Source organism: Streptomyces hokutonensis (genome assembly GCF_000376565.1).
In the GTDB taxonomy this organism is placed as follows: domain Bacteria; phylum Actinomycetota; class Actinomycetes; order Streptomycetales; family Streptomycetaceae; genus Streptomyces; species Streptomyces hokutonensis.
The window spans coordinates 1-54,733 of sequence record NZ_BARG01000074.1 but is presented as its reverse complement, the minus strand read 5'-3'; the positions used below and the strand labels follow the sequence as shown (position 1 = coordinate 54,733).

General features: G+C 70.7%; 60 protein-coding genes and 1 tRNA gene (1 of these 61 cut by a window edge). 41 read left to right on the top strand and 20 right to left on the bottom strand.

Annotated elements, in window-relative coordinates; translation table 11 throughout:
- The 3 genes from SSP08S_RS40390 to SSP08S_RS56850 form a co-directional block, all read right to left on the bottom strand.
- Positions 1-700 carry the 5' portion of a hypothetical protein gene (locus SSP08S_RS40390; RefSeq protein ID WP_158697279.1) on the bottom strand. 2,327 nt of this gene lie to the left of the window's left edge, so 700 of the gene's 3,027 nt are visible here — the first part of the coding sequence; it begins with the start codon at positions 698-700; the stop codon falls past the left edge of the window.
- A gap of 93 nt (positions 701-793) precedes the next feature.
- A complete protein-coding gene (locus SSP08S_RS40385) occupies positions 794-1,921 on the bottom strand; it encodes a sensor histidine kinase (protein WP_051106074.1) in 1,128 nt (375 codons plus the stop codon).
- On the bottom strand, positions 1,914-2,612 hold the full coding sequence (locus SSP08S_RS56850) for a response regulator transcription factor (RefSeq protein WP_019073345.1): 699 nt from the start codon (positions 2,610-2,612) through the stop codon (positions 1,914-1,916). The genes SSP08S_RS40385 and SSP08S_RS56850 overlap by 8 nt, the downstream gene beginning before the upstream one ends.
- Positions 2,613-2,699: 87 nt before the next feature.
- Here SSP08S_RS56850 and SSP08S_RS40375 point away from each other — a divergent pair, with 87 nt between their 5' ends.
- Complete coding sequence (locus tag SSP08S_RS40375) at positions 2,700-3,743, top strand: endonuclease/exonuclease/phosphatase family protein (RefSeq protein WP_078532676.1); 1,044 nt, start codon at positions 2,700-2,702, stop codon at positions 3,741-3,743.
- Here SSP08S_RS40375 and SSP08S_RS40370 read toward each other — a convergent pair.
- Positions 3,733-4,398 carry a TetR/AcrR family transcriptional regulator gene (locus SSP08S_RS40370; protein WP_019073343.1) on the bottom strand — a complete coding sequence of 222 codons (666 nt, stop codon included), beginning with the start codon at positions 4,396-4,398 and terminating at the stop codon, positions 3,733-3,735. The genes SSP08S_RS40375 and SSP08S_RS40370 overlap by 11 nt on opposite strands.
- Before the next feature lie 64 nt (positions 4,399-4,462).
- On the opposite strand from SSP08S_RS40370, the gene SSP08S_RS40365 reads away from it, so the two are divergent.
- Together SSP08S_RS40365 and SSP08S_RS40360 are read left to right on the top strand one after the other, a co-directional pair.
- The gene (locus SSP08S_RS40365) at positions 4,463-5,230 is read left to right on the top strand and encodes an MBL fold metallo-hydrolase (protein WP_019073342.1); all 768 of its coding nucleotides are present in this window, start codon (positions 4,463-4,465) and stop codon (positions 5,228-5,230) included.
- Between the two features lie 84 nt (positions 5,231-5,314).
- Positions 5,315-5,863 (top strand): cupin domain-containing protein, encoded by a 549-nt coding sequence (locus tag SSP08S_RS40360; protein ID WP_019073341.1) that lies wholly within the window; start codon positions 5,315-5,317, stop codon positions 5,861-5,863.
- An 80-nt stretch (positions 5,864-5,943) separates the two neighbouring features.
- Here the strand turns inward: SSP08S_RS40360 and SSP08S_RS56845 are convergent, their stop codons facing one another.
- Complete coding sequence (locus SSP08S_RS56845) at positions 5,944-7,176, bottom strand: serine hydrolase domain-containing protein (protein WP_043260122.1); 1,233 nt, start codon at positions 7,174-7,176, stop codon at positions 5,944-5,946.
- Between the two features lie 352 nt (positions 7,177-7,528).
- On the opposite strand from SSP08S_RS56845, the gene SSP08S_RS40350 reads away from it, so the two are divergent.
- A complete protein-coding gene (locus SSP08S_RS40350; RefSeq protein ID WP_019073339.1) occupies positions 7,529-9,133 on the top strand; it encodes a helix-turn-helix domain-containing protein in 1,605 nt (534 codons plus the stop codon).
- 24 nt (positions 9,134-9,157) lie between these two features.
- On the opposite strand, the gene SSP08S_RS40345 is transcribed toward SSP08S_RS40350, so the two are convergent.
- The 5 genes from SSP08S_RS40345 to SSP08S_RS40325 all read right to left on the bottom strand — a co-directional run bounded on the left by SSP08S_RS40345 (position 9,158) and on the right by SSP08S_RS40325 (position 13,927).
- On the bottom strand, positions 9,158-9,778 hold the full coding sequence (locus SSP08S_RS40345; protein ID WP_019073338.1) for a hypothetical protein: 621 nt from the start codon (positions 9,776-9,778) through the stop codon (positions 9,158-9,160).
- Positions 9,775-10,344: an RNA polymerase sigma factor gene (locus SSP08S_RS40340; protein WP_245608057.1), complete on the bottom strand. Its 570-nt coding sequence runs from the start codon at positions 10,342-10,344 to the stop codon at positions 9,775-9,777. The genes SSP08S_RS40345 and SSP08S_RS40340 overlap by 4 nt, the downstream gene beginning before the upstream one ends.
- A 98-nt stretch (positions 10,345-10,442) precedes the next feature.
- Positions 10,443-12,971, bottom strand: a complete 2,529-nt coding sequence (locus SSP08S_RS40335; protein WP_026179251.1) for an FtsX-like permease family protein — start codon at positions 12,969-12,971, stop codon at positions 10,443-10,445.
- A gap of 3 nt (positions 12,972-12,974) precedes the next feature.
- A complete protein-coding gene (locus SSP08S_RS40330; RefSeq protein WP_019073335.1) occupies positions 12,975-13,718 on the bottom strand; it encodes an ABC transporter ATP-binding protein in 744 nt (247 codons plus the stop codon).
- A complete protein-coding gene (locus tag SSP08S_RS40325; protein WP_019073334.1) occupies positions 13,715-13,927 on the bottom strand; it encodes a hypothetical protein in 213 nt (70 codons plus the stop codon). The genes SSP08S_RS40330 and SSP08S_RS40325 overlap by 4 nt, the downstream gene beginning before the upstream one ends.
- Positions 13,928-14,093: 166 nt before the next feature.
- Between SSP08S_RS40325 and SSP08S_RS40320 the strand changes: the two genes are divergently transcribed.
- From SSP08S_RS40320 to SSP08S_RS56840, 4 genes are all read left to right on the top strand, one after another.
- Positions 14,094-15,392, top strand: coding sequence for a sensor histidine kinase (locus SSP08S_RS40320; protein WP_019073333.1), 1,299 nt, complete (start codon positions 14,094-14,096; stop codon positions 15,390-15,392).
- 22 nt (positions 15,393-15,414) lie between these two features.
- Entirely contained in the window at positions 15,415-16,074 is a 660-nt protein-coding gene (locus SSP08S_RS40315) for a response regulator transcription factor (RefSeq protein ID WP_026179250.1), read from the top strand.
- 229 nt (positions 16,075-16,303) lie between these two features.
- Entirely contained in the window at positions 16,304-16,948 is a 645-nt protein-coding gene (locus SSP08S_RS40310) for a TOPRIM nucleotidyl transferase/hydrolase domain-containing protein (protein ID WP_019073331.1), read from the top strand.
- Between the two features lie 145 nt (positions 16,949-17,093).
- Positions 17,094-17,924 carry an alpha/beta fold hydrolase gene (locus tag SSP08S_RS56840; RefSeq protein WP_019073330.1) on the top strand — a complete coding sequence of 277 codons (831 nt, stop codon included), beginning with the start codon at positions 17,094-17,096 and terminating at the stop codon, positions 17,922-17,924.
- Between the two features lie 93 nt (positions 17,925-18,017).
- Here SSP08S_RS56840 and SSP08S_RS64640 read toward each other — a convergent pair whose 3' ends face one another.
- Positions 18,018-18,299: a DUF3027 domain-containing protein gene (locus SSP08S_RS64640; protein WP_063739212.1), complete on the bottom strand. Its 282-nt coding sequence runs from the start codon at positions 18,297-18,299 to the stop codon at positions 18,018-18,020.
- Between the two features lie 624 nt (positions 18,300-18,923).
- On the opposite strand from SSP08S_RS64640, the gene SSP08S_RS62110 reads away from it, so the two are divergent.
- From SSP08S_RS62110 to SSP08S_RS40280, 4 genes are all read left to right on the top strand, one after another.
- Complete coding sequence (locus SSP08S_RS62110) at positions 18,924-19,457, top strand: hypothetical protein (RefSeq protein ID WP_019073328.1); 534 nt, start codon at positions 18,924-18,926, stop codon at positions 19,455-19,457.
- Between the two features lie 49 nt (positions 19,458-19,506).
- Entirely contained in the window at positions 19,507-19,692 is a 186-nt protein-coding gene (locus SSP08S_RS62105) for an IS3 family transposase (RefSeq protein WP_051106073.1), read from the top strand.
- Positions 19,693-19,944: 252 nt separating this feature from the next.
- Entirely contained in the window at positions 19,945-20,331 is a 387-nt protein-coding gene (locus SSP08S_RS56835) for a hypothetical protein (protein ID WP_019073326.1), read from the top strand.
- A gap of 527 nt (positions 20,332-20,858) precedes the next feature.
- The gene (locus tag SSP08S_RS40280) at positions 20,859-21,056 is read left to right on the top strand and encodes a hypothetical protein (protein WP_019073325.1); all 198 of its coding nucleotides are present in this window, start codon (positions 20,859-20,861) and stop codon (positions 21,054-21,056) included.
- Positions 21,057-21,403: 347 nt separating this feature from the next.
- Here SSP08S_RS40280 and SSP08S_RS40275 read toward each other — a convergent pair whose 3' ends face one another.
- Positions 21,404-21,610, bottom strand: coding sequence for a hypothetical protein (locus tag SSP08S_RS40275; RefSeq protein WP_019073324.1), 207 nt, complete (start codon positions 21,608-21,610; stop codon positions 21,404-21,406).
- Between the two features lie 520 nt (positions 21,611-22,130).
- On the opposite strand from SSP08S_RS40275, the gene SSP08S_RS63820 reads away from it, so the two are divergent.
- From SSP08S_RS63820 to SSP08S_RS40265, 3 genes are all read left to right on the top strand, one after another.
- Positions 22,131-22,397, top strand: coding sequence for a DUF6083 domain-containing protein (locus SSP08S_RS63820; RefSeq protein ID WP_281176164.1), 267 nt, complete (start codon positions 22,131-22,133; stop codon positions 22,395-22,397).
- Between the two features lie 385 nt (positions 22,398-22,782).
- The gene (locus tag SSP08S_RS40270) at positions 22,783-23,211 is read left to right on the top strand and encodes a hypothetical protein (protein ID WP_158697278.1); all 429 of its coding nucleotides are present in this window, start codon (positions 22,783-22,785) and stop codon (positions 23,209-23,211) included.
- Between the two features lie 458 nt (positions 23,212-23,669).
- Positions 23,670-24,662 carry a hypothetical protein gene (locus SSP08S_RS40265; protein WP_019073322.1) on the top strand — a complete coding sequence of 331 codons (993 nt, stop codon included), beginning with the start codon at positions 23,670-23,672 and terminating at the stop codon, positions 24,660-24,662.
- 11 nt (positions 24,663-24,673) lie between these two features.
- Here the strand turns inward: SSP08S_RS40265 and SSP08S_RS40260 are convergent, their stop codons facing one another.
- On the bottom strand, positions 24,674-25,198 hold the full coding sequence (locus SSP08S_RS40260; protein WP_245608054.1) for an ABC transporter permease: 525 nt from the start codon (positions 25,196-25,198) through the stop codon (positions 24,674-24,676).
- A gap of 200 nt (positions 25,199-25,398) precedes the next feature.
- On the opposite strand from SSP08S_RS40260, the gene SSP08S_RS56830 reads away from it, so the two are divergent.
- From SSP08S_RS56830 to SSP08S_RS40225, 7 genes are all read left to right on the top strand, one after another.
- Positions 25,399-26,052: a SigE family RNA polymerase sigma factor gene (locus SSP08S_RS56830; RefSeq protein ID WP_019073320.1), complete on the top strand. Its 654-nt coding sequence runs from the start codon at positions 25,399-25,401 to the stop codon at positions 26,050-26,052.
- Between the two features lie 2 nt (positions 26,053-26,054).
- On the top strand, positions 26,055-26,855 hold the full coding sequence (locus SSP08S_RS40250; RefSeq protein WP_019073319.1) for a hypothetical protein: 801 nt from the start codon (positions 26,055-26,057) through the stop codon (positions 26,853-26,855).
- 57 nt (positions 26,856-26,912) lie between these two features.
- A complete protein-coding gene (locus SSP08S_RS40245) occupies positions 26,913-27,872 on the top strand; it encodes a hypothetical protein (RefSeq protein WP_051106076.1) in 960 nt (319 codons plus the stop codon).
- Complete coding sequence (locus tag SSP08S_RS56825) at positions 27,869-29,056, top strand: GMC family oxidoreductase (protein WP_245608053.1); 1,188 nt, start codon at positions 27,869-27,871, stop codon at positions 29,054-29,056. The genes SSP08S_RS40245 and SSP08S_RS56825 overlap by 4 nt, the downstream gene beginning before the upstream one ends.
- A 70-nt stretch (positions 29,057-29,126) precedes the next feature.
- A complete protein-coding gene (locus tag SSP08S_RS40235) occupies positions 29,127-30,512 on the top strand; it encodes a twin-arginine translocation signal domain-containing protein (RefSeq protein ID WP_019073316.1) in 1,386 nt (461 codons plus the stop codon).
- Between the two features lie 251 nt (positions 30,513-30,763).
- Positions 30,764-32,212: an alpha/beta hydrolase-fold protein gene (locus SSP08S_RS40230; RefSeq protein WP_245608052.1), complete on the top strand. Its 1,449-nt coding sequence runs from the start codon at positions 30,764-30,766 to the stop codon at positions 32,210-32,212.
- Between the two features lie 103 nt (positions 32,213-32,315).
- Positions 32,316-33,290, top strand: a complete 975-nt coding sequence (locus tag SSP08S_RS40225) for a cytochrome c oxidase assembly protein (RefSeq protein WP_019073314.1) — start codon at positions 32,316-32,318, stop codon at positions 33,288-33,290.
- A gap of 7 nt (positions 33,291-33,297) precedes the next feature.
- Here SSP08S_RS40225 and SSP08S_RS40220 read toward each other — a convergent pair whose 3' ends face one another.
- Entirely contained in the window at positions 33,298-33,906 is a 609-nt protein-coding gene (locus SSP08S_RS40220; RefSeq protein ID WP_019073313.1) for a TetR/AcrR family transcriptional regulator, read from the bottom strand.
- Positions 33,907-34,011: 105 nt separating this feature from the next.
- On the opposite strand from SSP08S_RS40220, the gene SSP08S_RS40215 reads away from it, so the two are divergent.
- From SSP08S_RS40215 to SSP08S_RS56820, 3 genes are read left to right on the top strand one after another with little or no spacing between them, the layout of a single operon-like run.
- Positions 34,012-34,815: an NAD(P)H-binding protein gene (locus tag SSP08S_RS40215; protein WP_019073312.1), complete on the top strand. Its 804-nt coding sequence runs from the start codon at positions 34,012-34,014 to the stop codon at positions 34,813-34,815.
- Positions 34,782-35,726, top strand: coding sequence for a haloalkane dehalogenase (locus SSP08S_RS40210; RefSeq protein WP_245608051.1), 945 nt, complete (start codon positions 34,782-34,784; stop codon positions 35,724-35,726). The genes SSP08S_RS40215 and SSP08S_RS40210 overlap by 34 nt, the downstream gene beginning before the upstream one ends.
- A gap of 60 nt (positions 35,727-35,786) precedes the next feature.
- Positions 35,787-37,346 (top strand): SNIPE associated domain-containing protein, encoded by a 1,560-nt coding sequence (locus SSP08S_RS56820; RefSeq protein ID WP_043260108.1) that lies wholly within the window; start codon positions 35,787-35,789, stop codon positions 37,344-37,346.
- Positions 37,347-37,363: 17 nt separating this feature from the next.
- Here the strand turns inward: SSP08S_RS56820 and SSP08S_RS40200 are convergent, their stop codons facing one another.
- The 4 genes from SSP08S_RS40200 to SSP08S_RS56815 form a co-directional block, all read right to left on the bottom strand.
- Positions 37,364-39,124, bottom strand: a complete 1,761-nt coding sequence (locus SSP08S_RS40200; protein WP_019073310.1) for a copper resistance CopC/CopD family protein — start codon at positions 39,122-39,124, stop codon at positions 37,364-37,366.
- Positions 39,125-39,298: 174 nt separating this feature from the next.
- Positions 39,299-40,072, bottom strand: coding sequence for an SDR family NAD(P)-dependent oxidoreductase (locus tag SSP08S_RS40195; RefSeq protein WP_019073309.1), 774 nt, complete (start codon positions 40,070-40,072; stop codon positions 39,299-39,301).
- Positions 40,060-40,527 (bottom strand): cupin domain-containing protein, encoded by a 468-nt coding sequence (locus SSP08S_RS40190; protein WP_019073308.1) that lies wholly within the window; start codon positions 40,525-40,527, stop codon positions 40,060-40,062. The genes SSP08S_RS40195 and SSP08S_RS40190 overlap by 13 nt, the downstream gene beginning before the upstream one ends.
- 9 nt (positions 40,528-40,536) lie before the next feature.
- On the bottom strand, positions 40,537-43,212 hold the full coding sequence (locus SSP08S_RS56815) for a GNAT family N-acetyltransferase (protein WP_019073307.1): 2,676 nt from the start codon (positions 43,210-43,212) through the stop codon (positions 40,537-40,539).
- Positions 43,213-43,309: 97 nt separating this feature from the next.
- Here SSP08S_RS56815 and SSP08S_RS40180 point away from each other — a divergent pair, with 97 nt between their 5' ends.
- The 5 genes from SSP08S_RS40180 (at position 43,310) to SSP08S_RS64325 (ending at position 45,953) form a co-directional block, all read left to right on the top strand.
- Positions 43,310-44,023: a siderophore-interacting protein gene (locus SSP08S_RS40180; protein WP_019073306.1), complete on the top strand. Its 714-nt coding sequence runs from the start codon at positions 43,310-43,312 to the stop codon at positions 44,021-44,023.
- A 24-nt stretch (positions 44,024-44,047) separates the two neighbouring features.
- Entirely contained in the window at positions 44,048-44,644 is a 597-nt protein-coding gene (locus SSP08S_RS40175) for an HhH-GPD-type base excision DNA repair protein (RefSeq protein WP_019073305.1), read from the top strand.
- Positions 44,645-44,707: 63 nt separating this feature from the next.
- Positions 44,708-45,373, top strand: coding sequence for an HdeD family acid-resistance protein (locus SSP08S_RS40170; protein WP_019073304.1), 666 nt, complete (start codon positions 44,708-44,710; stop codon positions 45,371-45,373).
- Positions 45,374-45,452: 79 nt separating this feature from the next.
- A complete protein-coding gene (locus tag SSP08S_RS40165) occupies positions 45,453-45,773 on the top strand; it encodes a hypothetical protein (RefSeq protein WP_019073303.1) in 321 nt (106 codons plus the stop codon).
- 57 nt (positions 45,774-45,830) lie between these two features.
- A complete protein-coding gene (locus SSP08S_RS64325) occupies positions 45,831-45,953 on the top strand; it encodes a hypothetical protein (protein ID WP_019073302.1) in 123 nt (40 codons plus the stop codon).
- 126 nt (positions 45,954-46,079) lie between these two features.
- Here SSP08S_RS64325 and SSP08S_RS40155 read toward each other — a convergent pair whose 3' ends face one another.
- The gene (locus SSP08S_RS40155; RefSeq protein WP_019073301.1) at positions 46,080-47,594 is read right to left on the bottom strand and encodes a helicase HerA-like domain-containing protein; all 1,515 of its coding nucleotides are present in this window, start codon (positions 47,592-47,594) and stop codon (positions 46,080-46,082) included.
- A gap of 105 nt (positions 47,595-47,699) precedes the next feature.
- Between SSP08S_RS40155 and SSP08S_RS40150 the strand changes: the two genes are divergently transcribed.
- Both SSP08S_RS40150 and SSP08S_RS40145 read left to right on the top strand, forming a co-directional pair.
- Positions 47,700-47,996 carry a type II toxin-antitoxin system VapB family antitoxin gene (locus SSP08S_RS40150; protein WP_003999914.1) on the top strand — a complete coding sequence of 99 codons (297 nt, stop codon included), beginning with the start codon at positions 47,700-47,702 and terminating at the stop codon, positions 47,994-47,996.
- Between the two features lie 121 nt (positions 47,997-48,117).
- A complete protein-coding gene (locus SSP08S_RS40145; RefSeq protein ID WP_019073300.1) occupies positions 48,118-48,738 on the top strand; it encodes a LytR C-terminal domain-containing protein in 621 nt (206 codons plus the stop codon).
- 68 nt (positions 48,739-48,806) lie between these two features.
- Here the strand turns inward: SSP08S_RS40145 and upp are convergent, their stop codons facing one another.
- Complete coding sequence (gene upp, locus SSP08S_RS40140) at positions 48,807-49,442, bottom strand: uracil phosphoribosyltransferase (protein WP_019073299.1); 636 nt, start codon at positions 49,440-49,442, stop codon at positions 48,807-48,809.
- A 148-nt stretch (positions 49,443-49,590) separates the two neighbouring features.
- Between upp and SSP08S_RS40135 the strand changes: the two genes are divergently transcribed.
- From SSP08S_RS40135 to SSP08S_RS58810, 9 genes are all read left to right on the top strand, one after another.
- On the top strand, positions 49,591-49,785 hold the full coding sequence (locus tag SSP08S_RS40135; RefSeq protein ID WP_019073298.1) for a hypothetical protein: 195 nt from the start codon (positions 49,591-49,593) through the stop codon (positions 49,783-49,785).
- Between the two features lie 244 nt (positions 49,786-50,029).
- Positions 50,030-50,563, top strand: a complete 534-nt coding sequence (locus SSP08S_RS40130) for a tRNA adenosine deaminase-associated protein (RefSeq protein WP_019073297.1) — start codon at positions 50,030-50,032, stop codon at positions 50,561-50,563.
- Positions 50,564-50,619: 56 nt separating this feature from the next.
- Positions 50,620-51,051, top strand: coding sequence for a tRNA adenosine(34) deaminase TadA (gene tadA, locus SSP08S_RS40125; RefSeq protein WP_019073296.1), 432 nt, complete (start codon positions 50,620-50,622; stop codon positions 51,049-51,051).
- Positions 51,052-51,118: 67 nt separating this feature from the next.
- Positions 51,119-51,203: transfer RNA gene (locus SSP08S_RS40120), tRNA-Ser, on the top strand.
- A gap of 123 nt (positions 51,204-51,326) precedes the next feature.
- Positions 51,327-51,503 (top strand): hypothetical protein, encoded by a 177-nt coding sequence (locus SSP08S_RS62680; protein ID WP_019073295.1) that lies wholly within the window; start codon positions 51,327-51,329, stop codon positions 51,501-51,503.
- 22 nt (positions 51,504-51,525) lie between these two features.
- Positions 51,526-51,819 (top strand): Dabb family protein, encoded by a 294-nt coding sequence (locus tag SSP08S_RS40110; protein WP_019073294.1) that lies wholly within the window; start codon positions 51,526-51,528, stop codon positions 51,817-51,819.
- A 143-nt stretch (positions 51,820-51,962) separates the two neighbouring features.
- Positions 51,963-52,835 (top strand): RNA polymerase sigma factor SigF, encoded by an 873-nt coding sequence (locus SSP08S_RS40105; RefSeq protein ID WP_078532672.1) that lies wholly within the window; start codon positions 51,963-51,965, stop codon positions 52,833-52,835.
- 268 nt (positions 52,836-53,103) lie between these two features.
- Entirely contained in the window at positions 53,104-53,994 is an 891-nt protein-coding gene (locus tag SSP08S_RS40100) for an RNA polymerase sigma factor SigF (RefSeq protein ID WP_019073292.1), read from the top strand.
- 38 nt (positions 53,995-54,032) lie between these two features.
- Positions 54,033-54,695 carry a hypothetical protein gene (locus SSP08S_RS58810; protein WP_043260105.1) on the top strand — a complete coding sequence of 221 codons (663 nt, stop codon included), beginning with the start codon at positions 54,033-54,035 and terminating at the stop codon, positions 54,693-54,695.
- Positions 54,696-54,733 lie beyond the last annotated feature (38 nt).

The following is a 54,733-nucleotide window of genomic DNA, read 5'->3' as shown; positions in this document are numbered from 1 at the left end:
CGGTGGCGAAGTCGACGTAGACGATCTCGTAGCCCCAGCCGGGCGCGGTCCGCCGCTCCACCAGGGCACCGTCGGCGTCCGAGTCGAGGACCTCGTACTGCTCGTCGCCGGAGAGGAGGGTGCGGTCCGCGGCGCCGGGGGTGCGCAGCAGCAGGCGGACCAGGTAGGCGGAGGTGTCGTCCTGGTACCTCTGCTGGACGAGGATGCCGTCGCCGGCCTGGCCGCGGTAGCGCTCGTCGCCTGCGGCGCCCGAGTTGTCGTAGGCGACCGGGAGGACGTCCTCGGCGCCGGAGCCTAGGTGGCGCAGGGTGACGTGGTCGGCGAGGGCGCCGTTCGGGTTGGTGGAGGTGGCCGTGGCCACGACGCCGTCCTGGACGGAGACCGCGTGGACGGTCACCGTGTCGGCGGTGTCCGCGAGCCGGCCGAGGTCCTGCGGGGTGCCTCCGGCGACGGCGAGCCAGCCGTGCGCCGCCGTGTCGGCCGCGGTCGTCTGGCTCCAGACGACCGTCTGGCCGGAACCGGACAGGTCATTGGCGGCGGGCGCGGAGGTCGTCCGCGCGGGGAGTGTCGCCGACACGTCGGACGCGGATCCGGTCGCGGGCGCCGCGACGGCCGGGACGGTGGTGACGGCCTGGGCCACGGCTAGGGCCGTGAGGGCCGCTACCGGGACAGCGAGGAAGCGGCGTCTGTGGAAAGGCATGGCAGCCCGATCTCTCTTCGAACCCTCGTCGAAGCCCACTTCGAACGGCTTCGAGTGGCTTCGAACATCAAGGCGGGGATTGTCACACAGAGATCAGAACCGGCCGACGGCGGGATGCCGTTCGTACGGCCGGGGGTTCCGCGTGGGGAGTTCCACGGTGATGCGGAGTCCGCCGGTGGGGCGGGGAGTGAGGGTGAGGGTGCCGTCGTGTGCGTCGGTGATGGTCTTGACGATGGCCAGGCCGAGGCCGACGCCCGCCTGGTCGCTGTGGACGCGCTCGGTGCCGCGCTGGAACGGTTCGGTGAGCGTCGGGACCAGTTGCGGGGTGAGTCTCCCGCCGGTGTTCTCGACGGTGAGCGCCACCGTCCTCGGGCGGACCTCGGTGGTCACCCGCACGGTGCCCTCCGCGGGCAGGTTGTGGACGATCGCGTTGTGCACGAGGTTCGTGGTCAGCTGTAGGAGCAGCGCCGGCGATCCGGTGGTCGGGGCGATGTCGCCGCCGGTCTCTACGGTGACGCCGTGCTTCTCCGCGAGCGGGAGCAGCGTCTCGGTGGCCTCCTCCGCGAGGAGGGACAGGTCGACGTGTTCCGGGGTGAAGGACCGCTGGTCGGCGCGGCTGAGCAGCAGCAGGGCCTCGACGAGGTCGATCGCCCGGGTGTTGACGGCGTGCAGGCGGTCGATGACCTCGCCGGTGTCGCAGGTCGGGTCGGTGCGGGCCACGTCGAGGAGCGTCTTGGAGATGGCCAGCGGGGTGCGCAGCTCGTGCGAGGCGTTGGCCGCGAACCTCCGCTGACCGGCGACATGGGCTTCGAGCCGCGCGAGCATCGTGTCGAAGGAGTCGGCCAGCTCGCGGAACTCGTCGTTGCTGCCCGGCAGTTGGATCCGGTGCGCGAGCGATCCGGTCGCGGCCAGCCGGGTGGCGCCGGTGATACGGGTCAGCGGGGCGAGCATCCGGCCGGCCAGGAACCAGCCCCCGACGAGCCCGAACACCAGCAGGCACGCCAGCGAGACGACCGCGATCGGGGCGAAGGCGCGGACGACGGCGCCCTGGTAGCCGGGCATGAGGACGAGCCCGACGTGACGCACCCGGCTCAGGAACACCCACACGGCGGCGAGCAGCAGGCCGCCGGCGACCATGAGGAACCCGGCGTAGCTGAGGGTGAGTTTGACGCGGACGCTGAGGCCGGGAGGCCTGTCCACCGGACCGGGGGGCCTATCCATGGGGGACTCCGTCGGTCGGTGCTCCGTCGGTCGCTGTGTCGATGCGGTAGCCGACGCCCGGCACCGTCGCGATCAGCCAGGGTTCGCCGAGCCGTTTGCGCAGGGCCGAGACGGTGATGCGGACGGCGTTGGTGAAGGGGTTGGCGTTCTCGTCCCAGGCCCGTTCCAGCAGGTCCTCGGCGCTGACGACGCCGCCCTCGGCGGCGACGAGGACCTCCAGCACGGCGAACTGCTTGCGGGTGAGCGCGACATGGCGTCCCTCGCGGAAGACCTCCCGGCGGAAGGGGTCGAGGCGCAGCCCCGCGATCTCCCGCACGGGCGGCCTGGTGTGGCCGCGCCTGCGGTCGAGGGCTCGGAGCCTGAGGACGAGTTCGCGGAGCTCGAAGGGTTTCGTGAGGTAGTCGTCGGCGCCGAGTCCGAAGCCGGAGGCCTTGTCGTCGATGCGGTCGGCGGCGGTGAGCATGAGGATCGGGACACCGCTGCCGGAGGCGACGATACGGCGGGCGACCTCGTCGCCGGAGGGGCCCGGGATGTCACGGTCGAGGACGGCGATGTCGTAGGCGTTGATGTCGAGCAGTTCCAGGGCGGTGTCGCCGTCGCCCGCGATGTCGGCCGCGATCGCCTCCAGGCGCAGGCCGTCACGGACGGCTTCGGCCAGATAGGGCTCGTCCTCGACGATCAGCACACGCATGCCGTCGAGGCTACGAGCCGGCGCGTATCGGTGACGTATCGAAAAGCTCATACGCGGCGGCAACACGGGGTGGCTTTGAGTGGCGGTATGAGCGCAGAGGTACGTGTCGGGGGAGACGTCGGTCGAGAGGTAAGCGCAGGTGAAACCGATACCACAATCCGGCCGGGGCCCTGGAAGCGTGCCCCGGTGTCGGCCGTGCTCGCGCTGTCGCTCGGGCTGCTCATGCTGCTGCACGCGTGGATCCCGAACCGGGTCGGGGGGCTCGGCAGTCTGGTGGAGACCTTCCTGCCGTGGTTCGGTCTGTTCGTGCCGGTGCTGCTGGCCCGCGCGCTCTGGCGCCGTTCCGCCGTCGCGACGGTCGCGCTGGTGCTGCCGGTCGCGGTGTGGCTGAACCTCTTCGGCGGGCTGCTCGGCGACAGGTCCGGCGGGGCCGGCGACCTCACCGTGGTCAGCCACAACGTGGGCGCCGACAACCCCGATCCGGCCGGCACCGCCCGCGCCCTGGCCGCCTCCGGCGCGGACGTACTGGCGCTGGAGGAACTGACCGCGCGGGCGAGCGGCACGTACGAGAAGGAGCTGGCGACGGCGTACCCGTACCACGCGGTGCTGGGCACGGTCGGGGTGTGGAGCAGGCTGCCGCTGTCGGACACCCGGGCGGTCGACACCGCGATGGACGTCGGGCCGCTGGCGGACCGCCTGCCGGCCGGTGCCAGGGCGGCCGAGAACCGCGCGCTGCGCACCACGGTGACCACGGACCGGGGGCCGCTCGCGGTGTACGTGGCCCATCTGGGATCCGTACGCGTGCTGCCCGGCAGCGGCTTCCGCACGGACGACCGGGACCGTGGCGCGAAGGCGCTCGCGAAGGCCGTCGCCGCCGAGCCGGAGAAGCGGGTGGTGCTGCTCGGCGACCTCAACGGCACCACGGACGACCGCGAGTTGACCGTCCTGACCTCGCGACTGCGCTCGGTCCAGGACACGGCCGGGGACGGCTTCGGCTTCAGCTGGCCTGCGAAGTTCCCGGTGGCGCGGATCGACCAGATCCTGGTGCGGGGCGTACGGCCGACGAAGGCGTGGGTGCTGCCGGCCACGGGGAGCGACCACTTGCCGGTGGCGGCGGGGATCAGCTGGTGAATCCTCCCCTCCCCGATGGGCGGGGAACCAGCGTCGCGGTGAGCGTGTCGGTCAGCCACTTCTCGTAGGTGGCGGTGGACCAGCCGCGTCCGGACGTGAGTTGGGTGAACAGTTGGGGGCCGGCCAGGGCCCAGAAGATGTCCGCGAGGTGGGCCGGATCCGCGTCCGGGGCGAGCGCGCCGGTTTGGCCGAGGTGGGTGACGAACATGGTGACGCCGGTGAGGCGTTCCTGTTCGGCGGTGTCGAGGACCTCGCCGACGTCCGGGCCGGCCTGGGTCAGGAGGGCGAAGAGGGCGGCGACCCGTTCGTGGATTCCGCGGACGTAGGCGGCGTAGAGCCGGAGCTTGGTGTCCAGCTCCCGTATCGCCAGGAACTCCTTGACCTGGGGACGGTCGGCCATGGGCACCGGTTCGTCGTCTCCGGCGAGGGTGATGTCCCACAGGGCCTTGACCATGCCCGGCTTGCCGCCGAACGACTTGTACACCGTCTCGGGGGAGACGCCCGCCCGCTCGGCGACGGCCCGCACGGTCGTGGCGTGGTAGCCCTCCCGGAAGAGCAGTTCACGGCAGGCCGTCAGTACCGCGGCCCGGTTGCGGCGCGCGGCCTCGCGGCGGCCCTCGGAGTTGTAGGACCGACGTGGCGTCGCGTCTGCCATCGGGGCACCATCCAATTCTGTTACAGTCAACTGTATCGAATATGTCCGGTCGCCGGAGGCTCGTATGTCCCGTCCCGCGCCCACGCAGGTCGCCGCCGGTGTCCACCGCCTAGGCGACCACGGCGTCAACTTCTACCTGATCGAGGACCCCGACGGCCTGGTCCTGGTCGACGCGGGGCTGCCCGCGCACCTCGGGCAACTGCGCACCCTGCTGGCCGACCTCGGCCGCAGCGAGGCCGACATCCACGCCGTACTCCTGACCCACGGCCACCCCGACCACACCGGTCTCGCCCGCCCCCTCCAGGAAGCGGGCACCGACCTCTGGATCCATGCGGGGGACGCCGCGATCCTGCGCGACGGCCCGCGCAGCGCGATGAAGCACGCCAAGCCGGAGCGGTCGATGCTGCCGTATCTGCTGCGCAGACCCGCCGCGCTCGCGCTCCCTCTCGCGCTGGCCCGGTCCGGGGCGTTCACCGCCCGCCCGGTGCTCGGTGCGCGGGAGTTCGACGCCGACCGGGTGCTGAAGGAGGTCCCGGGCGCGCCCCGGGCCGTCGTACTGCCGGGTCACACACCCGGCAGCGCCGCGTACTTCTTCGCCGACCGCGGGCTGCTCTTCACCGGCGACGCCCTGGTCACCGTCGACGGTTTCACCAAGCGCACCGGTCCCACCCTGGTGAGCCGCTGCTTCACCCACGACAGCGGGGCCGCGCTCGCCGCCCTCGACCGCCTGGACTTCCTGACGGCGGACCTGGTGCTGCCCGGCCACGGCGAGCCCTTCACCGAGGGCATCCGGGCCGCCACCCGACAGGCCCGGGAGTTCGGCATCCACTGAACTCCCATATCACGCAACACAGTTGTTCCGAATCTTCCGACACGTGGCATTCCCCTGCCATTCCCTGCCCTGCGAGGACACGACATGACAACTGCACTGCCGAACGACGGCGCGGAGACGGCGGACTACTACCGTCCGCGCGTCCTGCACGTCCCCGCCGAGAAGGGGGTGGTCAAGTGGATGTCCGGCGATGTCTACGAGACCTTGGCGACGGCCGACTCCACCGGCGGCGCACTCGGTTTCACGGTCTGCTGGGTGCCCCCGGGCGGCGGACCGATAGCCCATGTGCACAAGAGCGCCGACGAATCCTTCTACGTCGTCTCGGGCTCGCTGGAGTTCCTGAACGGCGACCAGACCTTCGTCGCCGACGCCGGTGACTTCGTCTTCGTGCCGAGGGGCACCCGGCACCGGTTCCGCAACCGCACCGGCGAGCAGGCACACATGGTGTCCTTCTTCACCCCCGGCGGGGGCGAGGGACTGTGGCTGGAGGGTGGCGACGACCCCGTCCCCGGTGCGAAGCCCGAGTTCTGGCCGCCGGAGCGCGGTCTCGCGCTGGGCCCGCTGCTCGGCCGCCCGGAGATCGACCTGGAGATCCTGCCCGAGGAAGCGGACCTCGGCGGGCCGGCCGAATAGGCCGGAGCGGTGAAGGCGGCACAGGGACGGGAAAGGGGGCTTCCTCGTCCCTGTGCCGCCTCCGTCCGGGGCGGGAACCGCTAGCGGAGGGACTCCGGGTTCGACGGGACCGGCCGGTCGTAGACGTTGTCCGGGGTGACGATCTCGGTAACCGCGCGGGCGACGAGTGAGGACGGTTCCTGGCCGCCGTAGGTGATGTCGGTGTTGAGGATGACGACCAGGGTGGCCTTCTGCGAGGGGAGGTAGACGGTGACGGTCTCGTAGCCCGGGATGGAGCCGTTGTGGCCGATCCAGCCGCCGCTCTCGAAGATGCCCAGGCCGTAGCTGAGGCCGGGGAAGCCGGTCGGCAGCGTCCTGAGCCGCTGCCGCTGGGTCTCCGGGCTGAGGAGGGTGCCGGTGGCGACGGTCCTGGCCCAGCTGCGCAGATCGTGCAGGTCGGAGATCATCGCGCCGGCCGTCCAGGCCCAGCTGGGGTTCCAGTCCGTGGCGTCCGCGACGGCGCCGCTCAGCGTCTGGTTGGTGTAGCCGCGCGCGTGCGGGTCGGGGAACTCGGGGCCGCCGGGGAGCAGCGTGTGGCCGAGGTGCGCCGGGCGCAGCACCCGCCGCTCGATGAAGTCGGCGGCGCGCTGCCCGCTGACCTTCTCGATCACCAGGCCGAGCAGCACCAGATTGGTGTTGGAGTACTCGAACTGGGTGCCCGGCGCGAACGTGTTGTCGTGCTTGAAGCCGTACGCGAGCACCTCACGCGGGGTGAAGTAGCGGCTGGTGTCGCTCAGCAGGTCGTGCACGAAGCCGGGGTCGGCGGTGTAGGGGAAGAGTCCGCTGCGCATCTCGGCGAGCTGGCGCAGCGTGATGTGCCGGCCGTCGGGCACCCCGCGGACGTAGCGCGCGATCGGGTCGTCCAGCCGGATCCGCCCCTCGTCGACGAGCCTGAGCAGCGCGGTGACCGTGAAGGTCTTGGTCTCGCTGCCGATGCGCGCGTACAGGTCGGTGGTCATCGGGCGGTGGGTGACGGTGTCGGCTTCGCCGGTCGCGCGGACGTAGCAGCCCTTGCCCGGCATCCACAGCCCGACGACGACACCGGGAATCCCGGCCTGGCGGCGGACGTCGGCGACGGCCTTGTCCAGCCGGGCGGTCGTCGTACGACCGAGGCCGCCCGCCGGGCCCGCCGGGCAGTGGTCCCGGTCGGCACCCGGGAGGGAGACGGTTGCCGTGGCCGTCGTGGCCACGGCGGATGTGGTTGCCGTCGGGATCAGTACGGACGCCGCCAGCAGCGCGGCTGCCACCAGGCGTCGGGAAGGAGTACGTCGCATGCCGGGGCGCTTCTTCCGGTTGGGGGTTGAGGTGGCCACGCCACCATCCGGAGTCCGGCGGAGGGTCCTCCTGCGTTGCGCGTCCCGGCGAGTCCACTCGATCGGACGGACGTTCGTCACACCGAAGGGCACGCACCCGCCCCGCCGACGGGGCGGGTCCGCACCCCCGTGCCGGACCCGCCCGTCGGGGGCCGGTGCCCCGTTGGTACCCCGTCGGCGGTGCCCGTTCCGGGTGCGTTGCACGGCTCGCCGCGCGGTGCAACGGCGGTCGCCGGACGGTGGGAAACGGGGTATGGCGGTGACATTTGTCGTCCTTGCCCTGGTGATGTCCGGGTCCTGCCAGACTTGCCGGATGGATGCTCACGCGGCGGTCGCCGCGGGTTCCGCACTGGGCCGACGGGCCCGCGTCGCCTGGCTGTTACGGGTCAACCGCCTGCTGGCCGGGGAGAGTTCGCTGAGATCGCTGCCGGCCTTCGCGGCGGCCTTCCACGGCGGGGTGTACGACCGCGAGGTGAGCGTCAGCACCGTCTCGCGCTGGGAGACGGGCCGAACTCCCGTTCCCTGGCGGGCGGTTCGCCGCTACGAGGAACTGCTCGCGCTGCCCCGCAACACACTTACCGCCACCGCGCGCACCGTGTGGCGCTACTGGGCACCCGGTCCCGTCCTGGACGTCGACCCGGCGGGCCCCGCCGTACGGCCGCTGGAAGACCTGCTGGAGCAGGCGGTGTCCGGCGATGTGATGACCGGTGACGACTGGGACCAGCTGGTGGACGGCCTGTGCGCGCGTCCCGACGTGGTGCTGATGCCGTCGGGCACCTGGTCCGCGCTGGCCGAACGGCTCGTCGAGGAGATGGTGATCGCCGACGACCTGCCGTGGATGCTCCGCTTCGAGTCCCTCAACCGGCTGCTGAACCACCGGCGGGGCGGCCGTACCGTCATCGCCGTGTGCGGTGCGATGGCCGCCGGACGGGCCCGGCTGACGGCGACCGAGATCGTCTGCGCGCTGGACAACTGCGGGCACCCCGACGCGGCCGACCTGGTGCTGAGCGAACTCGCCCGCCCCAGCGGGCCGTTGGCGCACCGGGGCGCGGTGATGGCGTGCTTCCGCAAGGTGCGCTACCGGCACTTCGACGACGGCCAGCTGCGGACTCTCGTCCGGGCGGTGCGGGACTCCGGCGGCGGCCCGACCGGCGACCAGGTCGAGCCGCTGCGCGAACATCTGTCCGCGCTGCACCCCGAGTACGCCCGAGCCGTACGGGGCCGCCGCGCCTCGACTCGGCCGGACGAACACCACAGGAACGGGAGCAGGGACAGGGGCGGGTCCGATCCGGACGCCCGTGCGCTGGTGGCGGCGGCGGTCGGCAGGGTGACGGCGCGACTGGGCACCGTAGAACCGGACCGGGTGCGCGATCCCGCGATCCCGGCCGCGCTGGTCGCCGAGACGCTGGCCAGTCCGCTCTTCGACGTCCGCCTCTACGCCGCCTTCCTGCTCGCGGCCACCCCGTACCGCCCGGTGCTCGCGGACGCGCTCGCCGCCGAGCTGGTCCGCCCGTCGGCCGTCCGGCACGAACGGCTCGCGGTGGTACTGCTGGACGCGCTGCGCGTCCTCGGCGACCACCGCCACCGCGGGCTGCTCCAGCGGCTCGCGGTGCTGCCGAGCGTGCCGCGGCCCACGGCGTACGCCGCCGTGCGCGGCCTGGGCCATGTGGCGGCCGACCGGGCCGGCGGGGACTTCCTGCGGACCGCCGTCGCCCACCACCACGCCGTATGGCTGAGCGACCGGGACCCGGTGACCGCGGCCACGCTGGAGAGCCTGGTCTACGCGCTGGGCATGGCCTCGCGCGACGACCTGCTCACCGCGATCCTGGCCCGGGCCGACTTCCTTCCGGTGGCGCGCACGGCCGCGGCCCGGTGGCTGGACATCCCCGGCCACCGGCGCGCGAGCGCACTGCGGTAGCCGGAGCCGGGACGGGGCCGGTGGTCATTTCCCGTACGCCTTGCGGAACTTGGGGATGTCGTCGGCCGTGACGCCGTTCGCGCCGCACACGGGTACTACGCCGTCCTTGGCGGCGACGATGTAGCGCTCGCCGTCGCTGAACGTGAGCGCCTCCGGGCGGCTGGTGTCGCTGTCGAGGACGACCGTGCGGGCGGTGCCGCCCTTCAGCCAGTGGTCGACGCGGAAGGTGACCACGGTGCCCTTGACGGACGTGACCGTTCCGATGAAGAGCGTCGGGTATCCGCGCAGGCTCTCGGGGGTGGGCGCCATGCACTTCGCGGAGCCGCCCTCGGCGGTGAGCCTCAGGGCCCCGGCGGCGGCCGAACTCCCGCGGCCTGCCTGATTGTTGGACGTACCACCGCCACCGCCGTTCGCCATGACCCCCACCCCGATACCGCCGCCGAGCACGAGAAGACCGACCGCCGCCGCGAGTCCGAGGAGGTGCCGGCGGGACCGTACCGAGGGCGCACCGGCGTCAAGAGGGGCGGTAGGTGTGACGGTGTTCAACGTGGCCTCCACAAGCTGATCGATGTCGGGCGGCGGAGCACTACGGGTCAGCGCGGGGTCCGCGGCCTTCAGCCGGGCCAGCAGTTCGTCGTCGTTCACCGACCGCTCCTTCCTTCATCGCTCTTGTGTCCGGGCAGTGCGCCATTCTTTCGCCCCAGCCGGTCGGCGAGTCTCGCCTTCGCCCGATGGAGCCGGATGCTCACCGCGTTGGGCGTCGACCCGGTCGCCTCCGCGATCTGCCGCGGCGCCAGCCCCTCCCACGCCCACAGCCGCACCACCTCACGGTCCGCCGCCCCGAGGGAGTCGAGCGCGGCATGCAGCTCGCTGTGCTCGGCGGCCTCCTCCGGGGCCCGCTGCTGGGTCCTGATCAGCCGCTCCACCAGCCGGAGTCTGCGCCCGTCGGCCCGGCGGGCGTTGGCGAGGCAACCCCGAGCCACCCCGTAGCACCAGGGAAGTACGTCGTCGGGGTCCGGCGTGACGTCGTCGCCGAGCCCGGGGACGTCCTCGAGGCGCCGCCACAGCACCAGCAGTGTCTCCGAGAGGACGTCCTCGGCCGTCTCGGTGCTCGCCCGCCGCAGCAGATACCGGTGCAGCGGTTCCACCACCACCCGCGCCAGCCCTTCGAAACGCGCCCGCCGCATCCGGCGCGTCTCCTGTTCCGTCATGGATTCCACGACCTGTCCTGTCCGGCTCCGCCCGGATCCTTTCACCGCCGGACCGGATCATTCCTTAACTCACTTCACGCTCCCGTCCGGCCCCTCGCTCACTGCGCGCGGATCGCGTCGGCCGGCGGGGTCCGCAGGGCCTGGCGGGTGGGGAGTTCGATGGTGAGGAAGGCCGTCGCCGTGACCGTGAGGGCAAGGGCGGGGAGCAGCCAGACCGGGCCCGCCGGCCAGGGGCGGCCCAGGAAGCCCTGGCCGAGGAGGGCGAGGGGGACCGCGGAGAGCAGCAGGGCGGTGGTGAGCGCGGTGGCGGCGGTGACCGCGGCCTCGCGGCGCATCATGGCGCGGATCTGCCGGGGCGTGGTGCCGTTGAGGCGGAGGGCGCCGAGTTCGACCCGGCGTTGCGCGGTGGCCGCGACCAGTTTGTTGGCGATGCTCAGCAGGAGGTAGACGAGCAGGACCACGATGAGGGCGAGGTTGATCCACACCTCGGGCGGGGCGTCCGAAAGGCCGCCGGTGGAGGGGGAGTTGGCGGGTGCGAGGACCAGTCCCGGGCGGTCGGCCGCGAGGGCGGTGAGGTGCTGCTGGGCGCTTGCCGTTCCGTCGGTGCGGATCAGGAGCGACTGGTCGAGTGCCGTCGTGGTGTGTCCGGCGGCGAGGTCGTGCGAGAGCACCACCGAGCCGAAGCCGAGGCCCCGCCCGTACACGGCGACGACCTTCGCCTTCACGCGAGTTCCGTCACCGAGGACCAGACTCACCGTGCGGCCCACCGTCGCGGAGCGGGTGCGGGCTACGTCACTGCTGACGGCGACGGTCGCACCGGCGAGCCGGTCCAGACCGCCGTCCCGGACGTCGAGGTCGAGGACGCCCGCCGCGTCCGGGGTGAGGATCGTCGCGGCACCCGACTCGGCCGCCTTGTCGCCGAACTGCTCGTACTCCCACACCACGGTCGTCGTGGAGACCGGCGCGGCGGCCCGCACCCCGGCGGTCTTCCGTACGGCGGCGAGCGTGCCGTCGGGCAGACCTCCCAACCCCGGTGCGCCGAGCCGTAGTTGGGCCAGTGTTCCGGTGCTGGTGTCGTGTGCGGTGGCGGCCAGCACGGTGGTCTGGGTGAAGGTGTACGTCAGCACGAACACGACCGCCATGGCCAGCGTGGAGACGATGCCCGCGTTGCGCAGGGCGTAGGCGCGCAGGTTGGCCATCGCCAGCCAGGTCGACGCCGAGCCGCCGTGCCGCGTCGCGCGGGCCGCCGCACCGCCGATGCCCCGCACCAGCGCCGGACCCGCCAGGGCCAGGCCGATCGCCCCGACGATCCCGGCGATCGAGGTGGCCGTGGCGCCGAGGACCGTGCGCGAGAACAGCGGCAGTGCGGACATGATGAGAGCGACCGCGATCACGACCAGACCGATCCGCGTCCGGGTCCGCGACGGCTCGCGCGGCTCGCTGCGGGACTCGGCGACCGCCTCGGTGGCCGGCATCCGCGAGGTACGCCAGGCCGAGCAACGGGCGGACACCTGCACGGCGAGGACCAGCAGCACGATCGCCGCGAGTGCGGGCAACGGGCTGTAGGTGAGCGGGAGTTCGGGCGGTACGACCCCCCGGTCGGCGAGCAGCCGACGGAACTGCCCGGCGAGCAGATAGCCGAGTCCGACACCGGGTCCGACGGCGACCGCCGCGACGACGGTGGACTGCGCGGCCGCCAGCCGCCGGATCTGCTTCGGACTCGCCCCCACGGCCCGCATCAGCGCCAGGTCACGGCGCTGCCCGCCGATCGACACGGCCAGCGCGCTCGCCATCACGAACCCGGTGATCAGCACGACGATCCCGGACAGTGAACCGGCCAACAGCACCAGCAGCGACCGGGACGCCCCGGCCCCGGGCGCGGCCGTGTCGCCCCGTCCGGCCCCGGTGACGGCCAGCAGCCCGGTGCCCTTGAGCTTCGTACGCACCTCGGCGGCCACCCGCGCCTCGGCACCGGGCGCGGTACGCAGCCCCACCAGGTCGACCCGGTCCGCGTGCTCGGAGAGTCGTAGGGCCGCCGCATCGGCGAAGTAGACGCCGCCGCCCGGCGCGTCGACCACCGCCGAGACTCGATAGCCGGTCGCCGGGCGGGCGTTGACGACGACCTGGACCGTGTCGCCCGGCTCGATGCCTGCCGCCCTGGCCGTGGCGCTGTCCACGGCGATCTGGTCGGCGGCGGTCGGCGCGCGGCCGGTGATGTGCGGCGCACCAGCCAGCAGTTGGGTCGAGGACCAACCGTGCCCCGCCACCTGCGGGTCCTCCGCCGCTACGACCCTCCCGTGGGCGTCGAGGAGCGCGGCGGGGAAGCTCATGTCACCGACCGCCGCGGTGACGCCCGGCAACTCGCCCAGTTCGCGGACCAGTTGGGCGGGTACGCGGCGCCGTTCCGAAAGCGCGAGCGGGAGGTCGCCGGCCGGGTGGTACTCCTGGTCGGCTGCGACCACGACGGACGCGCCCGCGAGCCGCCCGGCGGGGAGGTGGGAACGGAGGCCGGACTCGGCCAGGACACCGGTGGCGGTGAGCAGGGCCGCACCGCCGAGGACCGCGCAGGCCACGGCGATCAGCGCGGTGATCCGGTGTCCGACCATCTGAAGTGCAAGACGGAACATGGCTCAGGCCCTCCCCAACTCGACGAGACGGCCGGCCAGTTCGGGGGCGGTCGGTGCCTTGAGGGCCTCGACGACCCGGCCGTCCGCCATCACCAGCACGTGGTGGGCGCGGGCGGCGGCGGCCGGGTCGTGGGTGACCATCACGACCGTCTGGCGCAGGTCGTTCACGAGGTCGCGCAGCAGGTCGAGGACCTCGTGGGCGCTGCGCAGGTCGAGCGCGCCGGTCGGTTCGTCGGCGAACACGACGGCGGGCCGCGCCACCAACGCCCGTACGACGGCGGCCCGTTGCTGCTGTCCGCCGGAGAGTTCGGCCGGGCGGTGGGACAACCGGTCGGCCAGTCCGACCCGCTCCACCAGGGTGCGCAGCCAGTCGCGGTCGGCACGGCGGCCCGCCAGCCGGAGCGGCAGCGTGATGTTGTCCTCGATCGAGAGGGAGGGGATCAGGTTGTAGGCCTGGAACACGAACCCGACGCGCTCCCGCCGGAGTTGGGTGCGCCGGGTCTCGTTCAGCCCGGCGATCTCGTGGCCGTCGATTCGGACACTGCCCGACGTCGGCGAGTCGAGCCCGGCGGCGCAGTGCATCAGCGTGCTCTTGCCGGAACCCGAGGGTCCCATCACGGCGAGGAAGGTGCCGCGCTCCACGGTCAACGACACGTCGTCCAGGGCTCGTACGCCTCCCGGGTAGGACTTGCTGACGCCCTCCAGGGCGATGGCCGCGGTGGTGACTGGGGTGACCGTGGTGTTCATCGCCGGCCCCTCAGGTTCCGTACGACGAGGGTGCCCGCGCACAGCACGGTGACCGCGCCGCACACCAGGTGCACCCAGGTGTCGGCGCCGCCGAAGGAGGCCGCCATGTTGGCGAGCGCGCTGGCCACCACCGTGACCCAGAGCAGCGCGCGGGCGATGTCGCCGGTGCCGATCCGGTCGGCGGGATCGGGGGTCGTCGTGTTCTGCATCGGGGCTGCTCCCGGGGTTTCGTACGGCTTCCGCTGTCGTCGTCGACGCTATGGACCGGCACCCCTCCCGGCCGATCCCGCAGCCCACCGGATGCGAGGTACAGCAGGCTGTACTCCTGCGGCTCGGCGCCCGCGCGGAACTGCCGTACGGCATAGGGTCGTTCGCATGACAGCGAGCACGAGCGAGGGCGGCGGCGGGGCGGCCGGTGCCGGGGCGGCCGCCCCGCGCGAGAGCGTCCGGCACCTCGCGCTACGGGCCCTGAGCACCGCGGGCCAGGCCCTCGCGCAGCTCGCCTCCGGCCTCAACACGGCAGTGCTCGCAGGCCTGTTGGTGCTGTGGCTGGCCGTCACCGCCGCGACGAGTGTCGTAGGAGTCGGGCTGCTCATGGCGCCCGCGCTGCTGCGCGCCCTGCACGCGCTGGCCGGCCGGGAGCGGGAGCGGCTCGCCCGCCGGGGCCCCGAGGTCGTCGCCCCGGAGCCGCCGCCCACCCGGCTGCGGCTCGCCCTCGCCGACGCGACGACCCACCGCGAACTGCGCTGGCTGGTACGGCACTCCACCCTGGGCCTGCTGCTCGGGCTGCTCGGCGTGCTGCTGCCGGTCCTCGCCGTGCGGGACACCGCGTTCCCGCTGTACTGGAAGTTCCTGCCCGCGAACACGACGGCCACCTCCCTGGGCGTCGGCAACGCGCACACCTGGGCGGACGCCCTCGCCGTGGCGCTGCTGGGCGTGGGCTGGATCGCCATCATCCTGGGGCTGACGCCCGGCATGGCCCGCCTCCAGTCGGACCCCGGACGACGGCTCCTCGCGGCCGGTCCCGACGTCGATCTCTCCCTGCGCGTAGCGGAGTTGACCGCCACCCGGGCCGCCGCCCTCGACGCCCACGCCACCGAACTCCGGCGCATCGAGCGCTCGTTGCACGACGGCGCGCAGAATCGCCTTGTCTCCGTTGCGGTGTTGATCGGGGCGTCCCGCCGTATGGTCGCCCGCGACCCGGCCGGCGCCGACGAACTCCTCGAACGCGCCCAGTCCGCCGCCGAACAGGCCCTGGCCGAACTCCGCACGGTCGCCCGCGGCATCCTCCCGCCGGTGCTGGCCGACCGGGGCCTCGCGGGCGCGCTGTCCGGTCTCGCCGCGGACTGCGCGGTGCCGTGCCGGATCGACGTGGACGTATCCGCGCGCTGTGCCGCGTCCGTCGAGGCCACCGCGTACTTCGTCGTCGCCGAGGCCCTGACCAACATCGCCAAGCACAGCGGCGCACGGCACGCGACGGTCACGGCACGCGGCAGTGCCGGCCGACTGCTGCTGACCATCGAGGACGACGGCCGGGGCGGCGCCGACGAGGACGGCGGCTCCGGCCTCACCGGCATCCGCCGCCGCATCGCCGCCCACGACGGCGATCTCACCCTGACCAGCCCACCGGGCGGCCCGACCGTCCTGACGGTGGATCTCCCCTGTGGCACATGAGGTGGACGAGATGGAACATGCCATGCGGATCGTGATCGCCGAGGACGACCCCTTGCTGCGCGAGGGCCTCGCCCTGCTGCTGCGGGCCGAGGGGCTGGACGTGGTGGCCACCGCCGGCACGCCCGACGAGGCGCTGGACGCCATCGACGTACACCGGCCGGACGTCGCCATCCTCGACGTACGGATGCCGCCGACGCACACCGACGAGGGGATCGTCGCCGCGGTGGAGGCCAGGCGCCGCCGCCCCGATCTGGCGGTACTGGTCCTGTCGGCCTACGTCGAGCAGAGCTTCGCCACCGAGCTGCTCGGCGGCGGGGTGAACGGTCTCGGCTATCTCCTCAAGGAACGCGTGGGCCGGGTCGAGGAGTTCCTCGACGCGCTGCACCGGGTGGCCGCCGGGGGCACCGCCATCGACCCCGAGGTCGTCGCCCAGCTCTTCACCCGCTCCCGCCAGGACACCCGCCTGGAACGCCTCAGCCCCCGCGAACGCGACGTACTCGCCCTGATGGCCGAGGGGTTGGGCAACTCCGCCATCGCCGAGAAGCTCGTCGTCACCGACGGCGCCGTCCACAAACACATCCGCAGCATCTTCGCCAAGCTCGACCTCTCCCCGACGGACCAGGTGGACCGCCGGGTCGCGGCCGTCCTGCGGTACTTGGAGGATCTACGGCGGCTGGTCTGAGGCCGGGTGAGCGGTGACCCGTGACTGGTGACCGGTGACTGGTGACTGGTGACTGGTGACCGGTGACCGGTGACCGGTCTGAGCCCGGGCGAGTGGTCCGGGGCCGGCCTGGGAACACCTCACGGAGTCGCTGCCGGACGCGTAACGCGGGGGCCTGCGCGGCTGGTTGCTCCCCTGCCCGGCGAAAAATCCTTACCGGATCGGCCGGGGAGGAGCGGAGACTCGTCTCATGGTCGACATGGTGAGCACGGGGGAAATGGAGCGGTTCCGGGAGGCGGTCGCGGTGTGGGCGGCGGCCGGTGACCCCGGTGACGCGGCACGCGAGTCGGCAGCGGAACTCGGCGTCCGGGTCGCCGTACTGCTCGAAGGCCCCAGTGACGTAGCAGCCGTGGACGCACTGGCCACCGCCCGCGGCCGGGACCTGCCCGCCGAGGGAGTCTGCGTCCTGTCGATGGGCGGCGCGATGAACGTAGGCCGCTACGCCCGCCTCCTGGGCCCATCCCCATCCGGCCTTGGCCTACGCCTCACCGGCCTGTGCGACGAACGCGAACACCCCTACTACACCCGGGCTTTCGACAGCGTGGGCGCACCGCACCAGACCGTCTTCGTCTGCGCGGCGGACCTGGAGGACGAACTGATCCGCGCACTGGGCCCGACCCGCGTCACCGAACTCATCGACGCGGAGGGCGACTTGCGCCCCCTCCGCACCTTCCTGAACCAGCCCGCCCAGCAAGGCCGCTCCATCCAGCAGCAGTTGAGACGCTTCTTCGGCACGACGTCGGGCCGCAAGATCCACTACGGCCGGGTCCTGGTCGAGGCCCTCACCCCCGACCGCACTCCCGCGCCCCTCGACGACCTGCTGACCACCTTGTAACCCAGCAGCGCGGCTACCTTCCCCGGCACACCCAACTCTCATCGTGAGAGTGGACTTGCATAAAGAGAGCGAACCCCCTACCTTCACGAGAGCCAGCTCTCAGCAAGCGCCAAAGCCCAGGCGAGCCAAGCGAAAAGGACTCACGATGCCCACCTCCGCCACGTCCCCCGCCCCCTCCCGCACCGTCGCCCTCCCCGGCGGACTCACCGTCACCATCCAGGAGTTCGGCGAGAACACCGAGGGCACCGGCGTCCTGGTCCTGCACGGCGGCGCCGGCCCCCGCACGGTCGCCGGCATCTCGAACGCCCTCTCCGAACACGTCTACGTCGTCACCCCGACCCACCCCGGCTTCGACGGCACCGCCCGCCCGGACCGCTTCGACACCGTCGCCGACCTGGCCGTCGCCTACCTGGACCTGCTCGACACGCTGGACCTCAAGGACGTCATGGTCATCGGCAACTCCGTCGGCGGCTGGATCGCCGCGGAGATGGCCCTGCGCGACAACCAGGGCCGCATCGGCGCCCTGACCCTCCTGAACGCGGTCGGCATCCACGCCCACATGGTCGAGAACCGGGTGGTGGACCCCCGCACCATGGCCCCGACCGACGTCAGCCAACTCTCCTTCGCCAAGCCGGAGTTCCGCCCCGACTTCGCCTCCTTCACCGACGAACAGCGAGCCGCAGCAGCCGCCAACCAGAAGACCCTCGCGGTCTACGGCGGCGACCACTTCACCTACGACCCGAAACTCCGCGCCCGCCTCCACCGCGTAACGGTCCCCGTCCTGGTCGTCTGGGGCGAGGAAGACGGCATAGCCCCCCTCAAGTACGGCCGCGGCTACGCCGACTCCTTCCCCAACGGCCACTTCGCCCCGATCCCGGACGCGGCCCACTTCCCCCAGATCGAACAGCTGGGCGCGACGCTGGGCGCGATCGGCGACTTCGTGGACACGGTGGTGAAGCCGGGGGCGACGGACTGAGGGGGCTTCAGCGGCACGGACAAGGCCCAGGTCGGTGACCTGGGCCTTTCTGTTCCACGCAACGATCAGCCGAACTCAGCGCATGCAGCGCACTCAGCCGAAGGAACCGTCTTCCCGGCCGGCGAACAACTCGCAGCCGTCATGCTCGACCCGGACCCGCCCGTCGAACACCGAGCCGGGGCGCGTACAGACCCCCCAGTCCCGCCCTAACTCCCCACCCAGCGCGACCCAGAACCGACAACCACCGCACTGCGCGTCGTACCAGTCGTCCCGATACCCCGGCCGGTCCGTGACCCTGTTCCGCACCGGCAACCAACGCTCATGACAAGCGTCATTGTGCTCGCGATCGTTGCCGGTCCACGGTCCCCCACTCATGACGCGAACCGTACTCAAGTCGCGGGGAGTCGGTAGGCATCCGAGCCCGGATCTCCTCCTCGATCCCCCTCGCACAGGGAACCGTGGGCGGTGTCCGTCACCCACGTCACCACACGCATCACATGGACCGTCAGACCAGCAACTCTTCCTGCCGCTAGCCCTGTTGATGGGCAGAGCGGTCATCACCTGGCTCAACGACCACACCGCATGGTTTCCCATCGAGCCTCGTCCGTCTTGAAGTTGCAGGGCACAGGGAGCCCGCAAGCCGGGATGAGCGCGCCATGCGGGCCGATACCCATAGATGTGCCCTTCCCGTGCTCCTTCACGTCCTTCACGACCTCTGGGAGGATTTGGGCCGACCTGGCCGCCGGACAAGGGGAGTCCGTCATGAAATCCGTCGTCGGACTCTTTACGGTCCTGCTGTCCGCGGCACTCGTCAGCGGGTGCAGCAGCAGCGGTTCAGGGGAAGCCGGTGGCTCGGGTAGTCCATCCAGGACCCCGACGACCACGGCATCGGCGGGAATCCCGGGCTGCGCACCCGCGTGCCTCTCCGGGCTCTCTGATCCCGGAACCCTGCAAGCGGGCCCGCACCGGACGACACACTTCTTCAACGGACAGCTGAAGGTGACCTTCAAGGGACGGTGGGAGAGCCATGAGGACCAGCCCGTCGAGTTCTCCGTGGCACCGGAGGGCTACTGGGACACGCACCGGGTCCTGTTCTGGTCCGACATCATCCCGGTAGGCAAAAACCGGAAACGCGCCGCCGGAGTACCCAGGACCACATCAGGCCTGCTGACCTGGCTCAAAGGCCGTCCCAACCTGCACGTCTCCGAACCCAAGAGCGGCACTATCGGTACCGGCGCTCTCCCGGCGAAGCTGGTCGACATCGAGATCTCCAGCAAGGCGGTGAACGAAGCCTCCGACTGCCCGGCACGGGCCTGCGCGGACTTCCTGACCTGGCCGAATGCCGGCGACAACATCTACGGCCTTGCCGAACCTGCGGTGCTACGGCTGTACCTGGCCGACGTCAGGTACGGAGGCAGGAGCCATCTGTTCGCCGTCGGGATCGAAGGGAAGGACCAGGCCGACCTCAAGGTCTTCCTGCCCGCCGCCGAGCAGCTCATCGCCAGCGCCAGCGCACCGGTCAGCCCTGCTTGAGCAGCCGCATCGCGAGGCGGTCAGCCCCGTGTGGTATGCCCCGGTTCTGATGGAGTCCTTCTGGGCCCGCGTCCAGGTCGAGCTGCTCAACCGCAGACGGTGGCGCACCCGGGTGGAGCTGTCCACCGCACTCTTCGAATACCTGGAAATCTTCCACAACCGACAGCGCAGGCACTCCGCACTGGGCATGCTCAGTCCGGTGGAGTACGAACTCCGTACCCCGCCAGTAGCCTGAAACCAAGCAACTCGACTCCACCCAACTCGGGGCAGTCCGGAGCCTCCATCAGACCTGGAGCGGTTCAGACCGGTGATCTACCTGCCGCTTGCACACCGCCAAGACTTCGAACTCCCAGCGTGCGCCCACGACTTCAAGCCCGCCTAAGCGGATAGTCCTGTGCGGCCACGTTGCCACCCCGACTAGGGTCCCCGCATGGCAGGAGCAAGGAAGGCCGGGAGGGCTCCCAGGCAACTGGGGGAACTGACAGATGTGTACGACTTCCTGGAGGAAGTGAGGCTGCGTCCGGGCATGTGGGTGCGGGGCCACTCGCTACTGCACCTGGAATCCATGCTGTTCGGATACCAGGCCGCCCTGAGCGTTCACGGCATCGATGAGAACTCCGACCTCTCCACCGGAAGCCTGGGACCGTTCGCTCGCTGGGTGGGGGAAAAGCTGGGCATGGCATACCCCAGCGCCCTGGGCTGGGCAGTGGAGATCGAGCGCGCTTCGGAGCAGGCCGGCCAGCCCGCCCTTGAGATGTTCTTCGACCTCCTGGACGAGTTCCGAGCCTCCGACCACGGAGATCAGCAGCAAGCACCGGCCCAGGCCGGGCAGCCCCCAGCCACGAAAGCGCAACAGCCTCACGCGCCCGACTGAGTTACAACTTTCTCTACTGGTTCAAGCCCCGGCTGCGCTCCGCTCCGCCGGGCGCGCTTCCCGGCTCTGGCCCCGCCCGCGCTCCTGCCTTCGGCCCGCTCGGCGCGGCCGACGCCGACGCGCGCCCACATGTGGACAGGGCCGGAAGCCATGAGTCGATCACCGCATAGAGCGGCCCACGGTCACGACGATGCCTCCGGCGGGGGATCGGCCGGCACCGGGATGGAGGGGGCGCCGTTCCCGACCGCGGGCTCGTAGTGGCGTGCGCGGGGAGCTCCCATCCCGTCCGCCGTCGACCCAGGCAGAGCCGAGCAGACGCGGCCCCTGGCGTCCAGGTCGTTCGTACAGTGGCGCGCTCCACCTGGACGCCAGGAACCACGCCCGCTCCACGGTGTGTGGGTCGACGGCGGACGGGATGGGAGCTGGGGGAGGTGGGTGGGCAGGTTCAGGGTTCTGATCCGCTCTCTTGGGTCTTCCGCCCGCCCCAGGCCAGCGCTACCCTCGCGCTGGCCGGAAGGAGCGAACTGTTGAGGGTGTTCTTGGGCCTGCTCGGCTTTGTGTTGAGCAGCCTGTCTTTGGCCTGCCTGTTCGGCATGGGCCTCACCTACGCGCCCTCGGCCGCGGTGCTGGCGCTGTTTGCCTACGGCTGTTTTTACGGGTGCTACAAGGGGACGGCGAATAGTTCCTCGACGCCAGATAAGTCGTTGCCGCCTAAGCAGCCCTGAGTGCAGCGGAACCCGCCTTGACTGGCTGATGAGACCGATCTGTGTAGAGCTACGGATCAGCCCCCGTACCCCAGCCGTGCCCGACCGAGCGGTAAGCCACGGGGAACACCGGGCAGCCACAGAGTCTGGGGCATGCGACCGTTCAAGCGGCGACGGCGAACTTGTCAAGTCCGCCCGTTTCCTGACACCCACGCCTGACACCAACAGCCCCATACACGGGCGGTCAGCGCCGAACCCCGGCGGACGATCCCTCGCGGACCACGGCCGGTCGACCGAGAACTCCAATCCCCTGGGATCGACCTGATAAGGAAGCGGACCAAGCGCAAAGCGTCCGTGTACAGCCCGGATCAGTCTTCGGCGTCGTGGTAGTAGACCGTAAGACTTGGCCGGTAGCCGTCTGCGGTGATCTCCGTATGTATGACGAGATCCTGAACCTCGACCAAGCCAAGGTCTTCGATGGAGTCTGCGACTCTACGGAGCAGCGCAGGCACGTCATCCTGCCCGGTTCCCTCCGGGTTGGCCTGGGAGAAGTGTTTGATCGTCCACGATTCCATGTGCTCATGATCGCGCAAGCGTCAGCCGTCAATGCTGTCCCGTCCAGGCGGACGATTTAGGGGTGCCGTACAGCAGCGAAGTACAGCAACCTCCGCGCCTCTGAACGGCCGTCACCCAGCCCAAGCAGCCGACTGACGTGCCTGACAGACCTCAGTGACCGCCCCGCCCGTAGTTCGCATCGAGGGGCAACAACTGAAGGGCCTCGGCTCCAGTCGAGGCCCTTCAGCACGTTCGGATCGTCGCTCGCGCACGTCGCCGCCGAATTAGGCCAATTCACGCCCTACTGAGATCCGGTCAGATTCGCTCACACTCGAACACATGGGGGCGATTCGGGATCGTGACCAGCTGGCATGCCATCGCTGCGGGGAGAGCAGCCCCAGCGTGCGTGAGCGCGGACGGTTCGGTCTCATGGCGAGCTACTGCGAGAGGTGCTGGAACACCTACGCCAACGAGATGGCCGAAGCCGATGGAGCCACAGCCCCGCCCAGACCGAACCCCGACCCGGACGACGTGACTTAGATCGAGCCGCCACGCTGCCCGGAATGCGGTGCTTTGGTTCGCGTGTACCCGACCACCTACGATCGGTGGGTCAGCCTCGCAATGGTGGAGTTGCCCGCGAAAGACGTCCCAGCGGCCTTCAGGTGGCGTTTGACGAGGGTTCCGGACCGATCCCCTGTCCCCACGGATATCGTGGCCGTACGGGTCCGTGGAATCGATCCGCTACCGAGCGAACCTGTCGTGCCGGCTCACCGCATGATGTGCGTCCCCGAGTGCGGTGAGCCGTAGATCGCGCGGCAGCGAGTCGAAGGCCCGTCTCCGTGTCCTCCGCGTGCCCGATCGAGCGGCGACCGGCGGGGAGTAGCGGGGAACGCCGACGAGCGACCCGAGAACCGGCAGGTCAAGGTCTCGGCAGGTCGGCCCCGCTCCGCATACGCGATCTTCCAAACTGGTGACATGCGGCAGCAGGTACACCTTGACTCGCCACTACAGACAATGCCAGGGCATCCCCCAGGCAGACTTACCCGGTGTCGCTAGGAGTGGAATGACAGTCATGTCACCAGTTGAACGACTTCTACGAATGTGTCCGCCCGATGCTTCACCGCAAGTGGTGGAGTGGGAGTTCCTGGAGTCCCAGCTCGGGTACATCCTTCCAGGCGACTACAGGGAATTGATGGCCCACTATCCGCTAGGGTCGTTCGACTCGTTCCTCGGACTCTGGCAGCCGATGTCGGCAGTCCCCACCGCCGATCTTCAGAACCAGATTAGTCGCGCCCTGGTGAATCTGAGCTCCATGCTGCGGGCCGGCGGCGAACTGCCCGCAGCGGAAGAGATGCTCGTCCCAGTCGGCGGCTCGGACAACGGGGACCGCATCTACTGGGTCCGAGAACCGACAGCATCCCCGGACACATGGCCCCTGGCCATCAACGAGCCCCGTGGCTACCGGTGGCACCACTACGACGGCGGTATCGCCGCCTTTCTCGTCGATGTTTTGACAACGGAGATCAGGGTCCCCTTCTTTCCGGCATCCTTCCCCAGTTCCACGCCCAACTTCCGCAAGGCCACATTGCGACCGCATCGACAACGCATGAGCGGTTCATGATGAGGCCCGAAGCTTGTAGCTCCAGGCCACTGGGCATGGTCACTCCCTGACGGCGTAGGCCGGTCCGAACTTGATGGTGATTTCCGAGACCCTACGGTGCCGACACCCGGGCCCGTCTCAGTTTCCGTCTCATTCAGCCACGTTCACCGCCGTTCAGAGGGAGCCAAGGGGTCAAACCATCTCGGCGGCTAGCCGACCTTGAACGCAGGTGAACGCCCTTGCACGAGCGCCACGACCCCACCACCACAGTTGGAAAGCGTGTTGGGGGCAACCCCTCACGAGTTCGAATCTCGTATCCTCCGCCAGTGCCTCACCGGGCACGATGTCGATGGGCCCCGCTGTTCGCAGCGGGGCCCATCGTCGTTGGCCTCAAGTCTCGTTGTCCACCATTGGCAACAATCGCTATTGGCGCACGTAGCTGCCCATGGCTCACTGGCGGCAGGCTCACAGGAGTGAAGATGATCAAGCGGGCGGGCTTCTATCGGGAGACCGGCGGCCGGATCACCATGGCTGATCACGCGCCGTCCCTGCGAGACGCCGTACAGGACAGCGGGCCCCGGGACGAGGACCTCGTCCTCGCCTACCTGGAATCGGCTCGGGAGATCTACACCACGATGGGCGCTCAGCGCGACGCCCTCGCCGGCGACGAGTGGATCGCGGGCTCCGAGTCCCTGTTGACCGACGGCACGTGGATCTGGCCGATCGACCTCGTGCACTACGTGCGCCGTCACCATGTCGCCCTACCGCAGGAGTTCCTGGAGCACATTCGGGCCAACAGCTACACCGCCCCTGCCGTACCCGACGAACGAGCCAGGCAGATCTTCCACGAGGAGTTCCCCGACAACGCCCCCGCCACGAACGCCTCCAGGACCGCCGCGGGCTTCTTCACCTGGTACGTGCCCAAGCTCGACGGCAGACGTGCACGCCGGCTCCTCACCCAGCTGGAGAACGCCGGGCTCTCCGCCGTGCACCCCCTGACGAATGCCCTGTTCGGGTTCCGCGAGACGCCGGTCGGGAACCGCGAACCCCTGATGGGTGATGGCACTGCCCTCGCCGCCGCACTGGCCGACGACCGCTACTCGAAAACCGAGTTCGCGTGCTGGAAGGGGTACGACCAGTCCCTGACCGGCATCGTGCGGCGCACGGACGAGACGACGCAGAGCATCACGCTGCGCCTCACCGACGTCCCCGTGTCCGACCGCGAGGAGGCGGTAGCGGCACTGGTGCGCATGCTCGACCAGGACGCGGCCGAGTGCAGCGGGTTCGTCATCGACCGGACCGGCGTTTCGGCCTCCCAGGACTGGGACCGCATCCTCACCGGCACGGGAGGGCACTTCACCGTGTGGCCCGACACCATCGGCATCCTCCGGAACCGCGTCGGCGACCACCCCGAGCTGGCCAACGGCAAACCGACCGCATACGGCCCGCTCGACGTCTTCCATCGCGTGTGAACGAGTCGCCGTCACGCAGGAGGAGCGAACGGGTTCTTCTCGTCCGGTGTCTGTGGGGTGGTCGTCCAGGCCGGGCGGGGTGGGAGTGGGGTCCAGTCGGGGCCCCGGTGGGTCAGCCACCACTGGCCTATGACGTGGAACTTCTCCTCGAAGCGGCGGTCCCAGGCGAGGAAGCCGGTGCTGGGGGACCGTAGCCGGGTCCTGCGGCCGTTCGCCTCGTAGAGGACGACCGTTCTGGTGCCCATGATGGATTCGATCTGGATGGACTGGATGTCGGCCCAGGGGATGGTTCGGCGGCGCAGGTTGCGGACCACGGCCGCGGACTCGGTGAGGGTGACGCCGAAGTACGCGGGGAGCAGGATGTCCAGGACCAGCAGGCCGAAGCAGACGGTCAGCCAGGCGGCCAGCGCGTCCGGGGGCGGTGAGCCGGTCAAGGACGCGACGAGGAGGGCCACACCGACGACGAGCATGGGGAACACGGGGCCCAGCCGTTGCCACACCGTCGCGCCGTAGCGCTGTCTCGGCGAACTGCCCACCACCGCACCCCCGTTGCCCTGTTGTCCTGTTGTCCCGCTTGTCCGTCGCGGTCGTTCATTGTCGCCATTGTTGCTGTGACCGGTGACCGTCGGCGAAAGAAATTCTCCGGACGTGACAACCTCCTTGGCCCGTGCGCCCGTTCCATGGGCATGAAGTGCTTCTCACCGCGCACCGCGCCGGTGCCGGGTGGAGGTGGCCTGTGATCCGGACGCCGGTCGGGCAGGACGTCTCCGGTGCCGGCGGTGTCGTCGAAAGCGGGCTGGACTTCGACGACTTCACGCGCAGCCGGCAGGCGCATCCGCGGCGTTCGGCCCATCTGCTGTGCGGGGACTGGCACTTGGCCGAGGACCTCACGCAGACGGCGTTGGCGAAGCTGTACGCGGTGTGGCGTCGGGTACGGCAGTTGGAGTCGCCGGACGGCTACGCCCGGCGGGTGCTGTACCGGACCTTCATCGACGAGACCCGGCGCCGCCGCTGGTGGGAGCGGGCGGGATCGGGGGCGCTCCAGGAGGACGTGGTGGCCCCGGTCTCGGATCCGGATCTACGGCTGACGCTGCTGGACGCCCTGCGGCAACTGCCGCCGCGCGGACGGGCGGTACCGGTGCTGCGGTTCTGGGAGGACCAGAGCGTGGAGGCCACCGCGGCGGCGCTGGGGTGCAGCGTCGGCGCGGTGAAGAGCCAGACCTCCCGGGGGCTGGGCACCCTCCGGCGCATCCTCGCCGAGTCCGGCAACGACCCCGGGATCGGCACTAGCACTACGACAGACACCGGCACCGGCACCGGCGCTGGCACCGGCACCGGCACCGGCACCGGCACCGGCACCGGCACTGACTATCTGCGGGCGGAGTGGTGAGCATGGCTGGGAAGGGCAGTGAACAGTTCGACCAGTTCGCCTACGAGTCCCAACTGAGCGACGTGTTCGCGGAGTTGGGCTCGGTCCCGGAGCCGCCCATGCCGGACCTCGTGCCGGGCGCGGTCGTGCGCGGCACGCGGCTGCGCCGGCGGCGGCGGGCCGGGGCGGCGGTGAGCGCCGCCGTCATGGCGGGGGTGCTCGCGCTCGGCGGGCACGCGCTGCTCGCGCCCCGGCCGCAGAGCGCTCCGACGCTCCCCGCGGCGGAGCCGACGGTCTGGTATCCGTCGCTGGAGCTGCTGCGGTCGATCCTGCCCGCTCGCTACGGCGCGGAGCTCGCGGCCGGGAATCCGCGCCAACCCCTGCGGCCCGGACGGTACTTCCGGGTGACCGCCTCCGACGGCAGCACGGCCGACCTCTACGTGGGCGTCAGCCGGACCGCCGTGGATCCGTCGTACGCCCACCCGGCCCAGGCCTGCCTGAACAGCAACGGCCGCGTGCTCGCCTCTCCGTGGAACGGCCTGACCTACAGGTGCAGCCTGACCAGGCGCGGTTCGGGCAGCGTGCTGCTCTTCTACGTGTCCGACATGGGACTGCCCAAACCGAGCAGCCTCCGCAACGAGAAATCCTTTGCGACCGGTGTCAGCTACCTGACCTCGGGCGGATGGACGGTACAGGTGATCGCGGGCTCGCTCGACGAGGCCGCCGACCGCGGGAGTCGCGGCCGTCCCTGGACGGACACTCCGCTGCTCCAAGTGGCCACCGACCCGCGCATCTTCGACGCCGTCAAGGAGACCGGCGGCTGAGCCGGCGCACCTCCGACACACATCTTGATCAAACCCGACGACAAGGATGGCATCGGCATGCCCAAATTTGGTACACCCGACATACGCAGCCCCCTGGTCACCGCACTCGCCGTCGGCCTGCCCCCCTTTCTCGCCGCCTGCGGCGGCGGCACAGGCGCCAAGTCGACCGCGTCCAGCGGCAGTTCGAGTGGCGGATCCGGCGCCGCCACCACGACCACGGCCAACGGCGCCGTACAACTCACCGTCCCCGACGGCGTGGACGAGGCGACCAAGCAGCAGTACATCGAAGAGAACGCCATCGCGGTCTGCATGAAGAAACAGGGCTTCACCTACACCCCGTACGTGCGGACCTCGGCGGCGGTCGATCCGCTCGCGTCGGTCGACGGGGAGGACTACGCGCGGGCGAAGCAGTTCCGGCAGAAGTACGGCTTCGGGTACTACGCCGGCGCCGTCTACCCGAACGACCCTGACGTCCCCTTCAGCAAGGCCGCGCAGGCCAAGCGGACCACACCCGTGGACCACGACGAGGACGGGCTGACCGAGGCCCAGAAGAAGGCCTACGACATCGCGCTGAGCGCTCCCCCGGCCAAGTCCAAGGCGGAGGAGAAGCCCGGTGGTTGCTCGGAGGTCGGGCGGGTCGCGGCGCACGGACCGGCGCTCAGCGCGGCGGCCGAGAAGAACGCGGAGAAGGCCCGCGACGACGCGAACCACGCCAACGGCCTCGCGCTCAACGGAGATCCCCAACTCGTGCAGCTCGCGCAGCAGTTCGCGACCTGTCTGACCGGTCAGGGCATCCCCGTCTCCACCACCCAGCCGACCGGCATGGTCGACATGGTGCGCCTCGACATCTCCCGGAAGCTGCCGGAGAACTTCATGTCGATGAGCAAGGAGACGGCGCTGCCCCTCCTCAACAAGGACATCGACATCGCCCTGAAGGACCTGGACTGCGGCAGGAAGTTCCGCGCCGCGTACTTCCCCAAGGAGAAGGCCAAGCCGTACTACGGGGAGGACGGATGAGCCGCCTGGAGGGAGAGGGCACGGGGCGGATCGGCAGCGGGCGTAGGCGACTTGGGCTCGTTGTCTCGGCCGTGGTGCTGGTCGGGGCCGGTGGGTGGTTCGCCGGGACGCAGGTGCAGTCGCCCGCCGACGCCGCCGCCGCGCACACGGCGCCGAAGGCCGGGCCGGTGACCGTGGCGGTCGTACGGCCGTCGCTCACCGCGAGTGTGGTGGCGACCGGGTCGGTCGACGACGGGCGGCGGGTCAGCGCGTGGACGGCGTTCGTCCAACCGGTGCTGGACAGCCCGCTGTTGACCGTGCTGACCGGTGCGCCGGTGGTGCGGGTGCTCGTCGAGGGCGGGCGCGCGTGCGGGGTGGAGGTGGTCGAGGGCGGCCGGACCGTCGCTGTACGGAGTGCGGGCGATGTGGTCCTGTCCGGCGGGACGATCGGCTCGGCGCAGTTGCTGCTGCTCAGCGGGATCGGGCCCGCCGACGAACTGCGGGCCCTCGGCATCGGGGTGGTCGCCGATCTGCCGGGGGTCGGGGCCAATCTGCACGATCACGCGCTCGCCCCGGTGGTGTACGAGTCGGCGCGGCCGGTGCCGGCGGGGACGTCCAACAAGATCGAGGCGCAGTACTTCGCGAAGACCGATCCCGCGCTCGCCGCCCCCGACCTCCAGCCGGTGATGTCCCACGTGCCGCTGCCCGTCGTAGGACAGGACGTGCCGGCGGAGGGGCACGGGTACACCGTCGCGCCGGGCACGATCCGGACGCTGAGCCGGGGGCGGCTGTGGCTGCGGTCCGCCGATCCGGGCGAGGCGCCCGCGCTCGATCCGCGGTACTTCGAGGAGCCGTACGACCTGCGGGCGATGGTGACGGCGGTCGGGCAGGCGCGGGAGATCGGGGAGCAGAAGGCGCTCGGCGAGTGGCGGCCGCGGGAGGTCGCGCCGGGGCCGGGGGTCGTGACGGACGACGAGATCGCCGCGTATGTGAAGCGGAACCTGGCCAGTTACCACCATCAGGTCGGGACGTGCCGGATGGGCACCGGGCCCGACGCGGTCGTGGATCCGCTGCTGCGGGTGCGCGGGGTGCCGGGGCTGCGGGTCGCGGACGCGTCGGTCATGCCGGCCGTGCCGTCGGGCAACACGCATGCGCCGACCGTGATGATCGGCGAGCGGTGTGCGGAGTTCCTGATCAGCGGCTGATCTCCCGTTGCGGGGCGCCCCCGGCCGGGTTGAGGTGGGGGCCGAACGCAGCTCAGCGAGGGAGTCCGTCGTGGTGGACAGGCGCAGGTTCATCGTGGGGTCCGGTGCCGTCGGCGCCCTGGCCGTGCTCGGCGGGACCGCCGGGTGCACGGCGCGGGCCGAGGGCGAGGCCGTGAGCGCGACGGCTCCGGCCGGCGGGCACGTCCGGGGCGCCACCGCGATCACCAAGGTCTACGGCGACGGGCAGAAGCTCATCGCGGTGGCGGTCGAGTACGACGCCGACATCGCCGGTTCGGCCCTGTCGACGTCTACGTTCAAGGTCACCGGCCGGACCGTCACCAAGGTCTGCGCGAACCGGTCCGCCGACCTCGCGGAGCGAGGCAGGGACGGGCGCTACGTCGTCGTCGAGATGTCGTCGGACGACAAGGCGGCGGCGCTGTGGGTGACGCAGCAGGGCGGCGGCACCGCGTCCAGTTCCTCGCCCGCAGGGACCTCCAGTGCGGCGCCCGGCGGAGGCGGTCCGAAGGTCGGGGACAGTACGCCGGGCGGGACGATCGTCGCCGCGAAGGCGACCGTCACCCAGACCGGCGCCGTCACCACCACCTCCGGCACCCGCTCCCCCGCGAGCGCCACAAAGGTGACCACGGGCGCGGTGAAGAACCTGATCGTGGACGACTTCCGGCAGTTCGCCTTCACCGACCCGGTGACGAAGCAGACCCTGAGGTACAACCTGTTCGTGCCCAAGGGCTACGACCCGCGCAAGCGCTACCCGCTGGTCCTGTTCATGCACGACGCGAGCGTGGTCAACGTCGCGACCGAAGGCCCACTCGTCCAGGGCCTCGGCGCGGTGTGCTGGGCCAGCCCCGAGGACCAGGCCCGGCACGAGGCCTTCGTGCTCGCGCCCGAGTACGACTCCGTCGTGATCGACGACAGCTACAAACCGTCGCCGCTCTTCGACACCACCGCGCATCTCGTGCGGGCGCTCACGAAGAAGTACAGCCTCGACGAGAAACGGCTCTACGCGACCGGGCAGTCGATGGGCGCGATGATGACGCTGGGCCTGAACATCAAGTATCCGGAACTGTTCGGGGCGTCTTTCGTCGTCGCCGGGCAGTGGCCGTCCGATCAGGCGAAGCCGTTGGCGGAAAAGAAACTCTGGATCGTCGTCTCGCAGGACGACGACAAGTCCTCCTCCGGCGAGAACGCCATCACGAAGGTCGTCAAGGAGCAGGGTACGGCCGTAGCGACGGCGGTATGGGACGGGCGGTCCACGGGCGCGCAGTTCGCCGCGGACGTGCGGAGCATGAAGGCGCAGAAGGCGCCGGTCAACTACGCCTCGTTCAAGTCCGGCACGGTCGTGCCGAAGGGCTCGTCGACCAGCGCGCACATGGCCACCTGGCACGTCGCGTACACGATTCCCGGCATCCGGGAGTGGGTCATGGACCGGTCCCTCTGAGTTCGCTCTGAATACGGCCTGTTTTCGTCGTCGAATTTCCGCCGCCGCCGAATCGGGGGAATGCGGGTCAATAATTGCGGCGCGATAACTCGCGCCAACTAAGGTTGCGCGAAGCGAATTCACCGGGACGACCAGGGAACTTCTGCGTCCCCTGTGAAAACGCTTCTTCTTTCGCCTATCGCTTCACAGATTGAGGCAGGACAGTGGCGCCCGGCAGCCCTGACAACCTCGATCGAAGGAGCTCACCTTTCATGGACAGGCGTAGGTTCATGGCCGGTACCGCGACCGCGACGGCGGGGGCCCTGGTGGTGTTCGCCGGCGCGTCCCCCAGCTCGGCGCAGGAGGCGGGCGGGACGACGGCCGCGACCGGTACGACCGGTACGGCCGGTTCGGGCGGTTCGGGCGGTTCGGGCGGTTCGGGCGGAGACCATGTGAAGGGCCTCACCGCCATCACCCAGGTCTTCGGCGCCGGGCAGAAGCTCGTCGCGGTGGCGGTCGAGTACGACAGAGAGATCGACGCGCGGACGCTCTCGACCTCGACGTTCACGGTCACCGACCGCACCGTGACCAAGGTCTACACGAACCGCTCCGCCGACCTCGCCGAGCGGGCGCGCTACGGCCGCTACGTCATCGTCGAGCTGTCCCCGGACGACACGGCGGCGGCCCTGTGGGTGACCCAGCAGGGCGGCGGCACCCCGCCCACCGGCGGGACCGGGACAGGTACCGGCACCGGCGACTCCGGCGGCGGGGTCGGGGCGGGCGGCCCGAAGGTCGGCGACACCACCCCCGGCGGCACCATCGTCGCGGCGAAGGCCACGCTCACGCAGGCCGGCACGGTCACCACGGCCCACGGCACGCGGTACCCCGCGAGCACCACGGAACTGACCACCGACGCGGTGAAGAACCTGATCGTCGACGACTTCCAGCAGTTCACCTTCAACGACCCGGCGACCGGCCAGACCCTGAACTACAACCTGTTCGTGCCCAAGGACTACAACCCGCGCAAGCGCTACCCGCTGGTGCTGTTCATGCACGACGCGAGCGTGGTCAACGTCGCGACCGAAGGTCCGCTGGTGCAGGGGCTGGGCGCGGTGTGCTGGGCTAGCCCGGAGGACCAGGCCCGGCACGAGGCCTTCGTACTGGCTCCCGAATACGGCTCGGTCGTGATCGACGACGACTACCTGCCGTCGACCCTCTTCGACGCCACCGCCAACCTCGTCGAGTCGGTGACGCAGCAGTACAGCATCGACCGCAAGCGCCGCTATACGACCGGTCAGTCGATGGGCGCGATGATGTCGCTCGGCCTGAACATCAAGTACCCCGACCTGTTCGCGGCGGCGTTCATCGTCGCCGGGCAGTGGCCCGAGGCGCAGGCCGCGCCGCTGGCGAAGAAGGACCTGTGGATCGTGGTCTCCGCAGACGACACCAAGGCCTACCCCGGCGAGCAGGCGATCACCGCGGTCATCCAGGAACAGGGCACGCAGGTCAGCACCGCGCTGTGGGACGGGCAGTCGACCGCGGCCGAGTTCGCGGCGGACGTGCGGAGCATGAAGGCGCAGCGGACGCCGGTGAACTTCGCCGCGTTCGAGGCCGGCACGGTCGTACCGACGGGCTCGACGACCAGTGCGCACATGGCGACCTGGCAGGTCGCGTACACGATCCCGGGCATCCGGGACTGGATCATGCGCCAGTCGATGTAGTCGACTCAATGGTGCTCCGCCACGGGGGCGGGTCCTGGCCGCGGCACTCGGCGGCATAGAGTGCTGCGGCAGGTCCGGCAGGCGTGGGTGGAGGTAGATCGCGATGGAGAACCTGCCACAGCTCACCGTGGGACGGCTCTTCTCCTCCTGGCAGGCGGACGTCCCCGCGCTGCTGGTCGTCGTACTCCTCGGCGGCCTGTACGGCTGGGGCGTCCTGCGGCTTCGTCGCCGGGGCGAGTCCTGGCCGGTGGCGCGGACACTCGCGTTCGCGGTGTTCGGCCTCGGCACGATCGTGGTCGCCACGATGTCCGCGCTCGCCGTCTACGACCGCGTGCTGTTCTGGCCGGCCGCCGTCCAGAACGTCCTCCTCGACCTGATCGCCCCGCTCGGCCTGGCCCTCGGCGATCCGCTACGGCTGGCTCTGCGCGCCCTGCCGGAACGCGCGGCGACGCGGGCGCAGGGAGCCATGACCGGCCGCCTGCTCCGGCTGCTCACCTTCCCTCTCGTCAGCACGGCCCTCGTCCTGACGACAGAACTGACGATCTACTTCACGCCGTACTTCGAGACGGCGTTGGCCAACGGCTGGCTGCACCAGCTCATGTACCTCCAACTGCTGCTCGCCGGGAGCCTGTTCGTCCTGCCCGTGCTCACCCGCGAGGAGGCGCTGCCCTCCTGGTGCACGCATCCGGTGCGGGCCGCGCTGGTGTTCGTCGACGGGATCATCGACGCGGTGCCGGGCATCGTGGTGATGACCCACGGCACGCTGATCGCCGGTTCCTGGTACCTCGCCCACTCGCCGTCCTGGGCGCCGGACGTCCAGCACGACCAGCAGCTCGGCGGCGGCGCGATGGTCGGCATCGCGGAACTGGTCGCGATCCCCTTCCTGCTCGCGATCCTGGTGCAGTGGGCGCGGACGGAACGCGTCGAGACGGTCGCGCTGGACCGGCGACTGGACACGGAGTTGGAGCGGGCGACACCCACGGAGGCCGCGGCATCGGCCGAGGGTCCTGAACTCGTCCGCCCCTGGTGGGAGACCGAGAACAGCGAGGTCGCGCAGCGCATCCGGGGACAGCGGTAGGAGTCGTTCAGGCCACGACCAGGGCGTCCAACTCCCTTATGAGCCGGGCCCCTTCGCGGGTCATGATCTCCGGGTCGCGCAGGGCGTTGGAGAGCAACGACATGCCCTGGTAGGCGGCGACGAGGGTGAGGGCGAGCCCCTCGGGATCGGCCGCGCCGAGCTGTCGGTACTGCTGCTCCACCCAGTCCACCAACCCTCGTATGACCTGCCCCGCGGCGAGATCGAGACCGTCCTCGTACCGCTTGTCCAGCTCTACGGCGAGGGTGCCCATGGGGCAGCCGTGGCGGGCCGCGATGTCCTTCTGGTCGACCCAGCCGCCGACGAGGGCCTTGAGGCGTTCGCGCGGGTCGGGGAGCTGGTCGAGCCGCGCGGTCAGGGTCGCGAGGTTGCCGGTGTGCTCGGAGAGGGCCGCCTCGATCAGCTCGTCCTTGGTCTTGAAGTAGTAGTAGACGTTGCCCGTCGGGACGTCGGCGGCACGGGCGATGTCGGCGATGGTCGTGCGCTCCACGCCCTGCTCGTGCAGGACCCGGGCGGTGGCGGTGGTGAGCCGCTGCCGCTTGCCGACGGCGACAGCGGCGACGGGCCGGGCGGGCCGGGAATCCTTTGAGTCAGTCATCTGACTAACTATAGACAATGGGCGGGTCGATCGTGCTAGCGTCATTCCCGACGGAGTTAGTCAGCCAACTAACTCATACATGCGTACGGCGACGGGGGTATCGAGATGATCGTGGTGACGGGTGCGACCGGGAATGTCGGACGGACGCTGGTGCGGTTGCTCACGGAGGACGGGGTCCCGGTGACGGCGGTGGCCCGGAACATCACCGGACCGGGGACGGTGGCCGCCGACCTGTCCGAACCGGAGAGTCTGCGGGGCGCGTTCGAGGGCGCGGACTCGCTGTTCCTGCTGGCGGCGGGCGAGCGGCCGTACGACGTCCTGGACGTGGCCAAGGCGGCCGGTGTCCGCAAGGTGGTGCTGGTGTCCTCGCAGGGCGCGGGGACGCGACCGGAGGTGTACGCGCTTCCCCGCCGATTCGAGACGGCCGTAAGGGAGTCGGGCCTCGACTGGACGATCCTGCGGCCGGGCGGGCTGGACAGCAACGCGTACGCCTGGGCCGAGTCGATCCGTGCCCGGCGCACGGCGGCGGCACCCTTCGGGGACGTGGGCCTGCCGTTCGTGGACCCCGACGACGTGGCAGCGGTCGCCGCGACCGTCCTGCGCGAGGACGCACACGCGGGCGCGACCTACACCCTGACCGGTCCGGCGCCGACGACACCCCGCGCGCGGGCGGCTGCCATAGCGGCGGCACTGGGCGAGCCGGTGACCTTCACGGAGCAGTCCCGCGCGGAGGCGTACGACCTGATGGCAAGCTTCATGCCGCTCCCTGTCGTCGAGGGCACGCTGGCCATCCTGGGCGAGCCGACCGAGGAGGAGCGGCGGGTGAGCCCTGATGTGGAGCGGGTGCTGGGGCGGGCGCCGGGCACATTCGCGGCATGGGCGGAGCGCAACGCGGCGGCGTTCCGATGACGACCTCGCTGGTAACCCACGTCCTCGACTCGACCATGACCCACCGGGAGTCGGGCACCGGAGCACCGATCGTCTTCCTGCACGGCAACCCGACCTCGTCCCACCTGTGGCGGAACGTCCTGCCGGGTGTGACGACCGGACGACTCCTGGCCCCCGACCTCATCGGCATGGGCGAGTCGGGCAAGCCGGCCATCTCCTACGACTTCGCCGACCAAGCCCGCTATCTGGACGCCTGGTTCGACGCGCTCGGACTGCGGGACGTCGTGCTGGTGGGTCACGACTGGGGCGGTGCCCTGGCCTTCGACTGGGCCGCGCGCCATCCGGACCGGGTGCGGGGCATCGCGTTCACGGAGACCATCGTCAAGCCGATGACCTGGGAGGAGTTCCCCGAAGGGGGCAGGGAGCTGTTCCGCGCGATCAAGACGGACGGCGTCGGCGAGGCCATGATCCTCGACGAGAACGCCTTCATCGAAGAGGCCCTGCCCGCCGCCTCCGCGACCCCACTCGCGGCGGCCGACCTCGCCGTCTACCGCGAGCCGTACCCGACCCGGGAGAGCCGGCGGCCCCTCCTGCGCTGGGCCCGCTCGATGCCGCTGGGCGGCGAACCCGCCGACGTCGTGGCCAGGATCGAGGCCTACGACCGCTGGCTGACGACCAGCCCGGACGTACCCAAGCTGCTGCTCACGTTCACACCCGGGGCCGGGACGATGACGACCTCGGACATCATCGCCTGGTGCGCCGCGAACATCGCGGCCCTGGAGATCGAGCACTACGACGCCGTAGCTGGGCATCACACACCCGAGGACCAGCCGGAGGTGATCGCCGGGGCGATATCGGGGTGGGTGGAGCGGCTCGGTCTTACGCACGGTCACAGAACGATCACGAGCAGGAAATCCGGGGTGAGCAAGTAGCAGCTCGGCGACAGAATGTGACCATCCGTCAGGGGGACGGTGCTCAGGGGGGATGGGTCGATGAGTGCTTTCCGGTTCAATCCGCCACCCGGCTGGCCTGTGCCGCCTCCGGGTTGGGCGCCGCCGCCGGACTGGGTGCCCGACCCGACGTGGCCGCCGCCTCCGGACGGCTGGCAGTTGTGGGTGCCGGAGGCGGCTGCTCCTGGGACCGTCACGCCGGCAGTGCCCGAACCGGCCTCTCCCGCCGTGCCCGCACCCCGTAAGAGCGGACTGTTCGGTCGTCGGCGTGCCGACGCCCTGTCCGAGGCCGACGAGTTGCGGGCCTGGATCACCAGGACGCAGGGGCTGGAGGCCGCGCAGGTGGCCGATCTGGTACGGCGGACCGAGTTGGAGGCGGCCGAGCTGCGCGAGCGGTCAGCCGCCGAGGCCGCCGCGGAGGCCCAGGGGGTGTTGAAGGATGCTCGGGAGACGGCCAAGGAGATCCTCGACGACTCCCGTCGGACCGCGAAGGAGACCGAGCGGGTCCGCAAGGACGCCGACCGCCAGCGCCAGGAGGTGTTCGACGGTGAGCGGCGGCTCGCCGAGCTGCAGGCGCGGATCGTGGTCACCGACGAGACCGCAATGCTGCAGGAGGCCGGTGTCTACGCCTACCGGCACGCCCTGCACGACGCCATCGCCTACCGCAGCCGGCTCGACACCCTGCAGACGGAGATCAAGAACCTCGCCCGCACCGACCAGGCCGTACTCGCCATCACGGGCTGGACGGTCAACGGCTCCACCCGCGAGGGCCAGAAGATGGTCCGCGACTTCTCCAAGCTGATGCTGCGCGCCTACAACGCCGAGGCCGACTACGCAGTGCGGACCATGCGTCCGCACCGGCTGCGCTCACTCGTCGACCGTCTCTACAAGAGCCGCGAGACGATCGCCAAGCTCGGCGCCACCATGCACATCCGCATCAGCGACGAGTACCACAACGCGCGGGTACGGGAGTTGGAGCTGACCGCCGACTTCCTGCAGAAGAAGGACGAGGAGAAGGAGGCCCAGCGCGAGGCTCGCGCCAAGGAGCGCGAGGAGGCGGCCGTCCAGCGCGAACTCGACCGACAGCGCGAGAAGTTGAACAAGGAACTCGGCCACTATCAGGCGGCCCTCGACCGGCTCCGCGAGCGCGGCGACGAGGCGGCCGTCGCCGAGATGGAGGCCAAACTTGCCGAGATCGAGGGCGCGTTGCAGGACGTCGAGACCCGCGCGGCGAACATCCGCACCGGTTACGTGTACGTCATCTCGAACGTCGGTGCCTTCGGAGACCGCGTCGTCAAGATCGGCATGACCCGAAGACTCGAACCACTGGACCGGATCTACGAATTGAGCGGCGCCGCGGTGCCGTTCCGCTTCGACGTCCACGCGCTGATCTTCAGCAAGGACGCGGTGGGCCTCGAATCAGAACTCCACCGCCAGTTCGCCCCACGCCGGGTGAACCAGGTGAACGGTCGGAAGGAGTTCTTCTACGCCACTCCGACCGAAGTCCGGGACGCGCTCCGGCCGTTCACCGGCCAGCACCTGATCGAGTTCACCGAGGAACCCCAGGCACTGGAGTGGCGGGCCAGCAAACAGCCGACATGACCACGCGCTCCGCCCTGCTACCGCACGATCCGCACCCGCCGTTCCACGCTCACCTGGTCGATGTCCGATGTCCGGACCGTCACCTTCATCGTCCAGGTGCCGGCGATGGGGAGGTTGAGGGAGTTGGTGCCCCAGTAGCCGCCCTCGTCCTTGATGTTGGCGTCGAGGGGGCCGATCTTCTGGGACGGGAGGGTGAAGGAGAGGCGGAGTTCGGGGACCGTGGCGAAGCCGCCGTCGGGGCCGTAGACGACTGCCTCGACCGAGTTCAGACCGACGCGGCCGGGGTCGAGGGTGATCTGTACCTTGCCGCCGGCGTTGCCGACGCGGAAGGGGACCATGGTGACGGAGGCCGCGGGGATGTCGGCCGGGGTCGCCGTCTGCTGTGCCTCCGCCGCTGCCCTGCCGGGGAGTGTGTTGGTCAGCAGGGTGGTGATCACCAACACAATGACGCCTACGGCCACTTCGAGCAGGACCGAGCGGCGGAGGCCGCGGCGGTATCCGTCCGGGGAGCCGTCACCGGCGCCGGGGTCCGGGAGGGCCTCGCCCTCACCCCGGCTGGTGGAATGTGGCGTCCCGTCTGCCCCCGTCTTCACCAACTCCGGTACCCGGAGCGGTACTTCCGCCCCCGCCAACCGTGCCGTCCACTGTCTCGACCAGGCCGCCGCCGCGAGCAGCAGTACCACCGCGCCGAGTTTCACCAGCAGGATGTGGCCGTAGGACGTGCCGGTCAGGGCGTTCCAGGAGCCGAGGCCGCGCCAGGACTGGTAGATGCCGGTGACGACCAGGACGGTGACCGAGATGAAGGCGAGGCGGGAGAAGCGGGCGACCGGGGCCGCGTCGAGGTCGGGTGAGCGGTAGAGGACGGTGAGCAGGGCCGTGAGGCCGCCCAGCCAGACCGACATCGCGAGCAGGTGCAGGACCGCCGAGGTCATCGCCACCGGTACCTGGATGCCGGCGGACGCGTGCTCCGCCGACGCCCAGGTCAGGGCCAGGCCGACGGCCAGGGCGGTGCCCGTCCCCAGGGCGACCCGTCCGAACCGGTCCCGGCCCCGGAGTCGTAGGAGAAAGGCCGCCGTTGCGGCGAGGAGGAGCAGGCGGGCCGCCAGGGCCTCGCCGGGGCGGGTGGTGAGCGTGCGAGGGAGGGCGGCGGGGTCGAACGCCGTGGCCAGGCCCGTGCCCGCCTCGTAGGGGGCGCGGAGGATCAGGAGGGCCAGGGTGGACGCGAGGAGGGTCCACCAACCCGTCAGGATCGGCTTGTTGAGGACCGTGGGGTTCGGGGGGCGGCACAGGGCCAGGAAGGTGGCCGTGCCGATGAGGAGGGCGGCGGCTATGTACGCGAAGTAGCGGGCTGTGTCGTACAGGCTGGCCGTCAGCGGGTTCTCGTTCGGGGCCGTGCTGATCGGGGTGGTGGTGGCGGAGGGTTTGCCGATGGAGAAGGTGAAGGCGCCCGAGACGGGGTGGCTGTCGGCCGAGACGACCCGCCAGGCGACCGTGAAGGTGCCGGTGCCGAGCTTGGCCGGGAGGGTCACGCTCGCCGTGTCGCCGGCGTCCTTCGCGTGGTGCGCGGAACTCGTCTTCACCCGCCGGTTGTCGGGGTCGTAGACGCGGAAGGAGTCGTCGAGCAGGGCGACGGACTCGGAGAAGGTGAGGGTGAGGGCGCGGGGGGCCGACTTGAGGACGCTTCCGTCGGCGGGGTCGGTGGATTCGAGGGCGGCGTGCGCGGACGCGGTGCCCGCGCTGCCGAGGAGGAGCAGGACCAGCACGGTGCCCAGCAGCACCAGCCCTTGAACTCCTCGCCGCCGACTGCCTCGGCCGTCCCCGTTGACTCCGTAGTCGCCGTTGACTCCGTCGCGTCCAAAACGCTGTCCCTCATTCCGTCGTCGGCGCACGTCATATCTCCGTCTTCGGACTTGCAGGCCTCGGGTTATGTACGGAAGAACCGTTCCCTTCGCTCACCACGTGGGCCGGGCCGAGACTCCGCCGTCCACGACCAGGTCGTGCCCGGTGACCCAGGAGGCGAGGGGGGACGCCAGGAACACGCACGCGTCGCCCACGTCCTCGGGCCGGCCGAGTCGCCCGGTCGGTGCCGCCTCCCGCCATCTCCGCACCCCTTCCGGCCAGGCCTCCGCCAGTCCCTCCCGGTCGATCAGGCCCGGCGAGACCGTGTTGACGCGGATGCCGTACGGGCCGTACTCCAGGGCCGCCGACCGCGCGTGCATCACCACGGCCGCCTTGGACGCGGAGTAGTGCGCGTGCAGCGGCGCGGGGGCGCTCGCCTCGATGGACGCGATGTGCGTCACCGTTCCGCCCTCTGCCCTCATGGCCTCGGCCGCCGCCTGCGTGCACGCGAACACGCTCGTCAGATTCGTGTCGACCACCGCCCGCCACTCCGCCGCCGTCATCCCGTCCAACGGCTGCGTCGGCTGTACGCCCGCGTTGTTGACCAGCGCCGTCAGCCGCCCGCCGCCGAACTCCGCCGCCTCGCGCACCAGCGCCCGGCAGGCGTCCTCGTCGGTCAGATCGGCTTGCAGTACGACGGACCGGGCGCCCAACTCCCGTACCCGGGCCGCCACTTCACTCGCCGCCTCCACCGCCGTACGACAGTGGACCGCGACCGCCGCCGCACCCTCCTCGGCGAACCGCAGGGCGATGCCCCGGCCGATGCCGCCGCCCGCGCCCGTGACCAGCGCGACCTGGCCGGTCAGCAGGCCGCTCACGGGCGGCACAGCCCGGTGATGCGGGCGGCCTCGGACGGGTAGCGGGCGGTCAGTTCGGCGGCGTCGCCGTGCTCGTAGCCGTCGTAGGTGAAACCGGGCGCCATCGTGCAGCCGAAGAACGTCCAGGCGCCGAGCGCCCGCGCCCCCATCCACGTGCCGGCCGGCACGGTGAACTGGACGTGCTGGCCGTGCAGGACGTCAGGGCCGAGGACCGCCGTGCGGGAGGTGCCGTCGGGGGCGAGGAGCAGGAGTTCGAGCGGGTCGCCGAGGTAGAAGTGCCAGACCTCGTCGCCGGGCAGGCGGTGCAGCGCGGAGAAGTCCGGGGCCGCGAGGAGAGCGACTATCGCGGTGCCCTCGGGGCGGCCGTCGGACCGTTCCGGGCCCGCCCAGGTACGGCGGAACAGGCCGCCCTCGCGGGGGATCGGCTCCAGGCCGTAGTGGGCGACGAGGTCTTCTGGGGTCACTCCGGCAGGCTACGGGAAGGCCACCTCACGAGGGAGAAACGCCAGTTGGGCGCGCTTTTCGGGCAGGAACACGTCCGGGATGTCGATCTCCGGCAGCACCACCCGCGGTCCCGCCACGAAGCCCTGCCGCAGGAAGCGCGCGACCGCCTTCTCGTTGCGCACATCCGGATCGACCACGATCCGGCGCCGGTCCAGACCGAGCAGGACGTACCCGGCGAGAACGCCCATCAGCGCCGCCGACCAGCCGGGGCGGGCGCCGTCCGGTCCGGCGGGGGCGAGGAGGAGGTGGATGCCGATGTCTCCCGGTTCTACGGCGTAGCAGTCACCGACGCGGTCGGCGGCGGGTTCGTAGGTCTGGAGGAGGGCGACCGGGTCGTCGTCCCTGAGCACCAGGTACGCGTGGTGGGTGTCGAGAGACTCCATGTGGGCGTAGATCTCGGCGACTTGGGTCTGCGTGAGGCCGTTCATGCCCCAGAACGCGGCCCGTTCCTCGCTCACCCAGCGGTGGATCACCTCCGCGTCGGCCGCCGGGTCCAGCGGCAGGACGCGGACGGTACCGAAGCCGTCGACGTACTGTTCGTGGACCGGGCGGCGAGCGGGAGGTTCGGGTTCGAGGCGGGTGAAGTCGGTGATCACCGGCACCAGATCTCCCTTGAGCCACAAGGGGAGTTGGTCGCGGTGGTGCGGTGAGCCGGGCAGCCCCGACGCGCCCAGCGGCACCACCCACAGGCTGTCCTCCCGCCGGGCCAGGTCCCACACGAAGCGGGCCGCCGGGCCGCGCGCGCTCAGATCCGTGAGCCCGGGCACCGAGGAGGTGCACAGCACGCAGTCGTGGTCACCGGACAGGCCAGGCCCGGGAGTTGGGGTGCCGGCGAGCGCCCGCCAGGGAGTCAGACGGTGGGTGTCGCCCCAGGTGCTGAGGGGTGAGGCGGCGACTTCCTCGACCGCCGCCCGTACAGTCTCCGTCCGGTCGATGCCGTACAACTCCCGTGCTCCCAGCAGGTGTTCGAGCGCGAAACCCACACGCGGAAGCAGCGCCAGCCACGGCAGGAACACCTCCGGATAGGCGGGCGGCTCGGCCAGCGCGGCGAACGCAGGGTGCGCCGCGAGCCGTCGTACGACCGCGCCGCGCACGGCCGCGTAGGCGGCGGCGTCCGTGCTGTCGGCGTCCATGCGGCGGTCCCAGGTCAGGAGCCGGTCGCGGAGTGCGGTGGCCTCGGGGGTGAGGTCGGTGAGGGAGGTGAGGTGCTCCAACAGGGGTGTGACGGAGCCCAGTTGGGTGTCCATGTGGATCGCGGGCATGTCTACGGCGGACCAGTGCGTGCGCTCGGCGAGGAGCGCGGCGATGCGGTCGGCGCGGTGGGGTGGGGCGAACTCGACGCCGAGCGGAGTGGCCGGGCCGCGCTGGTTGGCCATGACCGCGATGCCGTCGGCGGCCGGTTCAACGCGGGGCGGCTCGTGCCAGCCGTGCCAGTCGTGGCCGGGTTCCCAGGCGGGGACGAGCCGGGTGCGGTTGGCCTCGGCGCGGAGCGGGACCTTGCCGGCCACCCGGTGCAGCAGTCCGCCCTCGGTGTCGGCGGCCTGGACGACGTTGACGGGTTCGGCCCAGTCGTCGAACGCCCGGTCCACGTCGGCGACTTGGCGGGCGCGGAGGAGGGGGAGGAGGGTGGTGAAGCCGAGGTCCTCGGTGACGCGGGGCGGGTGGCGGAGGCTGATGGCGAGGGGTGGGGTGCCGGGCGGCGCGGTGACTCCGCCGTCGGGGCCCTCCGGCCCGCCGATGACGACCGGTCCGCGTTCGGTCTCGATGATCTCGACCTCGACGGGTGCCTCGCCCGCCACCTCGATCGTCTCCGTGTGCCGGGCCGCGCGCCGCCAACTCCCGTCCGGGCCAAGGGCTTCGACACCGGCGCCGGTGCGGCGCAGGCGCTCCCGGTAGAGGTCCTGGTAGTCGGCCATCGCGTTGGTGATGGCCCAGGCGACCGTGCCGGTGTGGCCGAAGTGCGCGATGCCGGGGACGCCGGGCACGGCGAGGCCGACCACGTCGAACTCCGGGCAGGAGAGGTGGACCTGCTGGTAGACGCCGGGGTCCTCGATGAAGCGGTGCGGGTCGCCCGCGAGGACGGGCAGGCCGGTGGTGGTCCGTGCCCCGCTCACCAGCCAGCCGTTGCTGCCCGAGGTGCCGGGCCCGTCCGTGGCGAACAGGCCGACGGCGTCCGGCCCGAGGTGCCGTATCGCCTCCTCGCGCCACAGCTTGGCCGGGAACCCGGCGAACAGGATGTGGGTGGCGAGCCAGACCCCGAGCGGGGTCCACGGCTCCCAACGGCCGGGCGCCAGGCCCGACTCGGCGAACTCGGGGGCCTCGGACCCCGCTTCGGCGAGACCTTCGTTGACGCCGTCGACGTACGACCGCACCCAGCGCGCGGTCTCCGGGTCCCGTTTCTCCAGGGCGGCGAAGCAGCGTCTCGCCGTGTCGTCGAGGCGGGCGCGCCGGGCGAAGAGGTCCCAGGGCAGGGCGCCAATGCCGAGGAAGGCGGCCGAGGTGCCCTGCGCGCGATGCCGTTCGGTCTCCAGCTGCCAGGCGCGGTCGTGGGCGGTGACGCGGCCCTGGGCGCGGGCGAGTTCGTCGGCGCCGCCGGCGCGCAGGTGGGGGATTCCCCAGGTATCGCGGTAGATCTGGGTCGTCACCCTGTGAACCCTCTGCTTCTCTGTTTCGAGGCTGTTGTTTAGGTTAGCCTTGCCTAAGTAATTGGTGGGGAAAGCGTACGCGAAGGGTGAAGAGACGATGGCACAGGGGCGCGGATGGGAGGGCGCGGTTCTCCGGCTGCTGCGCGCCAAGGACTTCGAGTTCACCGTGACGAGGGCCGAGGACGTCACCCCGCACTACCGCCGCCTCCACCTCACCGACGGTGGCATGCTCGCGGCGACCGGTGTCCACCCGACGATGTGGGTCCGGCTCTGGTTCGACAACGCGGGCAAGCCGCACCAGCGGGCGTACACCCTGGTCGACCCCGACCCGGCGGCCGGCACGTTCGGCCTCGAGTTCGCCCTGCACGAGGGCCGCGCGAGCGACTGGGCGCGGGCGGCGAAGCCCGGCGACACGATCGAGGCGACGGTCCAGGGCACCGGCTTCGAGACCCCCGACCCGGCCCCCTCCCACCTCTTCGCGATCGGCGACCCGGCGTCCGTCCCCGCCGTCAACTCCCTTCTGGGCGCGGTGGGTTCGACGGTCCCGGCGACGATCTGGTTCGAGGGCGAGCCCGCCGGACTCCCCCTCCGCACCGACCCGGACCGCCACGAGATCCGCGCGCTCCCCAGGGGCCGGCTGGCCGAGCGCGTCCGCGCGGAACTCCCCGACCTCCTGAAGTCCACCCCCGACCCCTACGTCTGGATCACCTGCGACACGACGACGACCCGGGCGTTGTCGTCGTACGTCCGCAAGGAACTGGGAGTGCCAAAGGAGCGGGTGCACGCGTTGGGGTACTGGCGGGCATCCTGAGCCCGGACGCGCCAGAATCGATCCATGGACGTCACCCTTCACCTCGCCCAGGACCCCGAGGCCGACGAGCTCCTCGGCCGTTCCCCGCTCGCCGCGCTGGTCGGGATGCTGCTCGACCAGCAGGTGCCGATGGAGTGGGCGTTCAAGGGGCCGCGCACGATCGCCGACCGGCTCGGGGCCACCGACCTGGACGCGGACGACATCGCCGCCCGCGACCCCGAGGCGTTCGCCGCGCTCCTCTCCGAGAAGCCGGCCGTGCACCGCTACCCGGGCTCGATGGCCAAGCGGATCCAGCAGCTGTGCCAGTACCTCGTCGAGCACTACGACGGGGACGCGAGCGCTGTCTGGGCGGGGGTCGGGACCGGGTCCGAGCTGCTGAAGCGGCTCGAGGAGCTGCCCGGGTTCGGCAAGCAGAAGGCGCAGATCTTCCTGGCCCTGCTCGGCAAGCAGCTCGGCGTCACCCCGAAGGGCTGGCGCGAGGCCGCCGGTGCCTACGGCGAAGCCAAGTCCTACCGCTCCGTCGCCGACATCACCGGCCCCGAGTCCCTGGCCAAGGTCCGCGCCCACAAGCAGGAGATGAAGGCGGCGGCGAAGGCCGCGAAGGCGGCCGGCGGCAAGTAACCGCGTCAGCCGGACGGCCCGCCCCCGGTGGCGGGGCGCGTGACCCCGGTCAAAACATGGACCATGACCGAGGCACCGAGCGGCCCCTCCTGGGGCCCGGAGTTCGACGACCGCCGCGCCCACGCACCGCGGCCCCCGCACGACGAGCGCTACCGGGAACCCGACCTCGAAGGTCCCCTGCACGCCCTGTCCAAGGCCGCCTGGCAGGTCGTCCTGCTCACCGGCGTCGCGTCCCTGATCCTGGGCGTCCTGGTCCTCGTATGGCCGGGCGCGTCCCTCTTCGCGGCCGGCATCCTCTTCGGCATCTACCTGCTGATCAGCGGCGTCTTCCAGCTGGTCTCCGCCTTCGGCACCCACAAGGCGACCTCGCTGCGGGTACTGGCGTTCATCAGCGGCGCGCTGTCGATCGTGCTGGGCCTGTTCTGCTTCCGCGGCCCGATGCAGTCGATCCTGCTGCTCGCCCTGTGGATCGGCATCGGCTGGCTGATCCGGGGCATCACGCAGACCCTGGCCGCCGCCTCCGACCAGACCATGCCCGCGCGCGGCTGGCAGATCTTCCTCGGGATCGTCACGTTCATCGCCGGCATCGTCCTCATCGACTCGCCCTTCCGCTCGGTCGCCGTCCTCACCCTCGTCGGCGGCATCTGGCTGGTCGCGGTCGGCGTCGTCGAGATCATCACGGCGATCAGGATGCGGAGCCGGGCCCGGCAGGTACCGACCGCTCTGTGACCGGCCCCCCTACTCCATGCGGGCGTATCTCACTCCGGACGCGATGAACGCCGTAGCCCCACAGGGCAGATTGACCCCCGTGAGCACCGCACGCAGCCTCCCCCGCAGCCGTGCCTGGCTGCGGGCGCTCGTGCTGCTCCTCGCCCTGCTGGTACCGGGCACCCACGCCGAGATGCGCGCGACACCGGTCGCCTCGTCCGTCGAGACGACCATCGAGTACGACGTCCTCGACACGGCCGCCGCCCTACGGCCCTCCGCCCTCGCCGTCCACCGGCCCACCGCACCCCTGCGCCCGGCGCCCGCCCCGGCGTCCCAGGCACCCGAGGGCCGCCCCCTCCCCGCGCCGCACGCACCGTCGTACACCCTGCGCGCCCAGCGCACCGTGGTCCTGCGCTGCTGACGGACCGACCGCCCCGAGCAAGGTCAGCCAAGTCGGTACGACGCGAGGAACACAGCCATGCCCATCGACCCGTACGCGGTCCTGCGCGCCCTGCTGCGCGCGGAGGCCGTACGCAACGCGCCCAAGCCGGACGTCCGCCGGCCCGAACCCCGACAGGCCCCGAAGGAACAGGAGCGCTGAGCAGGTCGGCCGAATCGGCCGCGGTTCGCCGCCCCCCAAGGGGCGCGGCGAACCGCGCGCCCAGCCACAACGGCGCCGAAGCCGACCGACAGCGCTGGCCCCCCCCTTCTGACCTTCAGCGGCGCGCTATCTCTTCCGCCGGGCCGTGCCGAACAGCGAGCGGGTGATCTCGCGGCCGATCTGGGTGCCGACGGAACGCGCCAGGGACTTGAACATGCCGCTGCCGACGACCTGTTGGACCATCGACTCGTCCTCCTTGGCCGGAGCCTTCTTGGCTGCCGCCTTCGGTGTCTCGGCCGGCTCCGGTCGCGCCTCCGACAGCTTCTCGTACGCCGACTCTCTGTCCACAGCCTGTGCGTAACGGCCGTACAGGGACGAGGACTTGACCGCCTGGTCGAGGACGGCCGCGTCGATCGGGCCCATCAGGGACTCGGGGGCGCGCAGGCGGGTGACGGCGACGGGGGTGGGGGCGCCGTTCTCGCTCAGGACGGTGACGACGGCCTCGCCCGTGCCCAGTCCCGTCAGGATCTCCTCCAGGTCGTAGGCGGAGTTCGGGAAGGTCTTCACGGTGGCCTTCAGGGCCTTCTGGTCGTCGGGGGTGAAGGCGCGCAGCGCGTGCTGGACGCGGTTGCCGAGCTGGGCCAGGACGTCGCCGGGGACGTCCTTCGGGGTCTGCGTCACGAAGAAGACGCCGACCCCTTTCGAGCGAATGAGCCGGACGGTCTGCGTGATGGAGTCGAGGAAGGCCTTGGAGGCGTCGTTGAAGAGCAGATGCGCCTCGTCGAAGAAGAAGACGAGCTTCGGCTTGTCGGCGTCGCCGACCTCGGGGAGGTCGTGGAAGAGGTCCGCGAGGAGCCACATCAGGAAGGTCGAGAAGAGCTGCGGTTTGTCCTGGACGGCGGGGAGTTCGAGGACCGAGACCATGCCCCGGCCGTCCGTCGCCGTGCGCAGCAGCTCGCTCGTGTCGAACTCGGGCTCGCCGAAAAAGTCGGCCATGCCCTGCGCCTCGAAGGCGGTGAGGGAGCGGAGGATCACGCCGGCCGTGGCGGTGGACAGGCCGCCGATGTTCTTGAGTTCCGGCTTGCCCTCGTCCGAGGTCAGGAAGGTGACCACGGCCCGCAGGTCCTTGAGGTCGATCAGCTCCAGGCCCTTGGTGTCGGCGTAGTGGAAGATCAGGCCGAGGGACTGCTCCTGGGTCTGGTTGAGCTGGAGCACCTTGGAGAGCAGCACCGGCCCGAAGCCGGTGATCGTGGCGCGGACCGGGATGCCGTGGCCGATCCCGCCGAGGGCGTAGAACTCGGCGGGGAATCCGGTCGCCGTCCACTGCTGCCTGACCTCGGCGGCCCGCCCCGCGACCTTGTCGTTCGCCGCGCCCGGCGCCGAGATCCCCGACACATCGCCCTTCACATCCGCGAGGAACACCGGCACGCCCTGCGCCGAGAGCTGCTCGGCGATGAGCTGGAGCGTCTTGGTCTTGCCGGTGCCGGTGGCGCCCGCGACCAGGCCGTGGCGGTTGAGCATGGGGAGAGGGATGCGGATCTGCGCGTCGGGCAGACAGGCTCCGTCCCAGAGCAGGGCGCCCAGATCGAGTGCAGGTCCTGTGAAGGCGTACCCGGCGGCGATCGTCTCGCTGTCACTCATATCAGCCCTCGGTTCCCTTTTTGCCCGGCTTTGCGGCATCTTTTCCAGCGTCGCACTCCGTCTCCATGGCTGCGCCCGGAACGTCATGACCGGTAGGCTTTCCGTGTGATCTTCAAGCGCATCGGAAACGGCCGGCCGTACCCCGACCACGGCCGGGAAAGCACCCGGCAGTGGGCGGATGTCGCGCCGCGCCCGGTCCGCCTCGATCAGCTGGTGACGACCAAGGGCCAGCTCGACCTGGAAACCCTCCTCGCCGAGGACTCGACCTTCTACGGCGACCTCTTCGCGCACGTCGTGAAGTGGCAGGGCGACCTGTATCTGGAGGACGGCCTGCACCGCGCGGTCCGCGCCGCGCTGCAGCAGCGGCAGGTGCTCCACGCGCGCGTCCTCGAGTTGGACTGACCCACCGCGGTGGACCGTTGACCCTTTCGGGTTGGTCTCGGCGCTGTCGAATGATCATCTAGTAGGCATCGTCGCCCGGGCGCACTACGCTGCGCTCATGAGCATGCTGACTCCCCCAGGCATGGGCGGCCAGTACCGGATCACGGGGGACAAATACCCGCGCATGCGCCGTCCGCGGCGCCGCGGGCGGCTCGTCCTCATGGTGGTCGCGTCCGTCGCCGTGGTCGGTGTGGGCGGGTGGGGCACGTTGCAGCTCATCGACGTCTTCACCGGCGGCGGCAAGCAGGCCGCGGCGGCCGGTCCCAAGGCGGACTGCGCGTCGAAGGTGAGCCCCTCGCCGAGTACGAACGCCGCCGTCCCGAAGCCCGCCCAGATCACCGTGAACGTCTACAACGCCACGCCCCGCAGCGGCCTCGCCAAGTCGACCGCCGACGAACTCAAGAAGCGCGGCTTCAGGATCGGGGACGTGGGCAACGCGTCCGCGCAGTTCGACAAGAAGGTCAAGGGCACCGGGATACTGCTCGGCCCCGCCGCCTCCCTCGACACCTCGCTGCCCGTTCTCGCGACCCAGCTCACCGGCGCCGAGCGCCGCACCGAGCCCACCCGCAAGGGCACCGCCGTCGACCTGATCATCGGCACCGCCTTCAAGGACCTCACGGCGAAGGCGGCGGCCGACAAGGCCCTGGCCGCGCTGAGCGGACCGGCGCCGACGGCCAGTGCCTCACCGAAGGCGTGCTCGTAGGGCCCGGGAGCCCCACGGCAGGTAAGAGCCGTACAGGAATCGGGTGTTGACCCGAGTCCTGCTCGCCCTTACTCGGCCGCGCCGTACAGCCGGTCGCCCGCGTCGCCGAGGCCCGGGACGATGTAGCCGTGCTCGTTCAGGCGCTCGTCGACCGAGGCCGTCACGACCGTCACCGGGGTGCCCGCGAGCTCGCGCTCCATGACCTCGACGCCCTCGGGGGCGGCGAGCAGCACCACGGCGGTGACGTCGTCCGCGCCGCGCTTGATCAGCTCGCGGATCGCCGCGACCAGGGTGCCGCCGGTGGCCAGCATCGGGTCCAGGACGTACACCTGACGGCCGGAAAGGTCCTCCGGCATGCGCGTGGCGTACGTGGAGGCCTGGAGCGTCTCCTCGTTGCGCACCATGCCCATGAAGCCGACCTCGGCCGAGGGCAGCAGCCGGACCATGCCGTCCAGCATGCCGAGGCCGGCCCGCAGGATCGGCACCACCAGCGGGCGCGGGTAGGACAGCTTGACGCCGGTGGTCGCGGCGACCGGCGTCGTGATGTCGACCTGTTCGGTGCGCACGTCGCGCGTGGCCTCGTAGGCGAGCAGGGTGACCAGCTCGTCGGCCAGGCGGCGGAAGGTCGCGGAGTCGGTGCGCTGGTCGCGCAGCGTGGTGAGCTTGTGGGCGACCAGGGGGTGGTCGACGACGTGGAGACGCATGTCCACAACAGTAGCCGGGCCCCGCGGCTGCCGCGGCCCCGCTCCGGCCGCCCGCGACGCCGCCCCCACCGGCCACGATTCCGCCCGCACTGGCATCAAACCGCCCGTCCGGGGGAAAGTGGGAGGGACGGACCGGGGTGGTGAGCCGATGCCTGACCGTGAGTCCCGAGAGGACCCGTCGCAGCACGAGAGCCGGGAGACCGATGCCGAGCGCAGACGGCGCCGGGCACAGTTCCTGCGCGAACTGACCGAGGCCCGTGAGCTGCGCGACCGCGTCCAGCCCCGCCGCGCCAAGGCCGCCCGGCTGCGCCACGCCATGCGTATGCGAACCTTCCGCTGGTAATTGAGGCCTGTCTCACAGGACCTTGTAAGGCCAACCCGGTGCGTGTGCACGGCGATCGCCGCGTACGATCCCGCTGGTGGTCGATCAAACACGGGCGGACACAGGGAGCCGAAGACGTCCCCTGAACGCCTTGTTTCTGCCACGATTCCGAGTGGGTGGGGCTCGGAGCACGAGCTCTCCCCGCCCGTAACCTCCGCCGGGGGGACCCCCAACCGGCACGCCTAAGACCAGTGGGAGAGTCACGGTGTACTTCGCCGCACTGCTCGCGCGCACCGAAGACGGGTGGGAAGCGAGCGACACAGAGCTCGACGATGTCGAGAGCCTGTCGGATCTGGCCGAACTGGCCCGTGAAGCCTCGCCCGAGGACGACACGGTGCTGGTGCTCATCGAGCAGGAGGACGCCTGGTTCGGCGTCGTCCGCATCGACGGCGAGGACGACCCCCGGATCTACGTCTCGGACGCAGCTGCGGCAGCCCGCAGCTCGTACGGCGAGATCCTGCTCACGGACGAGCTGCTCGGCAGGGATCCGGACGACGACGACGTCGTCGATCTGGACTCCCTCGACCTCGACGGCACCGAGGACGGTGACTCCGAGGAGGACGACGACGAGGACGGCACCTCGGCCGAGGCCGTTCCGCACAGCCCGGTCGGGGACAGCCAGATCCTCGACGACCTGGGCGTCGGCGAGAAGGAGCTGCGCCAACTCGACGCAGACGACGCGCTGAGCGCCATCGCCGAGGCCCTGGGGGCCTCGGAGGTCCTGGAGACCGTCCGCTGACCACAGCACGCGCAGAAGGGCCTTCGGACCCGGTACGCGACCGGTGGCGGGCCGCGATGCGGCTCGCCCTGGACGAGGCCGGAGCGGCCGCCCCGGGCGGCGACGTCCCGGTCGGCGCGGTCGTACTGTCCCCGGACGGTACGACCGTGCTCGCCACCGGGCACAACGAACGCGAGGCCAGCGGCGATCCGACGGCGCACGCCGAGGTCCTCGCGATCCGCAGAGCCGCCGCTCACCTCGGTGAGTGGCGGCTGTCCGGCTGCACCCTCGTCGTGACCCTCGAGCCCTGCACGATGTGCGCGGGCGCGCTCGTGCAGTCCCGGGTCGACCGGGTCGTCTACGGCGCCCGCGACGAGAAGGCCGGCGCGGCCGGCTCGCTCTTCGACGTCGTCCGCGACCGGCGGCTCAACCACCGCCCCGAGGTGATCGAAGGCGTGCTCGCGGACGAGTGCGCGCAGCTGCTCACGGAGTTCTTCCGCGACCGCTAGCAGGAACGGTGGCGGGGCCCGATTACCGATTTCAAACCACACCCCACCTTGTTGTAAGGTCTCTCTCGGTAGCGTGTCCGAGCGGCCGAAGGAGCTCGCCTCGAAAGCGAGTGTGGCGCAAGTCACCGAGGGTTCAAATCCCTCCGCTACCGCTTCTGGAGGGCCCCGTCGAGAGACGGGGCCCTCCGTGCGTAGATCCAAAAACGGCCGTGAAGGTTAAACTCACCGCCGGCAACAGGGGGCCCTCGGGCACAGCAGTCACAGGGGAGGCCGCGATGGCGGTGAACGCGAAGAAGATCGCCGTCTATGTGCTCGTGGTCTTCGCGCTGTACGTGATCATCACGGACCCGTCCAAGGCGGCCGACTACGTCCAGATAGGCTTCGAAGGCATATCGGACGCCGCGAAGGCCATCGGCGACTTCATGACCTGGCTGGCCGACGGGGCGCAGTAGCCGACCACCCGGGAGCGTGCAGATGATCCGCCACCTCGTCCTCTTCAAGCTCAACGAGGGCGTCCAGCGCGACGACCCCCGGGTCGTGGCGGGCGTCGAGGCCTTCCGCCCGCTCGGCGACCTGATCGAGGACCTGCGCTCCTGGGAGCTGGGCTGGAACATCAGCGACCGCCCCATCGCCTACGACTTCGCGATCAACTCCTCGGCCGACGACGCCGACGCCCTGAAGCGGTACGTCGAACACCCCGCGCACCAGGCGGGCGTCGCGCTGTGGCGCGAGTTCGCGACCTGGGTGATCGCCGACTACGAAGTCTGAGCACCCCTCTTCAACAGCCCTCCGCCGTTTCGGCGGAGGGCTGTTATGCGTACTGTCAACCAATTTGCCCCTCAACACGGCGTAACGCAGTGATATGCGGTGCTTGCACACAGTGCACATGTGTTGTGATGCTATGACCGCTATTGACGGATGAGTTGACCGATGAAGAGGTGGCGTTGACCGTGTCGGCCAGTACTGCGCCGCCCCAGGAAGTCACGGAAGTCACGGAAGCCCCGCCGGCCGCGCCGCGCAGCCGCGGCGCCGACACCCGGGCCCTCACCCAGGTGCTGTTCGGCCAGCTCAAGGGGCTCCAGCCGGGTACGCCGGAGCACAACCGGGTGCGCGGGGCGCTCATCGAGGCCAACCTCCCGCTCGTGCGCTACGCCGCCGCCCGCTTCCGCTCCCGCAACGAGCCGATGGAGGACGTCGTCCAGGTCGGCACCATCGGTCTGATCAACGCCATCGACCGCTTCGACCCGGACCGGGGCGTGCAGTTCCCCACGTTCGCGATGCCGACCGTCATCGGTGAGATCAAGCGCTACTTCCGCGACAACGTCCGTACGGTCCATGTCCCGCGCCGGCTGCACGAGTTGTGGGTGCAGGTCAACGCGGCGACCGAGGATCTGACGACCGCCTTCGGGCGCACTCCGAGCACCGCCGAGATCGCCGAGCGGCTGCGCATCGGCGAGGACGAGGTGCTGTCCTGCATCGAGGCCGGCCGCTCGTACCACGCGACCTCCCTGGAGGCCGCCCAGGAGGGCGACGGACTGCCCGGCCTGCTGGACCGGCTCGGCTACGAGGACCCGGCCCTGGACGGCGTGGAACACCGAGACCTCGTCCGGCACCTGCTCGTCCAACTCCCGGAACGCGAACAGCGGATCCTGCTCCTGCGCTACTACAGCAATCTCACCCAGTCGCAGATCAGCGCGGAACTCGGCGTCTCCCAGATGCATGTCTCACGGCTACTCGCCCGTAGCTTCCAGCGGCTGCGCTCCGCGAACCGCATCGAGGCATAACCGAAAGCGCGAGCGAGCTGTCACCGTTACGAACGAATCGCTCACCAGGGCGCTTCCCGTCAGTTCTGCGCTGAAAAACCGTCAGACCCCCTTTTTCCAGGGCTGTTTCGTAACAGACAAGTCGACATGTCACTACAGCGTGTTGCCGACATGTGACATTCTGCGGGAAGCGCGTTTGCCGTGGCCCAGGCTCCGGTATTCAGGTGAAGGCACCGCTCCCCCGACGGGGGCGATCGCCGCGACCGTCCCGCGACCCAAAGGGGGTGGCATGTCCGCAGACCAGGGCAGCTCGAAGGTGCTCACGCTCACCAAGAGCGAGGCTGAGCCCGCACTCGACGCCGTTACGGTCCTCGAGGCCGTACCCGCCGTACCGGCCCCGGCCCTCCCGACCACGGGAGCCATCGACACCCGCACCCTGTCCCGCTCCCTCTTCCTGCGGCTCGCCGCACTCGACGAGAACAGCCCCGAGCGCGGTTACGTACGGGACACCCTCATCGAGCTCAATCTCCCGCTGGTGCGTTACGCCGCCGCGCGTTTCCGCTCCCGCAACGAGCCGATGGAGGACATCGTCCAGGTCGGCACGATCGGCCTGATCAAGGCGATCGACCGCTTCGACTGCGAACGCGGGGTGGAGTTCCCGACGTTCGCGATGCCGACCGTCGTGGGCGAGATCAAGCGCTTCTTCCGCGACACGTCATGGTCGGTGCGGGTCCCGCGTCGCCTCCAGGAGCTGCGGCTGGCCCTCACGAAGGCCAGCGACGAGCTCTCCCAGAAGCTGGACCGGTCGCCGACCGTCCCCGAACTCGCCGCGGTCCTGGGCGTGTCCGAGGAGGACGTCGTCGACGGCCTCGCGGTCGGCAACGCGTACACGGCCTCCTCGCTCGACTCCCCGGCCCCCGAGGACGACGGCGGCGAGGGCTCGCTGGCGGACCGCCTCGGCTACGAGGACACGGCCTTGGAGGGCGTGGAGTACCGCGAGTCCCTGAAGCCCCTCCTCGCCAAACTCCCGCCCCGCGAGCGCCGGATCATCATGCTGCGCTTCTTCGCCAACATGACCCAGTCGCAGATCGGCGAGGAGGTCGGCATCTCCCAGATGCACGTCTCCCGCCTCCTCACGCGCACCCTGTCCACCCTGCGCGAGGGCCTCATCTCCGACTGAGGGTTCCTATTTGACGGAGTGTCAGCCACCATGGCGCGATGCTTCGTTCGACACGGACAACTGGCCGCCGAGGCGCCCTCCTGGGCGCGTCGGCGGCCGTCGTCTGCGTGACGCTGACCGCGTGCGCGGGCAGCGGCAACGGCGGTTACGCGGCGGTCGGCCCACCCCGGCCGTCATCCGCCACGACGGCCCACCCGACCGGGAGCGTCACGCTGGTGCCGCTCGACGACCCCAAGTCGCCCGCCGGAAGCGGGACTTCGGGGACGGAAACAGGCACCACACCAGGACCGACGTCCAGCACTCCCGCCCCGCCCTCTTCACCCCCGGCCGCCAAGTCCGCCCGCAGCAGCGCACATCCGCAGTCCTCGCCCCCGACCACCGCTCCTACGACGACTCCGGCCGCCCTCAGCTGGACCACCCCCGCCCGCAAGCCCACGTCCCACCGCTGGTGCGAGGACGTCACCCTGACCTTCCGCAACTCCGGCGGCACGGCGGTCCGTTCGGGCACGGTGACGTTCGGGACGCACATCATCGGCGCCCTGGGGATCGACTGGGCCACCATCAAGTCCACGGAACAGCTGCCGGTACCGATCGCGCCCGGCGCGCGCGAGGACAAGACCTGGACGGTCTGCGTCGACGCGTGGCGAGTACCACTGGGCATGCACATCGAGACGCGGGACGTGTCGGTCGAGTGGGTCTAGACGGCTGCCCCAGCAGCGCCCCAAAGGGGCGCGGGGCT

Bases quoted from the DNA above. Each gene is read 5' to 3' on its own strand.
- SSP08S_RS40385 (WP_051106074.1), bottom strand. From the start codon at position 1,921: ATGGATAGGCCCCCCGGTCCGGTGGACAGGCCTCCCGGCCTCAGCGTC.
- SSP08S_RS56850 (WP_019073345.1), bottom strand. From the start codon at position 2,612: ATGCGTGTGCTGATCGTCGAGGACGAGCCCTATCTGGCCGAAGCCGTC.
- SSP08S_RS40375 (WP_078532676.1), top strand. From the start codon at position 2,700: ATGAGCGCAGAGGTACGTGTCGGGGGAGACGTCGGTCGAGAGGTAAGC.
- SSP08S_RS40370 (WP_019073343.1), bottom strand. From the start codon at position 4,398: ATGGCAGACGCGACGCCACGTCGGTCCTACAACTCCGAGGGCCGCCGC.
- SSP08S_RS40365 (WP_019073342.1), top strand. From the start codon at position 4,463: ATGTCCCGTCCCGCGCCCACGCAGGTCGCCGCCGGTGTCCACCGCCTA.
- SSP08S_RS40360 (WP_019073341.1), top strand. From the start codon at position 5,315: ATGACAACTGCACTGCCGAACGACGGCGCGGAGACGGCGGACTACTAC.
- SSP08S_RS56845 (WP_043260122.1), bottom strand. From the start codon at position 7,176: ATGCGACGTACTCCTTCCCGACGCCTGGTGGCAGCCGCGCTGCTGGCG.
- SSP08S_RS40350 (WP_019073339.1), top strand. From the start codon at position 7,529: ATGGATGCTCACGCGGCGGTCGCCGCGGGTTCCGCACTGGGCCGACGG.
- SSP08S_RS40340 (WP_245608057.1), bottom strand. From the start codon at position 10,344: ATGACGGAACAGGAGACGCGCCGGATGCGGCGGGCGCGTTTCGAAGGG.
- SSP08S_RS40335 (WP_026179251.1), bottom strand. From the start codon at position 12,971: ATGTTCCGTCTTGCACTTCAGATGGTCGGACACCGGATCACCGCGCTG.
- SSP08S_RS40330 (WP_019073335.1), bottom strand. From the start codon at position 13,718: ATGAACACCACGGTCACCCCAGTCACCACCGCGGCCATCGCCCTGGAG.
- SSP08S_RS40325 (WP_019073334.1), bottom strand. From the start codon at position 13,927: ATGCAGAACACGACGACCCCCGATCCCGCCGACCGGATCGGCACCGGC.
- SSP08S_RS40320 (WP_019073333.1), top strand. From the start codon at position 14,094: ATGACAGCGAGCACGAGCGAGGGCGGCGGCGGGGCGGCCGGTGCCGGG.
- SSP08S_RS40315 (WP_026179250.1), top strand. From the start codon at position 15,415: ATGCGGATCGTGATCGCCGAGGACGACCCCTTGCTGCGCGAGGGCCTC.
- SSP08S_RS40310 (WP_019073331.1), top strand. From the start codon at position 16,304: ATGGTCGACATGGTGAGCACGGGGGAAATGGAGCGGTTCCGGGAGGCG.
- SSP08S_RS56840 (WP_019073330.1), top strand. From the start codon at position 17,094: ATGCCCACCTCCGCCACGTCCCCCGCCCCCTCCCGCACCGTCGCCCTC.
- SSP08S_RS64640 (WP_063739212.1), bottom strand. From the start codon at position 18,299: ATGAGTGGGGGACCGTGGACCGGCAACGATCGCGAGCACAATGACGCT.
- SSP08S_RS62105 (WP_051106073.1), top strand. From the start codon at position 19,507: ATGGAGTCCTTCTGGGCCCGCGTCCAGGTCGAGCTGCTCAACCGCAGA.
- SSP08S_RS40275 (WP_019073324.1), bottom strand. From the start codon at position 21,610: ATGGAATCGTGGACGATCAAACACTTCTCCCAGGCCAACCCGGAGGGA.
- SSP08S_RS40270 (WP_158697278.1), top strand. From the start codon at position 22,783: ATGGCCCACTATCCGCTAGGGTCGTTCGACTCGTTCCTCGGACTCTGG.
- SSP08S_RS40265 (WP_019073322.1), top strand. From the start codon at position 23,670: ATGATCAAGCGGGCGGGCTTCTATCGGGAGACCGGCGGCCGGATCACC.
- SSP08S_RS40250 (WP_019073319.1), top strand. From the start codon at position 26,055: ATGGCTGGGAAGGGCAGTGAACAGTTCGACCAGTTCGCCTACGAGTCC.
- SSP08S_RS40245 (WP_051106076.1), top strand. From the start codon at position 26,913: ATGCCCAAATTTGGTACACCCGACATACGCAGCCCCCTGGTCACCGCA.
- SSP08S_RS56825 (WP_245608053.1), top strand. From the start codon at position 27,869: ATGAGCCGCCTGGAGGGAGAGGGCACGGGGCGGATCGGCAGCGGGCGT.
- SSP08S_RS40230 (WP_245608052.1), top strand. From the start codon at position 30,764: ATGGACAGGCGTAGGTTCATGGCCGGTACCGCGACCGCGACGGCGGGG.
- SSP08S_RS40225 (WP_019073314.1), top strand. From the start codon at position 32,316: ATGGAGAACCTGCCACAGCTCACCGTGGGACGGCTCTTCTCCTCCTGG.
- SSP08S_RS40220 (WP_019073313.1), bottom strand. From the start codon at position 33,906: ATGACTGACTCAAAGGATTCCCGGCCCGCCCGGCCCGTCGCCGCTGTC.
- SSP08S_RS40215 (WP_019073312.1), top strand. From the start codon at position 34,012: ATGATCGTGGTGACGGGTGCGACCGGGAATGTCGGACGGACGCTGGTG.
- SSP08S_RS40210 (WP_245608051.1), top strand. From the start codon at position 34,782: ATGGGCGGAGCGCAACGCGGCGGCGTTCCGATGACGACCTCGCTGGTA.
- SSP08S_RS56820 (WP_043260108.1), top strand. From the start codon at position 35,787: ATGAGTGCTTTCCGGTTCAATCCGCCACCCGGCTGGCCTGTGCCGCCT.
- SSP08S_RS40180 (WP_019073306.1), top strand. From the start codon at position 43,310: ATGGCACAGGGGCGCGGATGGGAGGGCGCGGTTCTCCGGCTGCTGCGC.
- SSP08S_RS40175 (WP_019073305.1), top strand. From the start codon at position 44,048: ATGGACGTCACCCTTCACCTCGCCCAGGACCCCGAGGCCGACGAGCTC.
- SSP08S_RS40170 (WP_019073304.1), top strand. From the start codon at position 44,708: ATGACCGAGGCACCGAGCGGCCCCTCCTGGGGCCCGGAGTTCGACGAC.
- SSP08S_RS64325 (WP_019073302.1), top strand. From the start codon at position 45,831: ATGCCCATCGACCCGTACGCGGTCCTGCGCGCCCTGCTGCGCGCGGAG.
- SSP08S_RS40155 (WP_019073301.1), bottom strand. From the start codon at position 47,594: ATGAGTGACAGCGAGACGATCGCCGCCGGGTACGCCTTCACAGGACCT.
- SSP08S_RS40145 (WP_019073300.1), top strand. From the start codon at position 48,118: ATGGGCGGCCAGTACCGGATCACGGGGGACAAATACCCGCGCATGCGC.
- upp (WP_019073299.1), bottom strand. From the start codon at position 49,442: ATGCGTCTCCACGTCGTCGACCACCCCCTGGTCGCCCACAAGCTCACC.
- SSP08S_RS40135 (WP_019073298.1), top strand. From the start codon at position 49,591: ATGCCTGACCGTGAGTCCCGAGAGGACCCGTCGCAGCACGAGAGCCGG.
- tadA (WP_019073296.1), top strand. From the start codon at position 50,620: ATGCGGCTCGCCCTGGACGAGGCCGGAGCGGCCGCCCCGGGCGGCGAC.
- SSP08S_RS62680 (WP_019073295.1), top strand. From the start codon at position 51,327: ATGGCGGTGAACGCGAAGAAGATCGCCGTCTATGTGCTCGTGGTCTTC.
- SSP08S_RS40110 (WP_019073294.1), top strand. From the start codon at position 51,526: ATGATCCGCCACCTCGTCCTCTTCAAGCTCAACGAGGGCGTCCAGCGC.
- SSP08S_RS40100 (WP_019073292.1), top strand. From the start codon at position 53,104: ATGTCCGCAGACCAGGGCAGCTCGAAGGTGCTCACGCTCACCAAGAGC.
- SSP08S_RS58810 (WP_043260105.1), top strand. From the start codon at position 54,033: ATGCTTCGTTCGACACGGACAACTGGCCGCCGAGGCGCCCTCCTGGGC.